Here is a 57,671-nt window from a genome sequence, read left to right as displayed (position 1 = left end):
ATCGGGGAATAAAAATAAAAATTATCTACGAAATGTACGACAATATCCCCGCAATGAAAAAGCGTGTGGAGATCGTAAATGAAGGAGACAGCCAGATAATGATTGGGCGGCTGGCACCGGAAGTAATCTATGGCAATCAAAATATGGATGATCTGCTGGCTATGGAAACCACATACACCTGCGGAGATCAGAGCACACTTCCCATTAACCGCCCGCTTCCCTGCAAATGTGACCTGGAAAAAGAGGGAAGCCCATTTCTGGGACTTCAGGATATCACCCACAGCTGTTATGAAGTCGGGCCGGCTTACGAACTGGCAAAGGGAGAATCCATGATCGGGTTTGATACCTATGAATTCGTACACAGCACCTACTGGTTTGAATTGAAAATGCGGGAACGTCTTGGTATTTACCGCACACTGTTTCCGTGGATCACAGATAACCCGCTGACCCACCATAATACAGGGAGATTGACAAAGGAAGTCATTGATCATGCAGCAGAAGCTGAATTTGAAATGATCATACAGTCTTACAGTGCTCCGGATGAATCCAAACAGATGCTTGCCCGGGATCAGGCAACTCTGGATAAGTACAAAGAGCTGGTGGATTATGCTCATAGCAAGGGAATTGCAATCGGAATCTACCAGGCACAGTACACGAGAGGACAGTACAGCCAGAATAAGGAGTATGGTACAAACGCAGAAGGACAGTGGGGTGCCTCCATGTGTCTGGCATCCGCAGCCTTTGATGATTATTGGGATAATTTTAAAAATTTTGTACAGTATACGGGGTTGGACTGTGTGGAGATTGACGGTACCTATCCTGGAAACTACTGTAACTGCGGGGAACAGCACGTGAACAAGGATAAGGAAACGGATCCGGCGAATCCGTTAGATGCAGATACTGGAAAAGCATCAAAATACAAATTCCACAACGGTGTCTTTGATTCCCAGGTTAAGCAGTGGGAAAACGGAGTCCGCATGATGTGTGCAGAATTCCGTGATATGGGTGTATTTGTAAAAGTGCCTGCATGGTATTACTTAAACGGCGCCAACAAATGCGGTATCGGATATGAAGAGGCAGCCTGGAGCCAGCCGAGACAGGAGCAGCTGCTGTATGGCCGTCAGCTTATGCATAATGCTTCCTATGGCAGAACAATGTCCATGAGCTGGTCTCATGTACCGTTTGCAGAATATCACGGCGGCGGCGGGGACGCAGCGTTCCAGCCTTTCAAAGAGAAGAAGGAGGACTATAACTGGGTGATCGCCCAGAATATAGGGAACGGAGTCAATTCTGATTTCCGGGGACCGGCATTATTTGACGATGGAACACAGGATATTCTGAACAAGTGGGTAGAATTTTACAAACGTTACCGGGGAATTGTAAACTCCGATATGGTTCATATTTCCCAGGCAGCCTATGATGCTGCAGGTACCAACCGGCAGCGTGGCGTTAAAATGGATACTTTATACCATGTCAATGCAATGAATGATGGGGAAAAGGGGCTCTTATGGGTATATAACCAGACCGATGAGAAGAAAACCGAAGTAATCAGTGTACCGATGTATTATACCGGGCTTGCAAAAGAACTGAATTATCCGCCGGTGCCGCTGAAAAATTCTATGGGTAAAAATGTCCACAGATATGGCGCTTATCCGCCGAACTACAGCTGGCTTCCCCAGTCTGAACCGAATTACAGACAGCCGGATGCCCTGGCTGGTGATTATGGGCAGGCAGTCTTTATGCGTGAAGGAGTTCAGGAGAAAGTATTGTCCATTGACTCTAACGGAAATGTACAGCTGGAAGTGACTTTGCCGCCTATGAGTTTTACTTATTATAGTATTTATAATTCTGAGGAAGCGCCAAAAGTCAGCCTGGAGGTTGGAAAGGTGACCGGACTGACTGCTCAGGAGGCAACCGAAAATTCGGTAGTGCTTGACTGGGATAAAGATGTTGCCTTTAAGATGATCGAAAACGGTATTGAAATTGAAAAGCCGACAGTTACGGTTGACATCTATATGGTATACAGGGACGGCGAGCTGATCGCACAGACTATGGAAAATACATACGAAGACACTTCCCTGGCGGAGCAGAAGAACTATGTTTATACGGTAAAGGCAGTCGCAAAAGGTGTGGAAGGCAGCTTAAGTGATCCGGTTTCCGTAGATACAAAAGCAGATAACAATGCACCCCAGGTTACAAAAGTGGAAGCGAGAAGTGATACGGTCATTGAAGTTCTATTTAATGAGGCAGTAGATACTAAGACCGCAGAAAATATCGGAAATTACAGTGTCTCAGATGGCATCAGTGTGAAGGAGGCCCGGGTTGAGGAAGCGAAGGTTACGCTGACGACAGATACGCTTTCCATGCTGCAGCCGTACACCATAAAGATAGAAAATGTCTGTGATGCTTCTGCGGCAAAGAACCAGATGGAAGTACACAAACAGAAAATCATCTACGGCTACATTGCCAAGTTTGGATTTGAAAAAGCAGGTGAAGGGCTGATTACGGATGCGTTCGGCAATTATACCGGAAAAGCCAGTAATATGGAAACACTGGAGCAGACCTACGGCTCCGCAGCAAGACTGAAAGAAGAAAAAACTTCTTATGGTAATCTGGGAAGCGGACTGCTAAAGGGGATGGACCAGTACTCTATGAGCCTTTGGTTTAAGACCGATTCAGAGAAAAAACAGATTTTACTGAGCCAGGGGCAGGAAGGAATTCCGGCAGACGATCTGACACTTACGGCGGAGTCGGGAAGCCTGAGCTTCCATGCCAGTGATGCAGACAGTAAAGAAGTTGCACTCAGCGGCGGAACCGTTCTCCCCGGAAAATGGAATCTGGCGGTGGTTGTAAGAGACGGACAAACGTTTACGCTTTATTTAAATGGGGAAGCTGTGGACACGAAGACAGCTGACATTGGTGTAAATGACACCCAGAATGCTTTACTGGCCGGTGCCATGAGGAATAATGCAGGCGGTGACCGCGTGAACTATTTCAGCGGCGATATCAGCGAAATATCATTATATAATGTATCTCTGCAACAGTCAGACGTAACACTTTTGGAGCAGTCGGGATTCGTTGCGTTCAGTGCAGCTGCGGACTCAGCTAAGTCATTGGATGAGCGCCTTTACACAGAGGAGAGCTACAAACCGCTTGGAGATATCATTCAGGAGATTGACAAAATGGATCCGGTAAGCATAATGCCGGCGGAGATTGTTGATTTGATGAAACGTATGCAGGAAGCGATGAATGGTTTAACTCTAAAAGACAGCAATAAGTCGTTAACGGCACTCTACCATATGGACGAGGCTAAGGGAGATGTTATTTCCAATGCGGTGCAGGGTTATAATGCCGGGTTCATAAATGGACAGTATATGCGTATAGCTACACCTTTCGGACGTGGTGCCTATATGTATGAAAAAAATCAGAACTATATCTCCATTCCGGATTCTCCCATTGCAGGGCTGGATACGTTTAGCGTACAGGGATGGTTTAAGCCCCAGTTATTTTTAGACAATGAGGTTACGGATACCGAAGATGATTTTACCCATGTCAGAGGAACTCCAAAACAGGTACTGCTGTCAGATCAGGGCGGAAATATGGTGCTTTCACTTCAACAGAGAAAACTGGTTCTGGAAGTTTCAGACGGCGCACAGACGCAAACTCTGAAGTCCGCAGATGAATTTGCAATGGAACAGGTAACAGGCGGAGAATCCCGTCAGGCATGGAACCATTTTGCAATTACCCGCAGCAAAGATACCTTTACCCTCTACTTGAATGGAAATAAAATGGGAGAGGTCTCCCAGCAAGGTGTTGACACAGGAAGATCCTTAACGATAGGTGCGAAGATAAATGATGAAAAGGTCAGGGAACTCCAGTACAACGGCCTGGTGGATGAATTTGCTTTCTATAGTACAGCGCTTGGACAGGATGATATAAATGCTTCAGCAGAGGCAATTCCGTTCCGGAAATCAGAGAGGGAAAACCTTGCGCTGAATAAGACACTGAACAGTGACGGAATGACAGATCCAAAAAGGCTGAATGATGGTAAAGTATTGGATTATGCAAGTAAGGATACTCCCTGGACGGCACGTTCCAATGGTACATCGGATGGTCTGAAATACCAGATTGATCTGGAGGCTTTGTATGACATTGATACGGTTTCCCTTACACAGTTCTTCCGCAATTATAATAATGAAGAATTGAGAAGATATCGGGATGTGGTAATTCAGATATCCACAGCCAAGGATTTTGCACCTGAAAATACAACAACAGTCCTCAATACCGATTCGGATAACAGTATGGGGTATGGGGCAGGTACCGATCAGACTTTCTATAGCTTTGAATTAGGCAATGATTTGATTCTTGATAAACCGGTAACGGGACGATATGTACGCCTGATAAACAGCGGATTCTATGGACTTAGCGGAAGCTATTCCGGATATGTTAATGTATCCGAGCTTGAGGTTTACGGCTCAAAGGCTGCAGCCAGACCGGAGATCAAGGTATCAGCTGATGACGTGAATCTGAAAGTTGCTGGAGACAGAGAATTTGTAAAAGTTACCACTGATCTGGATACAAACCTGGCCGATTTAACCGTTGAGTCCCAAAACGAAGAAATAGCAGCAGCAAACTGGAGTAAAGCGGATGGCCTGCAGATCAACGGAGTGGGAAAAGGGAACACGGATATTATAATAACCCATCCAAAGGACAGCAGTATCACAAAGGTTATTCACGTAACCGTGGAAGGTCTTGAGCCGGATGCTGTTATAAATGATGATAACGAAGCAATTGTATATAACGGAAGCTTTACTTATTACAGCGGCAGGGGCGGTGATCCGGATGGCGTTACAGAGTATAACAGAGACATCCACTATGGAAATCTAACAGGTGATTCGGCAGAATATACCTTTACCGGAACCGGAATTGATATTATTACAACGGTTAATACCGATGGCTGTCTTCTGGGCATTACCATAGACGGAGAGGCACAAAATGATGTCAATACCCTGATCCCAAATGAAAGATATTTTAAACGGGCAAACCAGATGTGTGTATTCAGCAAAACGGATCTGTCTTATGGGGAGCATACAATACGACTGGAAAATAAAGGCGGAAATATCACAATAGATGCACTGCGCACCTATGCTGATGAGGACAAGATTGTGGATAAGACCCAGTTACAGCAGGTGCTGGAAACAGCAGAAGCTTATATTCCGGATGCTTATACAGAAGTGAGTTTTGCCGTACTGGAAGCTGCTATTGCAGAAGCAAAAGCGGTTTATGAAAATGAATATGCGGATCAGGACGCAGTAGATGAACAGATTGGAAAGCTTCAGGATGCAATTGCACAGCTGGAAAGTATATTGGCGGATCTGACGCAGTTACAGTCCTTATACAATGCAATAGAACAACTGGATACGAGTATCTATACAGAAGAAAGTGCAGCAGCATTGAAAGAAGCAATGAATAGAGCAGCCGAAGTTCTGAAAAAAGAAAATGCAACAAAGGCAGAAGCAGCCGAGGCTGAATCCGGATTGCTGGTAGCGTTGGCAGGACTGGATAAAGTGGAAACGGAGCCGGAACCGGAAACGGATAAATCACTGGCGAAAGCTTTATACAATGCATACAAAGAACTGGATCTGTCCGGTTACACAGATGACAGTGCAGCTGAATTCACAAATGCACTGGAGGCATTACAGATAATGATTGACAAAGAAGACGCAGCGCAGGAAGAAGTAGATGCAGTTATAGCAGATCTTCTGTCCGCAGCAACAGCACTTAAGGTACAGCCGGAAGATCCGGAGGTACCGGAAATCGAGACAGACTTCTCGATGCTGAACGTTCTTTACCATGCATATGCCGGACTGGATACCGGAAAGTACACAAAAGAAAGTGCAGATGCTTTCCTTGCAGCATTTCATCATGCAGAGGAAGTACTGAATAACCCAGATGCAGACCAGACAGCAGTGGATGAAGCGGCAGCAGCACTGGCAAAAGCAGCAGCAGAATTAACAATAGAGCCGGAGACACCAGAGATCACAACAGATAAAGCGACTTTAAAAGTGCTCTATAGTGCCTATGCGGGACTGGACACAGCGAAATACACCCAGGCCAGTGCCAATGCACTAAAATATGCCGTTGCCCGGGCGGGAGCAGTATTAAACAATGCACAAGCAACCCAGGAACAGATAGATCAGGCGGCATCCGGGCTGATGGCAGCAGCAACCGGACTGGAACTGAAACCGGTGAAACCGGAAGAGCCTCCCAAACCGGCAGCACCTGTACTGAAAAAAGGCCAGATACTTACTTATAAAGGACTCCGGTATAAAGTGACCAACCCAACACCGGGCAAAGCAACTGTATTAGTAGCCGGGGCTTCCAACAGGAATGTAAAGAAAGTAACTGTTCCATCAACGGTAACGTTAAAAGGAGTAAAATGCAAGGTAACCAAGATAGGGCAGAAATCCTTTAAGGGTTACAAGAAGCTGGAGCAGATTACCATCGGTGCAAATGTGACTGCCATTGGACAACAGGCATTCTATGGAGACAGCAGACTGACATCTATTACCGTTAAATCAAAGGTACTGAAGAATGCATACAGCAAGTCACTGAAGGGAATTTCTTCAAAGGCAAAGATTAATGTTCCGAATTCAAAAGTGAAAGAGTATAAGAAAATATTTAAGAACAGAGGACAGAAGAGCAGCGTAGTAATTAAGTAAAATTAGTATCAGCAGCATCATAATCAGAAACAATGCCCTTTTCCCGGCAGAAAACGGTTTAACCGCAGCCGGGAGGAGGGCATAGCAGCAGAGAGAAAAAGGAGGCACATCATGAAACAAAAAGAAACGAAAAAGATAATGGCACTTACCCTTGCAGCTGCAATGACATTTTCGGCACTGCCGGTGGAATATGCCAATGCGAAAGAGGCAGATCCTGTGCCAAAGACACCATTAATTCAGTTTGATATGGAAACACTGGACGGAAGCAGTCTGACAAACCTTGCCAATGGAGAAGCCGTGGAGGTAACCGGAAATCCTCAGTTGGAAAAGGGGAAGGAAGGAGAAAATGCACTGCGCCTGGATGGGGATACCTATATCGATTTAGGAACCAGCTTTCAGCCGGAAAAAGATTACACGCTGATGGGATGGATCAAACAGGACCCGGGGGCTGCAGACGGGCAGGCTTTTGTATCCCGCAGTTACAGCAGTGTTATAGATGACCAGCTGGGAGTAATGTTAAAAAACGGTACGGTTATCCATGAGGTGTCTTTTAAAAAGGGAAATGGAAATACCGATTATCAGGCCATCAGCAGCCCTGCGGACGCACCCCAGGGAAGATGGAACCATATAGCAGTGATTCGCTCAGGTCCGGAGGTAGACATTTACATTAATGGTGTTCTGTCACAGTCGCAGGGCAGTCTGTCGGACGAGCCGTTTGCCGAAAACAGTAAAAATATGTATGTGGGAAGAGACTGCGATAAATCCGGAACACCGTATACACAGCACGCATATCGGGGATTAATGGATGATCTCCGTCTGTATGATACTGCGTTGGATCAGGAAGAGATAACAGAAATTTATGAAGCATGCCGAAATGGTTTTATTGTGGAAGAAGTCAGCAATGGAAGACTGGTGTTAAAGCTGGATAAAGAACCCCAGTCGGCACCGGATATTTCAGATTTCACCGTGGAATTTAAAGAAGGGGACAAGTATCTGCCGAACAGTCTGAAAAGTTGTGATTATGACCATGATACCCAGCAGGTAACACTTACTTTTGATGAATTAGAAAATCATACACAGGGAGATAAGATATTTTCCATAAGTATTACTTACCAGGATGATATGTTGACCGAACAACTGACCGTAGCTCCGGCGGGGGATAATCAGGTTCCAGAGGCAGTAACAGGTGGTGTAATCAACCTTTCCACAAAACTGGGAAATGAACCCCATGTAAAAGGAATGCTTGAGGTGAATTATGAATTTAATGATCCGGACGGTGATTCGGAAGGAGATACAAAATATCAGTGGTATGCATCCGATACAATTGACGGTGAATATGTACCCATAGAAGGAATCCGTACACGTACTGTGATCCTTCTGGATCAGTATGTAGGAAAATATCTGAAATGTGAGGTTACGCCTGCAGACTGCTATGGCAATGTGGGAGAGCCCAGGATGAGTGAGCCAGCCGAAGCACCGGTTCAGGCAACAAAAGGCAACCCTCTCACAGACTGGATGTATGAATCGGGTTATGGCGTGTCCCATCACTTTTTATCCAATTACTTTAACCTTCCTCATGTTTATTCCAGCCCGGAAGAAAAATGGGATAGGAACAGCATGACATGGGATGAGTTTGTAGGGCAATTTGATGCCGAGGCATATGCAAAAGAGATTCACGACACCGGAGCGAAATTCGTGATTCTTACCGTAGGGCAGAACTCGGGCAGCTACTGTGCTCCAAACCTGGTATACGATCAGTATATGCGTGAAGCAGGCCTGCTTGGCGAAGGTGAGGCTAATCCAAAAACAGTTTCTATGGAGAATGACCTTCCGATGCGTATTGCGGATGCATTGGAGAAGTATGATATTAATTTAATTCTGTATCTGCCTTCTAATCCTCCTCACAGTGCCAGCTGGGATGAAACAGGTACACCAAACGGCTATGGGTATTTTTCTGATTACCTGGTAACGAAAAAAGTATTTGACTATACTCCGGGAACAGATGGTATTCCAAATCAGAGATCCAGGAAAGTGCTTTCTGAAATGGTTGAATGGTGGTCCCTTCATTATGGGGAGAAGATTTCCGGCTGGTGGTTCGATGGCTGCTATCCATGGGGAATTCTTCAGAGTCAGATGGACATGAGCCTGGAATACAATCTTTCTACTTTGGCAAATGCTGCAAAAGCAGGCAATCCATACAGCATTGTTACCTTTAACCAGGGACTGGATGTTGGCTGGGCATTTAACAAGAGTAATCCTTATCAGGATTACACGGCAGGAGAGTCACAGGGGTTGGATACGTTTCCGGTAAAAGGACGCTGGGCGAAAGACAGCACAGACTGTCAGAACTTCATGTTTGGTCCGATTGGAAACCGGGATAACTGGTCGGCAGGCTGGGGCTGCAGCGGCACTTCACGTACCGAAGAATTCATGATAAATGCAATCAAGAATGGAATGGGAAATGATTATGCCATGGGATTTGATACCAAAGTAAATATATTTGGACATCTGGATCCTGATCAATATCAGCAGCTTGTGGCAGTGAAGGATGCAATCAGAGGCGGGGATGAAATCCCGGCAGACCTGATACAGCTGCAGTCATTATATGACGCAGTATTACAGATGAATATGGATATCTATACAGAAGACAGTGCAGCTGCCCTAAATGAAGCAATGGGTATTGCATACGCTGTCCTTCAAAAAGAAAATCCCACTAAGTCAGAAGCCGCAGATGCAAAGTCCCGGTTGCTGGTAGCGATGGCGGGACTGGAGAGGATAGAAACAGAGCCGGAACCGATAACAGATAAATCACTGGCAAAAGCATTGTACAGCGCTTATGGGAAACTTGATCTGTCTGGATACACAGAAGAAAGCGCGGCAGCATTTGCGGACACACTGGAAGCATTACAGCTGATCATTGAAAAAGAAAATGCAGCTCAGGAGGAAGTGGACAGTTCCATAGCGGATCTTCTGGCTGCGGCCGCAGCATTGAAAGTTTTACCGGAAGAACCTGCGGAACCAGAAGTTAAGACAGACTTCTCTATTCTGAATGTACTTTACCAGGGATATGCCGGACTGGATACCGGAAAGTATACTACAGAAAGTGCAGATGCTTTCCTTGCAGCACTTCATCATGCAGAGGAAGTACTGAATAACCCAGATGCAGACCAGACAGCAGTGGATGAAGCGGCAGCAGCACTGGCAAAAGCAGCAGCAGAATTAACAATAGAGCCGGAAACACCAGAGATCACAACGGATAAAGCGACTCTAAAAGTGCTCTATAGTGCCTATGCGGGACTGGACACAGCGAAATACACCCAGGCCAGTGCCAATGCACTGAAAGATGCCGTTGCCCGGGCGGGAGCTGTATTAAACAATGCACAAGCAACCCAGGAACAGATTAATCAGGCGGCATCCGGGCTGATGGCAGCAGCAACCGGACTGGAACTGAAACCGGTGAAACCGGAAGAGCCTCCCAAACCGGCAGCACCTGCACTGAAAAAAGGCCAGATACTTACTTATAAAGGACTCCGGTATAAAGTGACCAATCCAACACCGGGCAAAGCAACTGTATTAGCAGCCGGGGCTTCTAACAGGAATGTAAAGAAAGTAACTGTTCCATCAACGGTAACGTTAAAAGGAGTGAAATGCAAGGTAACCAAGATAGGGCAGAAATCCTTTAAGGGTTACAAGAAGCTGGAGCAGATTACCATCGGTGCAAATGTAACTGCGATTGGACAACAGGCATTCTATGGAGACAGCAGACTGACATCTATTACCGTTAAATCAAAGGTACTGAAGAATGCATACAGCAAGTCACTGAAGGGAATTTCTTCAAAGGCAAAGATTAATGTTCCGAATTCAAAAATGAAAGAGTATAAGAAAATATTTAAGAACAGAGGACAGAAGAGCAGCGTAGAAATTAAATAAAATCCAGCAGAACAAGAGAGCATAAGCTAGTACAGCATTGCGCAATGCTGTACTAGCTTGTTCTGCGTTGCATGTTGTGAATACAGCGGTGGGCAGAAAAACGGTTTCCCGCTGAGCCTATGTAAAAAAAATCCACCCATACATGTCAAGTCTGTGTATTCCTTAAACACGGGTTGGCTGATAGAATAAAGACATACCAAAACAACACGAAAAGGTGAAGGAGGAAATATAATTATGAAAGCAAGAACAAGAAAAATAACAGCACTGTTAGCAGCAAGCTGTATGAGCGTCGGCCTACTGGCAGGATGCGGGGGTTCCGGAGAAACTGCAGCAACAAAAGGAGAAACAGGAAAAGAAACAGCAGAGGCATCCACGGAAAAAACCGAAGGAAGCACGGCTGGAAATACTGAATCAGACACCGCGGCTGCGGATGCAGGCAGTGAAGCAGGCAGCGAAGGGACAGCTGAAAGCACCGGAAAATCCATTACCCTGATGGCATCCCAGAACTGGGTAAAAGATATTGACAGAGAACTGTTTAAAAAATTCCAGGATAAAACAGGAATAGAAGTAAAGGTTCTTGTGACTCCGGACAACGGTTATGATACCCTGCTTGGCACTTCACTGTCAGGAGGAAGTAATGCAGTGGACATGTTTATGTATGCGGCAGGTTCCAGTATGGTATCAGCGGGAATACAGGATGTAGCGGTAGATCTTTCCGGAGAATCCTGGACAGCAGACATGGAAGACTGGGCAAAAACCGCTAACAGTTATTCGGATAAAGTGATTGGATTTAGTACATGGGGCGTAGATTATGAAGGTATTTTATATAACAAGACCCTGTTCGAAGAAAATAAATGGGAAGTTCCTACTACATGGGATGGCTTTATGGCTCTTTGTGATCAGATTAAGGAAAAGGGAGTGATGCCGCTCTATGAAAGTATCAATGGTGTATGGCATGCACAGAGCTGGGTATATGGTCTGACACCGGCAATGTATGAAGAAAAACCAGATTTTCCGGCTTACCTGAACGAAAGCGCTGACAATAAATTTGCAGACATAGCATGCTTCAAAAAAGGTCTGGAGCAGATTGAACAGTTAATTTCCGCAAAAGACGGCGGGGAGCCTAAATACTATACCAATGATGGACAGTCAGAGGATTTCTTCGGAAGTTATCCATCTCTACAGAACCGTGAAACAGCAATGATGTTTACTTATTCCGCTTATGCGGCAGAACTTGCGGCAAACGGCAGCACAGACGAATGGGGAATGTTCCCGGTTCCATTACTGGATAACCAGACCGGTGTATCCAATGGCGGCGGTGTATCCAAATTTATCAATAAAAACAGTGACAATATTGAAGAGTGCAAAATGCTCCTGAATTTCCTGGCTGAAAAAGAAAATCTGGAAGCGTATTATGCAGCACGTACAGACCTGGTAACCGCTGCATTCAAAAATGTAGAGAGTGTAAGCACAACAACTGCTACCACAGATATGCTGGAACGCAGCAAAAAGACACCGGAAGTTATGTTCATCAAAGATGTATTATATTTTGACAGCAATGTTTACCAGTACATACAGGGGTTTGCGGAAGGCACATGTACGGTAGACCAGTTTATTGAAAACTGTGACAATTATCGTGCGGAGATGTTTGAAGTGGCAGCCAGCGAAGCTGCTCAGTAGGGACATAATGATGGAGTGAAATTGAAAAATTTCACTCCATTCTTAAAAAATCAGGAAAACAAAAAGAGAGGAATCAACAGTGTATAATAAAAAAATTTATAAGAGTTATTTCACGGTTCCTGCAGTTGTGGTTTACACCCTGCTCTTCATGGTTCCAGTGGTACTGAATTTTTACTTTTCACTAACGGATTGGAATGCATTAAAAATCAGTGGAGAAACTGCAAGATTCATCGGTTTTAAAAATTTCCAGAAAATTTTCCAGAATCCGGAACTGCTGTCAGTAATCGGCAGGACTGTACTGTTTGCGGCAGTGACGACCATATTTAAAAATGTAATTGGATTTGCTTTAGCACTTGCATTTAATGAAGGAATGAAGACAAAAAATGTATTAAGAGCAGTATTCTTTCTGCCGGCAATGTTGTCACCCTTAATTATTGGTTTGATTTTCGGATCTATATTTATGAAAGCAGGATTTGCCAATCAATTACTGAGTGCCATCGGGCTGGACAACTTAAGCAGGGCCTGGCTTACTACAAAGGAGACGGCGCTTGGTACCACGATGTTTGTAGAAATCTGGAGACAGGTCGGATTTAACATGGTAATTTACCTTGCAGGACTTCAGCTGATTGATAAAAGTTACTATGAAGCGGCTGCCGTAGATGGTGCCAATGGATTACAGAAAATGCTTTATATCACCATTCCAAGGATTATGCCATCTTTTATCATTAATCTGTTGCTGAACTTATCTCAGGGATTAAAAGCCTTTGATATTATCTTTGTACTGACAGGCGGTGGACCTGCGGGATCCACAGAACTCATCAATACATTGGTATTCAAAGAGTTTGGAAAAGGCTTATATGGAATGTCGGCAGCATATGGGGTTATTGTATTTATTATAACAGCAATTTTTGGAATTGCGGTCCTGAGGATTAAGGACGGCAGTGATGATTAGGAGGGAACAAATGAATACTAAGAAGAAAGCAAATATGTTATTGATCGCAAAGGAAATATTCTTCTGGGTACTGGCACTGATTGTCATCGTTCCATTCCTGATTGTAATCTTTAACGCATTTAAAACAAAACCAGAATCAATTAATATGGAATTAACGCTTCCCGCAAAGCTTCATTGGGAAAACTTCAAAGAAGTGTGGGTGACCGGAAACATTCCGCGGTCCTATTGTAATAGTTTTATTATCAGTATCACCTCCGTAACCGTATCTGTTTTATTTTCTTCTCTGTGTGCTTTTGTATTAAGCAGGAGCAGAACCAAATGGAATAAAATTCTTTATGTATATTTTGCCATGGGATTAATGTTTCCCGTCAGCATGGTAACAATTGTGAAGGTGCTGCGGGTATTGCACTTATATAATAGTTTAGCAGGCGTTATTATATTATTCATAGCTTTGATTCTACCGATGAGTATTTTCCTGTTTTATGGATTTGTATCCGGGATACCAAAAGAGTTGGATGAAGCAGCGGTCATAGATGGTGCAGGGGCTTTTCGGGTGTTCTTTCAGGTTATTTTTCCACTGCTGAAACCGGCAGCCGTAACCGTGTTCATGATTAACTTTCTGAACACCTGGAACGACTTTACCGTTCCGCTCTATGTATTACCGGATCCGGACAAAGCAGTCATTGTCCAGCAGGTATATAATTTCTATGGAACGTATACAGCCAATTGGAATTTGGTAAGTGTGACCATATTGTTTGCTATATTACCTGTCATGGTGGTTTATCTGGTTGGTCAAAAATTTATTATCTCAGGCATGGTGGCCGGAGCAGTGAAGGGTTAGGAGGAAGTGTAACAATGATAACAGCAATTTTGATTGGAGCAGGACAAAGAGGCGCTTTCGTTTACGGGGAATATGCTAAGAAGCATCCGGAAGAATTCAAAGTGGTGGCAGTTGCGGAACCACTGGAAGAAAGGCGGACAGAGTGCATTCAGACACATGGGATCAGCCCGGACAGGGCATTCACAGACTGGAGGGATCTGCTGGCACTTGGGAAAATAGCAGATTGTGCCATGGTGTGCACCCAGGACCGGTTTCATCTGGAACCAGTCAGAGAATCACTGCGCCAGGGATACCATGTGATGTGTGAAAAGCCTATGTCACCCAATCCGGAAGAATGTGTGGCAATGGGCGAGTATGCAAAACAGTATAAAAAAACTCTGACTGTCTGTCATGTTCTGCGCTATTCTCCTTTTTACAGTGCATTGAAAAATATTATAGACAGCCAGGTAATCGGAGATATTATCAATATCCAGCATCTGGAATGTGTAGGTTACTGGCACCAGGCACACAGCTTTGTCCGGGGGAATTGGAGAAATTCCAAAAGCAGCAGCCCTATGATACTGCAGAAATCCTGTCATGATATGGACATTCTCGCATGGCTCACCGGCAAAAAATGCCGGAAAGTTTCTTCTTTCGGAGCACTGACCCACTTCAAAAAGGAAAATGCCCCAAAAGGAGCGGCCAGGTATTGTATGGGAGGATGCAAAGCAAGAAGCCAATGTCCATACGATGCAGTGAAAATATATCTGGAGCAGGAGGAATGGTATTCGGAAACCATACGGAAGGTAGTAGCACTGGAAGGTACCAATGAAGCAGTCAGCATTGCACTTAAGGAAGGTCCTTATGGAAGATGTGTATACGACTGTGACAATGATGTAGTTGATCATCAGGTGGTCAATCTGGAATATGAAGATGGAGTGACAGCCAGTTTCACCATGTGTGCATTTACAGGAAAAGGAAGCCGTGTAATGAACATTATGGGAACCCGTGGACAGATTCTTGGAGATATGGAAGAGAATACCATTGAGGTACAGGACTTTCTCACCGGAAATTCTGTTAAGACTACCGTCAAGACCGGTAACTCCGGACACAGCGGAAGCGATGATAAGTTTATGGAGGGATTTCTGAAAACGGTGCAGACAGATGGGGCTTATTCCTTGTCAGGGGCGGAAGTATCAGTGGAAAGTCATTTGGTGGCTCTTGCAGCAGAAGAGTCCAGAGTAACCGGAAAAACTATAGAAATGGACGAATACCGGAAGAAAATAGCTGAAAGAATATAGAGTGCATTTTAAAGTTATATATTTACATATCACCCCCCAAAATTAATAAGAGTGATGCTTGTAGTAATCGTAACTAAATGATAGAATAATAGAAACGGTCATAAATATATGATTGCAATATCAGAAAAGAATAGGAGGAAGGTCTATGCAAAGTATTTTGCACAGGCCTTGAATCGTATCAGAATGGAAAAAGAACCGATAGTAAAAAAATTATTCCGAACGTATATTTTCTGGATTATAATATGTATTTTTGTGATACTTTGCAGTACGGTTTTGTATGCCGGAAATGTAATTAATTCTAATATTACGGAAACTCAGAAGCAGCTTACTCTGAGTATCAATCAGAATATAGAAAATTATTTTCAGGATATGAATGATTTTTCCATGGAGCTTATAAAATCCAGTATGTTTCGTGAGACAGCTCTGGGCAGGCTGCCGGAATACTATGAAGAAGGCCGCAACACGGTAGATTTATTCTCCAATCTTTATCTGGAAGCTTATAAAATGATCCAAAAAAAATACCATGTTGGAATTATTACGGATCAGAATTACTATATCTGGATGGGGAATGAATACTTTATTGAACGTCTCCCCAAAAAGGCACCTGATACATATCAGAATCTTGTAAAGGATGGAAGTGCGGTCATAAAATATCTGGAAAAAAATGAATATCTTTTGGAGGCTATGGGAAACAGATCCGTTACTGATAAAGACAATTCAAAAATAACATTGTCCAGAAGTTTTGGAGGCAGCAGCTTTTTTTATAATGGATCTGCGATTTTAGAAGTACAGATGGATGCAGATGAATTTACAGAAGATATGCGCAGGCTTTCATCCAGCAAAAATGAAGCGGGGCTGCAGATCCATATTCTCAATGACGCAGGGGACACGATATTTTCTGAGACGGAATTAGACAGCAAAAAATTTCTGGAAGAAAATGACTGGAAGCCAGGAAGCTTTCGAAAAAATGGCTATTACACCTATGTCTATAAGATTTTCAATTCTGACATTTATGTACTCTACACCATATCAATACTTAGTTATTATAATAAATTACTAACATTTTTGGGGATTACTATTATATTTTTTCTGATTATTACGGCACTTATGATTGCGGTAAGCTATCGTGTCTCCAGAGAGATTTCCAAACCGATTCATGATGTCTGCCACGAGCTGAGAAAGGTGGATCTGGCGCAGGGAATCCGGTATCAGCGGGTGGATACGGATATTCTGGAACTGGATTATCTTTCCAACTCGATAGGAGAATTGAATGAAAAATTAGAAGAATCCATGCATCACATTATTACGTTAAAGGATTTTGAAATACACTCAAAGCTTCTTGCATTGCAGGCACAGATGCAGCCGCATTTTCTGGTAAATACACTTACCACCATGGGATCTATGGCAGAGGAAACGAAGAATCAGGATATTGCAAGAATGTGTTTGAATCTGACACAGATGTTTCGCTATATATCGGCAGAAGAGAGTGAAGGTGTACGCCTGTTTGAAGAGATGAAGCATGTGAACAGATATGTGGATATTATGAAGGAACGTTTTCCAAATGCACAGGTTGATAGCGATATTCCGCTGGAGATGATGAATATCCGGGTTCCCAAACTGATCATCCAGCCCCTGGTAGAAAATTCATTTAAATACTGCAACCGCAGCAAGCCTCATATTAAAATCGCAGGAGAATTGCGGGATGGAAGATGCTGGAGCATAAAGGTCTCTGATAATGGCGCCGGTTTTTCAGACAGCAAGGTGGAAGAAATCCTCAAAAAGTGTGAAGAAAGCATGGATGGAGTTAACAGCCTTTCCACTAAGATAGACGGCATGGGACTAGTAAATGTATATGTAAGGCTTCAGCTTTTCTATCGGGAAGAAGTAGTCTACGAGATAAATCAGGAAGGAATTGTAATTGGAGGGAAGGTTTTATGAAGGCAGATGAAAAGGGAAGTATCAAAGCGATTGTTGTAGAGGATGAACTTAAGATAGGGACTTATATTAAGCACAAAATAGAATATCTGGACCCATCCATTACCGTGGCAGCCCTGGCGGAAAATGGGAAGCGGGCGCTGGCACTAATTGAAGAACACCAGCCCCAGGTAGTATTTACGGATATCTCTATGCCAGTGATGGACGGGCTGGAATTATCCAGAATTGTTAAAAATACTTATCCGGGCATGATTGTGGTCATTATCTCGGGATACTCAGATTTTTCCTATGCCCAGAAGGCTATCAAATATGGTATTTTTAATTATATTCTTAAACCTCTTGAGGATGAAAAACTATTAGATGTGCTGTTTGATATAAAGAAGAGTCTGGCTTATTCGAAAACGAAACAGGAGCGGCAGGTTCTCTATTCGGATGCCTATATGTTTCAGCAGACAGCCAGAGTCCGGTATGCAATTTTTTCCGTATGTATCGGAAATCTGTTTTACGATATTGAGGATGTGGTACTCACAGAGTACTACAGCAGGATAATACAGGAAATTCCCTGGAGAAAATTAGCGGAAGAGCTTTGCAGAGACGGACAGAACTGGTATCTGGCAGATGAACAGGTAGTTAATCAGAAGATAATCGGAATCCAGATCAGAGAAGAAGAGGACGGAGAAACAGAAAATCTGGCAAAACGATTAATGTCTTTATTAGAACTAAGAACAGGGCTTGCAATACATATCTGCCTGTCAGAACAGCTTGTGCAATATGAAGATGTATGGAACCTGACCAAGCGGTTACGCCATTTAATGCAACAAAAATTAGTGATTGGGCAGTCACAGATTCTATTTGTAGAAAAAGAAAAAGAGGATGACCAGGGGATTCTGGATATCGTTAAAATGAAATTAAGCAGCTATATCAAAAATTATTTTCTGCATACCGATTTGAAGAACTTTACCGACGAGATTCAGATAGTATTAAAATATATGATTCAAAACAGATCGACCCAGGAGAACATAGAAAAGGTAAGCTTATACGTTCTGAAGCTGCTGGAACTATCCGGCCAGGACTGCGAGGCAGCATTTCAGGAAGATATACAGATAAGGCAGCAGCGGTGCATCGGTCTCTCAGCAACGGAAGATGAACTGATCGAAAGTCTTATGGGATGCTTTCAAAAAATAGGAAGATATGTAGAGGAGCTCTATGAAAAGAAGGTAGAGACGAGGGTACTGGAATATGTGGACAGTAATTTCCTGACCCTGGAAGGTCTGGAGCAGGTAGCCGATGTGTTTGGATATAATTACACTTATCTGTCCCGTTTGTTTAAAAAAATGTCCGGTGTATCCATGAATAAGTATATCACGGAAAAGAAAATCACTCTGTCAAAACAGATGCTACGAGAGCACCCGGAGATGGTTCTGGAAGAGGTGTGTGAATTGTGCGGATATAACGATTGCCGGTATTTCAGCAGGGTTTTTAAAGCGCAGACAGGGATAACACCCAGTGAATACCGGTGTTTATGAATTATCAATCATCTTAGGCAGGAGGAAATAGGAGGAAAAATCTGTGCGTAAAAAACCCGGAAAAAAATCAATACAAAAGAAACTTTTTTTTTCATACCTAATACTCAGTGCTGTAACGATTTTAACATTTTTGTTCACGATATATTATTTTAATAAGAATACACTTATGAAAAAAGCTGAGGAATCCTTGTATCAGACTGCAAATGCCATAGCAACCGAAGTTGAACAGGATCTGGAGAAAGCAAATAACCTGCAAAAGAGAATACTATTTTCAAAAATTATAAAAAATCTGATTTTTACTGATGAAGAGAAGTTTACTGCACAGAGTGTGGAGCTGCAGCGTCAGTTTAATGATTATAGCAATCTGGTGTGCGGTCCGGATGACTACCGGAATTATCAGCTAAACTTTTTGAATTTTAATGGTAATTTTGCCGGCGTGGGTTATAACCCATCTATCAGAAAATTGTCACCTGAAGAAGTGGAGGCAATTCCTTACAGGGAAGAAATACTAGAACTAAATGGTAAATTATTTCTAACCAGACCATATGAGACGGTTTGGGGCAGTCAGAAAACTAAGGTAATCTCCATGTGCCGGGCCATATGTGAAGAAAATGTAATGACTCCTACGGCGATTATGGAGACCCAGATTGCATTTCAGGAGCTGGAGAGGATTATTGGAAGATATGTATCTGCTCTTGATGATATGGGGGATAGTGGTGGTCAGGTTGTGGTGTATAATGAACGGGACGAGTTGATTTACCATGAAAGTGAGTCAGAGAGTGCAGGTAATTATTATATAGAGCAGATGAAGAAAAGTACGGCAGATAAGATATCTCACACTTTAAATAATCCGATTACGAAGAAGGATGAAGTATTGGTGAGTGCTTATGCAAAAAAGTATAATTGGACAATTCTGGCTATTCGTGAAAAGGATATATTTCTTGCACCGGTTCGAAATCTGAGGAATATAATTTTACTTATTGGGATTGTGGTTATAGGTATCACGGGATTCATTACTCATATGATGGCGAAACAGCTGTCCAGTCCCCTAATGGAATTTAATGGACTTATGAGGGAGCTGCAGTTGGAAGAAATCGCTGCATATGAACCGGCGGAGATTGAAACAGATATTTTAGAATTATCGGAGCTGAATCAGGTATTTGTAAAGATGTGCAAGAAACTGCAGGAATCTCTGAATACAATAGTATCTATACGTGCTCATGAGGTTCAGGCAAAACTGCTTGCTATGCAGGCGCAGATGAATCCCCATTTCTTATATAATATACTATCTATCATTAAGATAATGGGAAAAGAAGCAGGCAGTAAACAGATTGTAGAAATAAGTACAGATTTATCCAAAATGCTTCGCTATGTGTCTAATTCAGATATGAACATGGTTACTATAAAAGATGAAAAAGATTACACGATTCAATACTTAAATCTGATGAAAGTCCGCTATGAAGACAGACTTTACTGGGAAATTGAAATACCGGAGGAAATGGATTCTGTGGCAGTTCCAAGACTTGTGCTCCAGCCCTTGGTAGAAAACAGTATTAAGTATGCATCAGAGAATTATTCCCAGGGGATCATTGACATACAGGGAAGCATCACGGAAAATACCTGGAAAATCGAAGTAGAGGATAATGGCCCTGGAATGGACGAATTGCAGATAATGGAGTTGGAACAGAAACTGGCGGATTTCCTCCCCGAGAAAAATATTCCCGAGGCGCAGATTGATGGAATGGGACTTTTGAATATTTTTGCCAGATTAAAGCTGGCGTACGGAGATAAGACAATTTTCACATTGCAGGGATCTGATTACGGTGGATTAAAGGTTACAATTGGAGGAAAAATAAATGAGTGATAAACAATATTCTGTGGTAGTAGCGGAAGATGAAACCATTATTTTGAGGGATGTGGTCAGGGAAATCGAAGGTATGGATATGGGATTTTGCGTGGTGGGAACTGCGGCTAATGGTGTGGATGCTTTGAGATTAGTGCAGACCATGAAACCGGATGTGCTGGTAACGGATATTAAGATGCCGATGATGACAGGGATCCAGTTGATAGAGGAAGTCCGCAAAGAAAATAAAAACATCAAAATTGTTCTGTTGAGTGGTTTCAACGATTTTTCTTACGCACAGCAGGCTATCCATCAGGGTGTAGAGGAATATTTGTTGAAACCGTTGGAGTCAGAACAGTTGGAGGAAGTACTTGTACGAATCAAAAAATCCCTGACCGCGAAGCGCAGATCCAGCGCACGAGAGATATTATCATCAACGATCAGTGGGGTTAATTATGAGAAATCGCTGCCTTTTGATCATGAAGACCGATACTTTGCTCTGTTTTTAATCAATATTGGTAATCTTCCATGGAATATGATTTCTTTGAATCATATGGAATATATTCGGCAGTTGTGGAAAAAAATAAACTGGGAGGAAATTCTTCCAAATCTAACGGAAGAAGATGTTCCATTCTGGATTATCGATGAAAAGCATATTAACCAGAAGTTTTTCGTAGCAGGATATGGGAAGCAGTTAGATGATGTACGTGTGCGAAGAGAAGGTGATGTTCTGCTGAGGGAGATCCGGAAAAGAATACAGGAAATACCGGTGTACATTTGTATGGATGAAGCGGTAGTAGAATATCAGGAAATTCAATCTGTTTCCCACAAATTGCGTACCCGGATGGAAAAAAATCTTGTAATTGGAAGATATGCTGTGCCGGTGAGTATTCCGGATGCAGTCAATGTAAATGAATTATCTGCAAGTGCGGTACAGGAAAAACTTCTTATTTCCCTGAAAAAGGGAAGTATTGCAGCAATCGAAAAAGATATAATGGAATATATAGCTGACATGGACAAAGCCGGAGTAAGTCAGCGCCAGGTGGAAAAAAACATTCTGCAAATTCTGCGCTTTTTAATTGAAAGAGGGCAATTCAGATCCGTGCCGGATACGGTTCATCTGGAATACCAGCTCCAGGAAAAGTTGTTTCCGGTACATAAAATGGAGGAAATGAAAGAGCAGATCTGGGATATGCTGGAGGGATATATCAGTTTTGAATTTGAAGAGGAAAAGAGTGATACACTGGTGCAGTGGGTGGAATCATATATAGATAAACATTATGCTGAAGACATTACGGTTGAGGATTTGTCCAGGATCTTTCATTTTAATGGAACATATCTGACACGTGTATTTAAAAAGCATAAAGGCGAGTCTCCGGTCAAATATATCATAGGTGTGAGGATGAATAAGGCAATAGAGCTTATGAAGACTCAAAAAGATATGGATTTAAAACAGATTGCAGAATTGGTGGGATATGTGGATTCTCATTATTTCAGCCGTATCTTCAAAAATAGAACCGGAAAAACACCATCTGAGTATAGAAGTGAATTGTAAGAATGTGCTGATAAAGAAAAGAGAAAGTGTGGAAATATTGAAACAGGCAGCGTATGGGAAAACCTTTTACGTTAGCCTGTTTTTAGATTAGAGATAATTTAGCTGTGCAGAAATGTCTACCTCTAGTGGTTTGCTTCGTCTATTTAAAAAAAACTAAAGATCGGATATGATACAAACATAGCAAACAGCAGTAAATACAAAGCTGTCAAGCAAAAATATTAATATAGAAGGAGAAAGAAATTATGAAGAATAAGATGGTGACAAAATGCCTAAGCGTAATATTAGCAGTGGCAATGACTGGAAGTATGGCAGGTTGTGGTAAAACAGATAAATCTGCAGAAGAAACAAAAGCACTGACAGAAGCAGCGGGAGAAGAGAAATCAGACACAGCAGAGGTAACAACTGGAACAGAGAAATCAGAAGAATCATCTGGATCGGATATCACAAATGAGGATATCACAATTACGGTAGCGGCTTCTGCAAGCTGGATTCGTGATATCGACAGAGAACTGGCAGACAAGTTTACCCAGGAGACAGGAATTAAAGTTGACTTACAGGCGAATCCGGATGACCAGTATGAAAATGTATTGATGACGAGACTGGCTTCAGGTGAAGGTCCTGATATTTACATGGGTGAGACCGGATTGGCTCTGCAGAGATTCCAGACTGACAAATATGCGCTTGATTTATCAGGTGAAGAGTGGGCAGCAAGATATCCGGAATGGATGACGGATCAGGCGAGTTACAATGGAAAATTAGTTGGATTTACTACCTGGGGTCGTGATTTCCGGGCTATGATTTATAACAGTGCGATTTTTGAAAAAAATAATATCGCAGTCCCAACAGACTATAAGACCTTTACGGAAGCCTGTGATGCTTTATTAGCAGCAGGGATCACACCGGTATATTTCCCTGGTAAAGAGGAATGGTACTGTGCACAGGCTTTTGACGGAGCAACAAACATTGAGACCAAAGCACCGGGCACATTTGAAAAGCTGAATAACAATGAGACAACTTTTGGGGAGTCAGAAGAGGCAGTAAAATACCTGACAAATTTAAAAGACAGTGCAGAAAAAGGATATTTTGGTGAAAATTACTTATCCAATACATTTGATCAGGGAGCGACTGTAATGGCAAATGGTGAATGTGCAATGTGGTTCGGATGGGCTACATATGTTAATGATATCGAAGCAGCGGGCGGTCCTTCGGCAGATACATATCTTGCATTCCCATGCCCATATGCAGATGATTTCAGCACAGTGGCGATGACAGGTGCAGGTATGACACGCATGATCAATAAAGATGGAAAAAATATTGAAGCTTGTAAAAAATATTTCAACTTCTTAGCGGAAGAAGGTAATTTACAGACATATTATGATGGACGTACAGACTTACTGGAGTCCACTTTAGAAGGCGCAACAGCAAAGGCTCCAAAGGATTTTACGGCTGTTATGGAAATGGTTGGTGACAAAACGCAGGCATCACCGGCTCAGGCAGTATTATATGCAAGTGCGGACGGAAGCTTTGGTAAAAACATTCAGAGCATGTTCTTTGGACAGATGACACCTGAACAGGTATTAGATTCCCTGGATGCAGCAAGACAGAAAATGTTTAAAACGGTTGAGTGATCGTGAAACAAATTAACAATCACAGAGTCTTGGGTTTTCATGGAAAAGAGAAAATCCCAGGACTCTCTTTATAAGAAGGATAAATATATGAAGAGAAAAAAATCATTACAGCGATCAATGTATCCGCGCAGTATGGTACTTCCGGCATTCGTATTATACACGGTACTTTTTATGGTCCCAACCATTGTGGGTATCTACTTTGGATTCACAAACTGGAATGTCTATAGTTCTGATATTAAGTTCTGCGGGCTGGATAACTTTAAGTTTATTTTTTTGGATCAGCCATTTAAATATGTAAGACCCATTATGAATACCATCGTATTTGCTCTGGCTACATCTGCTTTTGAGGTTGCGCTGGGACTGGGACTGGCGATGCTTCTGAACGGAAAAGTGTTTGGAAGAAATGTACTTCGTTCCGTATATTTCATACCGCAGGCAGTATCTACCATTGTAATTGGTATTATGTTTACTACAATTCTAAGTCCCACAGGTCTTCTGAATAATTTCCTGGATGTGATTGGACTTGATATGCTGCAGAGAAAATGGCTGATTACACTGCAGACTGCTATGCCATCTGTAATAGGTGTCGAAGTATGGCGTTACTTTGGACTTAATATGGTAATCTTTCTGGCTGGTTTGCAGGGAATAGATAAGACTTATTACGAAGCGGCCCGCATCGATGGTGCAAACAAATGGCAATTGTTTAAAAATATTACAATACCATATATCATGCCTGCTGTTACAATCAATCTGGTATTAAATGTAGTACATGGTTTCCGTGCATTTGATATCGTATATTCGCTGACAAATGGCGGACCGGGAAATGCAACAGAGGTTATTGCAACTATGGTATACCGGGAATACTCAGCAGGAGATTACGGTCTGTCTTCTGCAATGAACGTATTGTTATTAATTATGACAACAGTCATTTCCTATATCGTAAATAAACAATCAAGTAAGAGGGAGGTATCAGCATAATGAAAGCGAAAAAAATAAGCATGAGTATTTTGCAGATTGTCTGCTGGGGATTTTCCATTGTTGTGCTGGTTCCATTCGTACTGATTATTTTGAACTCCCTGAAACCGGCAGCGGAAGCGGCATTTTTTTCATTGGAACTGCCTAAGGAATTGAAACTGGATAACTATGTCAATGCCTTTGTAAAAGGTAATATGCTGCGTGGCTATGTGAACAGTTCGATTATCGCCATTGCTTCTACAATTATAAGTAATGTAACTGCAGCTATGGCAGCATTTATTCTTGTAAGATCTGTAAATCGTCTAAATAAAGCACTCTACAGTTACTTTTTCTTTGGTGTTGTAGCAACAACCAATATGGTAAGTACTATGCTGGTAATGAGTCGTCTGCATATGACAAACAGTATATTGGGAGCTACCTTACTGACAGCGACCCAGGGAATATCCTTTTCCATGCTTCTGTTTACAGGATTTATCAAAGGAATTCCAAGAGAACTGGATGAGGCAGCCGCTATGGATGGTGCCACAGGATGGAAGATGTTCTTTCGCACAATTTTCCCGTTGCTGAAACCAGTTACCATGACGGGAATTATATTGAATTTCATGGGTGCATGGAATGGATTCGAATCACAATTATACCTCCTGACGGATAGTAAGAAATGGGGCGTAATGCTTTCCATGTACGGTGTGTATGGAGAATTTTCTTCACCATGGTCTACAGACTGGGGATTAATATGCGCTTATATCGTACTGACTATGGCACCGGTAATCATAATATATTTAATCGGACAGAGATATATTATTGAAGGTATGACTGCTGGAGCAGTGAAAGGATAAGCGGGGAAGGGGGCGAAACAAAAGGGGCAGTCTTTGATAAAAAATTTTAAACTTAGGAGGAATTGAAGAGATGAAAAAAGTGAAAAGGTATTTCGCTGGTGCAATGGCATTGTGTATGGCTGTTTCGGGATTATCTGCTGTACCCGCAAATTACGCCAGGGCAGCGGAGACAGAAGAGGTCTACTCGGCGGAGCCACAGTGGGAGGAGGTTTCAGCATTGCTGGATTCCCATGTTGGTGTCTATACAAAGCCATCAATTATTGAGCCGAAAACAGGGCATACCCCGGATGGGCCACTGATGGGTAATGGAACCGTACTGGGATTTTTAAGCGGTACTACGAGAGATGATAAGAAAAACCAAACGGTTTATCTTACAAGGCTGGATAACTTTGAAGAACTGACGAATGGGAATAGAGATAGCCAGTATGTGGGTTTTGGAGGTTTGGATATTAAGCGCACAGATGATGAGGGAATATACGGGACATATTCTATGACAGAAGATATGAAACTGGCTGAAGTGTCCGGCTCATCCGAGAGTGGTTATAATACAACAACATGGATTTCTGCAAAAGAAAACCTTATGATTACGGAAATTACAAATCAAACAGATAAAATCATGGACTTAGATATTTCCGCATGGACAGCGACGCCGCCCTCCAATAACGGCGGTTTTTCCAGTGTGGAGTCAGCCATAGATAAAGAAAAAGGAATTATTACGGCAACGAGACATGCAGTGTCCAATACATATAATATAAAAGTACATGCAACACTGGCGGCGAAGATTTTAGGTAAAACACCAACCATAGAAAAAGTCAGCAATAACACAAGTAAGTTAAGTGTTTCGGTTGAACCAAATGAAACAATTCAGGTGGTATCAGCAGTAGAAGGCGGGAAAGAATCAACTACTTATTACGAAGATGCAATTAAGAAAGTAGAGCAGTATGATAGTGCAGATAAAATTGCAGATGCGAGAGAACGTCATCATCAGTGGTGGAAAGAATACTGGCTGAAATCTTATATTAAACTGGACGATAAATCTAATTCACTTGAAAAAGCGTATTTTGGACAGATCTACCAGATTGGTTGTGCATTACAGGCAGTCAGTGAACACCCTGCAGAAGGAGTAACTACAGGTTTATTCCCGTGGAGCGGAAGTTTAGCACCGGACTGGACAGGCGACTATACCCTGAATAGTGATGTGCAGAGGCCAATGGGAACGGCCATTACCGCAAACAGATTGAATCATATTGATAATTATTCTGAAGTAATCGATGCCTATTGGAAAACTGGTGTGGAAAAAGCATCTGATCCCAGGCATTTGAATTCAGTTATTAATAATTCATCCAGAACTAAATTTACAGAAGGTATTCGTGGTTCTCTTTTCCCAACACATATAGGTCCATGGGGAATCCGTACAGAAAGCTTTAATGGTGGGGTGCAGGATTATTGGTGTTCTCCATCCAATGCTACCATGGCACTTCAGCCGATGATAACATATTATAAATCTACGTTAGATGAGGATTACCTGAATAATGTGCTTTGGCCTAAGTTGAGTTCCACTGCTGATTTCTGGGTGGACTATGCAGAAAAAGAGGGAGATCAATATAATATTTATGGTGCTACTTATGAAAGTACCACAGCACTTAAAAATGCTACATTAGATATAGCAGGGGCAGCTTATATTCTGAAACATGCAATTGAAATCAGTGAGTCAAAGGGTATAAACGCAGACGATCGGGTACAATGGAACGAAGTGTATACACATCTGGCTCCTTATCCAACCAAAACAATAGACGGAAAAGAGTATTATACAGTGGATGCTGAGGGAGGAAACCATGAACCTACATTCTCTAGTTTCAATGTGTATGGATTTGCATTTTATGATTTAATAGGACCATCCTCATCACAGGAAGAGAGAGATAAAGTGCTGACATGGCTGGATAAGAAACAGGAGTTTGGGACCAGTGATAAGCAGACAAGAGCAGCAATGACTGCAGCAAGAGTGGGATATGACCCTGAAAAATGGTTAAATGCCATGAAGGCGGGTTATGTTGATGTAAAATCAAATGATACAGGGGTTTATGACTGGATGGGAATTCGGCCTAATAATACCATTGGAGATATGGGAGGAACGTTATTCTCCGGAGCGATTATGGAATGTCTGATGCAGAGCCATGAAGGATTTATTAATTTCTTCCCAACATGGTATCAGTCGCAGTCCGCTTCCTTTAAGAATCTTCGCGCATATGGAGCATTTACTGTAAGTGGAGAACAGAATGCATTTGGACAGACTACCCATGCCAGTATTTACAGTGAAAAAGGAACAGACTGTTCTGTTTTAAATCCATGGCAGGCAGAAGGTCTGGAATTAAAGGTTTTTGCAGATGGAAAAGAAGTAGAAACAACCAAAGAAGCAAATAGTCTTGGTGACGTTTATTCATTTGCTACAGAAGCAGGGATGCGATTTGAGTTAACTTATACAGGAGAACTTCCAAGTGTAATTAATATTGAAGAAACAAGTGTAGATGTTCCGTTGAATAATAGTGTTAAAATTAATGTCATCAGCAATTCAGACAAAAAAATTATTTGGGAATCTGATAATAATGAAGTGGTTCCTGTTGATGCATATGGAACAGTGACAGGCAAACAGGAAGGATCAGCGACAATTACGGCGACTCTGGAAGGGACCAACATCAAAGACACCTGTATTGTTAATGTTATAAGTGAAAGAAAGATTCCGTCTTCACAGCTGACAGCGGTGGCTGACAGTGAACAAAACAGTGGTGCTGACGGTCCGGCAGGTAATGCAGTAGACGGAAATGAATCAACAAGGTGGCACAGTGCATATAATCATGATCCGCGGCCAGATATATCAAATGATATAAATAATAGCTTTACAATTGACCTGGGCGATATTTATGATGTAGGTAAGTTTGAATATGTACCACGTCAGGAGGAAAATGCATTTAATGGACGTATTTTAGGATACGAATTATGGTACAGCACAAATGCAGAAGGGGAAGATTTTGTAAAAATACCTGGTGGAAGCGGCACCTGGGAAAATACAATGTACAAAAAAGAAGCTTTGTTTGAAAGTGTTGAGGCAAGGAGAATACGGATTCGAGCAAAAGATACAACAGCAGGTAATCCGAACGAAGTAAACAAATTTATTTGTGCAGCAGAATTCTATGTTTATGAAAAATTTCTGCCGATCCCAGAGGTGCCCGCAGAAGAAGTAGTAATATCAGCGGAAAAACTTTCCCTGTATGAGAATGCTTCAAACACGCTTACTGCAGCTGTTCTTCCTCAAGATGCATCTTTCCCGGATGTAAAATGGAAATCTTCTGATAATACAGTTGCAGCAGTGGAAGGTGGAGTTGTTACTGGTGTGAAGACAGGAACAGCAATTATTACAGCAGTCAGTTGGGATAAACAGGCGTCTGCAATTTGCGAGATAACTGTATCAGCTGATCCGGAGTTGGTTGAACAGCTTCAAAATCTGTGTAATGAGTATGATCAGGTAAAAAAGGGCGTATATACATCAGAAAGCTGGAATGTATTCCAGACGACTTTGGAAAAAGCAAAAGTTACATTGGAAAATCCATCCAGGGTACAAAGCGAAATAGATGCTTTGAAGTCCGCTTTTGAGCAACTGAAGGAAATTGATGGTATAGAAATTGACCAGCAGGAAGTAAAGATTGAGGTTGGCTCTGCAGAACAGTTATCAGTACGTCAGAATGTAGATGGTGAAATTCAGTGGCGCAGCAGTAATAATGAAATTGTTAATGTTAGTAAAGAAGGTAAAGTATTAGCACTTGGGTCTGGAACAGCAACCATTACTGCAATGGTGAAAGGGACTGAATATCAGGACAGCTGTATCATCAAAGCAGAGGGCGGTGGATCGGGAAACCTTGCAGTTATGGCAAACCGGGTTACAGCAGACAGTCAGCACGATAACTTTGCTCCACTCCGTGTAATTGATGGAAAAACCAATGGAACCAAAGACGACGGTGCGGAATTTGCATGGGTATCCGCCAGCAAGAATATTGCAGAGCCACGATGGGTGCAGTTAGACTTTGATGAAGCAATCATCATTAATAAATGGAAAGTTTCGCATGTAGCTCTAAGGGGGGATATAAACAGCGTTGCAAAAGACTTTAAACTTCAGGTAAGTGAAAATGGAACAGACAACTGGCAGGATGTGGATTCGGTCACCGGTAATAAGGAAAAAGTAACGGAAAGAACATTGAGTGAACCGGTTACGTCCAAATATTTCCGACTTTACATTACCGTAGCAGATAACTATAATGGCCAGTGGCCAAAGAACAACGCCAGAATTGATGAGTTAGAACTGATAGCTGCCGATGCACCGGAAGTAAAGCTGACAGATGTGAAAGCAGCGGAAGACTTAAAGCTGTATTTTAGAACCACGGTAGAAGAACTGGAAGAACAGCTGCCAAAGACAGCTGAGGTAACACTGGGAGAGGATTTTGTAACAGAATATCCGGTTACCTGGAATACAGATGGATATAAACCGGAAGAAGAAGGAACCTATACATTAGAAGGAAACATCGCGGTTCCGGCTGCAGTTAAAAATCCGGAAAATAAAAAAGCAGGCATAAAGGTAATTGTTGAAAAACATGTAATCCGGTCCGTTGAATATCTGCCGGACATGGAAGCAGAACTGAATACACCAATAGAAGAATTGAATATTCCGCAAACATTGGTGGCAGTAATGGATGACGATTCCACGCAGGAAGTGAGTATTACCTGGAATAAAGAAATTTATGATGGGGCAGTTGCAGGTACATACGAATTAGTAGGAACAATTGCAGAAAACAGCACATATAAAAATCCTTATAAAGTAAAGGCAAAGCTTAATATTTTTGTAAATGAGGTACCAAATATCACAGAAATCGGTCTACAGGCAGAGAAAGAAGTAAGTTTTGGTACATCAGCTGATGATGCAGCTGCGGGTCTTCCAGCCGAAGTATTAGTGAGATTAAATCATGTGGATGTACGTTACCTTCCTGTAACATGGGCTTGTGAAGGCTATGACGGAACAGTGGCGGGTGTTTATGGTTTTACAGGTACAATTCCGGAAGGTACAGAATATCAGAACAGAAACAACCTGAAGGCACAGGTAAACGTCGTGGTTATGGAAGAGGGTGTACCAACTTCTGAAGAATTAGCAGAATTAAGGCAGAGTATTTTAGATGCAGAATCTATTGATGCCGGAAAATACAGTGAAGAGAGTTATGCAAAAGTGAAGGAAGCTTTAGCTGCAGCAAAAGCAGTGGCAGAGAACCCGGCAGCAGATGCAGGGGAAATCAAAGAAGCGGTGGATGCAGTAAAGGAAAGCATCCGAAACTTAGCATGCGGACATTCGGAAACGGAAACGGTAATCCTTCATGAAAGCACCTGTGTTCAAGAGGGTGTTCTGATAACAAGATGTAATATATGTAAAGAGATTATAAAACAGGAAATAATCCCGGCAGCAGGGCATGACTTTGGTGAATGGGAAAGGGTAAAGAATCCAACTATTTATGAAGAAGGAGAAGAGACGCGCAGTTGTAAGGCTTGTGACAAAACAGAGGAATCTCCAATTGCAAAATTACCATGCTGCAAAGTAATGTTCTTAAATCATGATAACCGTGTGCTGGGTGAGATGCAGACAATTGAGGTAAACGGGACAGCAAAGGCACCGCAGGTACCGGAAAGAAAAGGCTACCGCTTTACAGGCTGGGATAAAGCTTTCACAAATGTAACAGGTGATCTGGTAATAAGTGCAAAGTATGAGCTGTTAACGTATAGGATTAACTATGCCGGTATGTCAGGAGTAAATAATGCGAATCCAGCCGTTTATACAACAGTGCAGACCATTATACTTGGGACACCGGTGAAAGCTGGCATGAACTTCGGGGGCTGGTATCTGAACGGAACACGTGTTACAGAGATTCCGGCAGGAAGAACCGGAGAGATTACACTTACTGCAAAGTGGAGTGAGGTTCCGGCGAAAAAGGGTGATACCCTGAGCAGCGGAAGACTGAAATATACAATCACAGGCACGGTATCAGGAAAACGTACCGTAAAAGTAACAGCGCCTGTGAAAAAAACGTATAGCAGTATAACAATTCCAAATACAGTAAGGTTCAAAGGGAACACTTACAAAGTTACGGAAATTGGTTCCAAAGCATTTCAGAAAAACAGAAGGCTTAAGAGCGTTAAAGTAGGAAAATATGTAAAAACAATAGGCTCTTACGCATTTGACGGTGCAGGTAAGCTGAAGAGCATCCGTATTTATTCAGCTTCTTTAAAAACTGCAGGAAAGAATGCATTTAAAGGAATCAACAGCAGGGCTGAGATTAAAGTGCCATCAAAGAAATTTACAGAATATAAAAAGCTTTTGGCTAAAAAAGGTCAGAAGAGCAGTGTGAAAATCAAAAAATAATGAGAAGACTCTCGGAAATCTAAATAATTTCCGAGAGGACTTTTTATATTACTGAAAGGATTGGAATATATATGAAAATACGAATGAAAGAAACATTTGAAACAGGGTGGAAATTCCATCTGGGTGATTGGAAAATCATACATCCCGTGAAGAGCGGTATGGCAGGTGGTATTACAGACTGCGAGGATATTGAGGATGGAGAATGGCTGAAAATCGCCTATTTTGATGAACGACCACAAGAGTCTGTCTGTGAGGAGGAATGGATGGATGTTTCTCTCCCTCATGACTGGTGTGTAGAAGGGGACTATTATAATGATGAAGGTGCCGTGAAGCATCATAAAAGTCATGGATACCTCTATGGGGGAATTGGATATTACCGTAAAGAGTTTTCCATTTCCCAGGAGTTACTGGGCAAAAAAACAGGTATAGAATTTGACGGCGTATTCCGTAAGAGCACCGTGTGGGTAAACGGACACCGAATTATGCATCATGAGAGTGGATATACCGGATTTTATTGCGATTTAACAGATGTGTTACGCTATGGTGAAACAGGGCGCAATGTCATTGTAGTACGCGTGGATGCCAGAGAATATGAAGGCTGGTGGTATGAAGGAGCCGGAATATACCGCCATGTCTGGCTTATTGCAACGGATAGAATCCACGTAAAACGACACGGAACCTGTGTCACAACGCCGAAGGTGGAGGCGGGCTGTGCTCAGGTACAGATAGAAACCGTGGTGCTAAACGAGCATTTTGAAAATAGAAACTGTCGTGTAATATTTCGGATTTCAGATAGAGAAAACCAGCTATTAGCTGAGGCCGGGATGGAGAAGCCTATAGGGACTTTTAAAGAGGAAAAGTGGAAATGTACACTTGATATACTGCAACCTGAATTATGGTCACCGGAGACACCCTATCTATACAAAGTTGTAACAGAGGTGTACGAAGGAGAAGAATTGAGAGATATTAAGGAGACAAACTTTGGTGTACGTACACTGGCATTTGATTCAGACAGAGGATTTTTGTTAAACGGTCGGCCTTATGTCATTAAGGGCACCTGTAATCACCAGGATTTTGCGGGGGTGGGGGTAGCTCTGCCAGATAAAATAATTGAATATAAGCTGAAATTATTAAAAGAGATGAGTTGCAATGCTTACCGTTCCGCCCATCATCCGGCCACACCGGAACTACTTGATATCTGCGACAGAATAGGAATGCTGGTAATGGATGAAAACAGGAAACTGGACAGCTCAGAAACAGGTATTCGTGAACTAAGAGAGATGATTTATCGCGGGAGGAACCATGCTTGTATCTTTATGTGGAGTATGGAAAATGAGGAGATTCTGGAAGGCACCATAATGGGTGCCCGTATCCTGAAAACCCTATCAGCAGTAACCCATAGCATCGACCCCACAAGACCCGTAACAGCAGCTATGAACCACGGCTGGAATGATTGCGGCTATAGCGACGGGGTAGATGTGACAGGATACAATTACGGACAGAGAGAAGGGCAGGATATTCACGATCATATACTTTTTCCCGAGCGGTGTATGATAGGAAGTGAAAGTGCCAGCTGCACTGTTACAAGGGGGATTTATGAAAGAGATGACAAGCGTGGTTACTGTCCGGAATATGGTACCTATATTCCGGAGTGGAGCTGCTCGGTCGAAAAGGCGTGGACAGATGTGGCGGAACATTCCTTTTTATCAGGAGTTTTTATTTGGACAGGATTTGATTACAGAGGCGAACCCACACCATATGAGTGGCCGAATATCAATTCTCATTTTGGGATTATGGACACCTGTGGATTTCCAAAGGATAACTACTATTATCTCAAATCCCAATGGTGTGAAGAGCCGACTCTTCATATTCTTCCGCACTGGAACTGGAGTGGGGAGGAGGGCATCGAAAAGGATGTCTGGGTATATAGTAATCTGCTTCAGATCGAACTTTTTTTAAATGGAAAGAGCCTGGGGAAGAAGGTACGCAGGCCACATGGGCATCTGGAATGGAAGGTACCTTATGAAGCGGGAGAAATTCGTGCCGAAGGATATAGTAATGGTGAGTGGGTTATTACGGAAACTGTGGTGACTGCCGGAATGCCATATCAGATAAAAGCAGAAGCAGATAAAATGTATTTATCAGCCGATGGCAATGATGTTTCCTGCATCCGGATTTCTGTAACAGACAAATATGGAAATCCGATGCCTGTAGCAGATAATAAAATCACATTTTCAGTGAAAGGTGCAGCAAAGATAATAGGTACAGGAAATGGAGATCCAAGCAGCCATGAACCGGATAAAGCAATGGAAAAAAGTATGTTTTCAGGAAAATGTATGCTGATTATTCAGTCCAATGGAGAAGAGGGAGAGATTCTGGTAACTGCTTCTTCGAAAGGATTGAAGGATTGTATTATTACGTTAGCAGGGAAAGCTATATAGATCTTATGAACATCCTTATGATTATTTCAGGTCGGTATTTCAGTATCAACGTATTTCACATCAAACACTGCCTTGGAGTTATCTTTGATTTAAATTAAGTTATTCATATAGCTTGTTCATTCTATTTCTTCTGTTCCGCAAAATAATGTTTCACGGCATACAAATATTGTCTTTCAAATTCCACAATGGCTTTTTTGCTCACTTTTTTGAATGGGAGAAGCATATCGAATGCATGAAAACATTTCGGGTAGACATCAGTCTTTGCCTTCACACCGGCGTTCTTCAGGTTTTTGATATAAGTAAGCGTTTCACAGTAAAACGGATCATTATCACCTACAAAGGTATATGCAGGTGGCAAATCTGAATAATTGGTTTGCCTTGCAGGAGCAGCGTATGCAGGAACATTCCCTTGCCACAAATCACCCAGATATGCTTTCCAACCTTTATGATTGAGCTTTGTATTCCAAACAGGAGCGTGGTTATCACGAGAAGATTCAGTATCTCTGTCATCAATCATGGGATAAAGAGGCATCTGATATGCAATATTTATTTCACCCTTATCTCTGGCATACATACAGGTTGCAACTGTCAAACCGCCACCGGCGCTTTCACCGCCAATCATAATCTGACTGGTATTTATGCCTAATTCCTCCGCGTGTTCTTTTAAATATTTTAATGCTGTATAGCAATCTTCCAAGGCGGCAGGATAGGGAGCTGCTTTGGAGAGACGATATTCCGGAGTCACAACGACAGCACCGTATTTTTTCACAAGTCCTATTGCCCGAGAGATATAGAGCATCTTTGCCATTCCCGTAATATATCCGCCACCATGTATCCATAAAATTCCCGGAGTTTTATTCTTTGGCTTCACATTTACAGTAGGTTTCAGAATATATAGATCCATTTCTTTTTCGCCAGACAGAATCTGGATTTTTTTCATTGTATATTTTTTCATAGTATACCTTTACATTCTAGAGAGCGTTTTAAAATTGTTTTCTGGCAGTTGTGCGTCACATTCTGTGGGAGAATTTTCCCGAATGAAGGGTGCGCAGCGGGCTATGTAACCTGAATCCGGAGTGAATATGCCGCTGCGCATGCAGATGGCGGGAATGAATTTTCAAACACGCTCTAATATATCTTTCAGCATCATATTATATACCTCCACAAATTTCAGTTTAGTGCCACTGATTTCATGTACTTACATAACACATTATAAACTACCATATCGTTCTTGAAAAGGCTTGATTTTACGCTGGTTCTTCTTGCTGAACTGTAATGCTTCCATCCCCATGCATCTGTTACCATTTGGGGCTTACAGAAAGTGGAGGTGTGGAATTTCCTCCTTTACATAAAAAAAGCAGTACCGAAGTACCGCCCTAAGACTATTTTATATTGTATCGTTAATTAAAAATTGAATTCAGCTGTTTAAACAATGTTTTCACCCAATATTATTTTTGGCATTGTGGTTAAACAACGATTCCACCGTTTATAGAATTTCTCTATTCCAAGTTTTGATACTCTTGCATGAACTTCCTCATTTTCCAATACCCAATACAGGACATACGTTACCTTACCCACATTTCTTATAAGACGAACGGGTAATTCACCTTCTTTAACTGCATTAAAATCTTTTTGTCTATGAGTGCGTTTTATGTAGTGAACATCAATTACGCCCTCTTGCTGCTGATAAAATTCGGCAACTTCCTTCATTAACTGTTCTATTTCATCAATCTTAATTGTTCCTTCGTTGGTAGCGGTGATTATCTGCAAACCATTATAAGTAATTAGAAAATGTCTGACTTTTAATGTATTCAACTTTCTTATCTATGGACTCCAAAATATCTTTGAACTGAGTTACCATATGAAGGAAGAAACTTTAATAGAAAAACGGCCCTTTAAATTGTGAGGCCGTTTTTTTGATATATCCCTGAAAATGCCGCATTTACACGCGTTTCCAGGGATTTATTACTTTAAAAAAATGTTCTTGCGGCGGTTACAAGTCTAAGATTTTTCGCACGTCATACATTGGTCAGCGCTACGAGTTTTGAATTGCACACCTTTGTGCATAGACGGAAGTTGATATTGCTTCCGCTAAAAAGTATAAGAATAATTTAGCGGAAACCTCACGATCTCCGCCTATTATATTACTCCCTCTCGAAAGGCTCACCGCAATCCCCACAGATTACTTTGACCTCTCGCGTTGCCCCGATAATGGTGCCGCAGAAAAACATTTCCTCGGTTTTCTTTGCGATTTCAGATATTTGCAGCATGGTCGCGTCCTCCTCAAAGATATGTTGTATTGCTGTGAGTGATAGCTTACATATTACGGGTGGAAAAGCAAGCTTTAAAATACTTAAAACATATCTTTATTTTTAGAATATCCTGCTAGCAAAAAGCCCCGCCGGAGCTGGGCTATGAAATACCTGACGTATACGGAAATTGAGCTGAGAAATAAAACGCTCCTATGCTTTTGTATGCTAGCGGAGTGCGAGCTCAGGAAGTCTGTGACCTGACGGTAGGAGATATCCAGTTTTGTCAGGATAGAGCTGGAGTTAATGTTCATGGAAAAAAATACGAAGGATAGGCATACCTGCGGCTGCTTCAGATATGATAAAAAGGTATATTGCGCACAGAGGAATATCTGAGGATAAGAATCGGCATGTTTTTTAAGTCAGACCCATGAAAAGATGGCGGTTTCCTGTATAGAGGAAATCTATGCAAAGTATGTCAGTATAGCCAAACAGTAAAATCCTGGGATGTTCAGAAATAATTATATGCCGCGCTCAATGAAGCATACAACAGCGACCCATATGCTTGGAGAAGTTTTTCAGGAAACAATGAATCGCCAATTGAAAGCATGGAATGACAGATGGTTTCTCGAAGAAAATCCTGACAGATATGATAATAGGGAGAAAAGAATTATACCGGATTTTTTAAAGTGATTTTTACAACATTATGCTTGTGGCGTTTCGCAAATGCCTATTATATTCCAAAATATCAAAGGAGAGTAGGGGAAACGTATGTTTTTGGTGTTTTATTCTTAGGTGAAATATCTGGGAATTTATTCAATGTAATCATTTTTTCACCATGATATTCTACTTTAGAAATGTTTTTATTGCGTATATAAATTTTTTTATTCTCAGATTCTATAGTTATCCATATATTTTTACTTTTAATTTTATTCATAGGAATATTTTGATAATAACTACCGTCTGAAAGTGATAAATTAGCATAGGAGAATTCTAATATAGTATAACTTTCACTAAAACAAACCAAACCAATAACTTCAGATACTAATAATAGTATATATAGGATAATATAAATTAATGCATTCTTATCTTTATTATGAATAGATAAAAGAGAGGTAAGGGCAAACATTGGCATTACTATTACTAATATGTTTTTTCTTTTTCTTTTTAATAATCTAATTTTAACTCGTTTGTATTTTAGAATAATTCTACATGCTACAAGAAAAAAGTGCAATTGTTATAACATATAACAATATCTGGTTTATAATGATAGTTTTGAGATATACTGCAAGGATAGATTTTATAAATATATGAATAACAGAAATTACAAAAGAAGCAAGTATTGAATAACACATTATCCAGCCAAAAAAATATCCTCCTTTTTCTTTAGAATGTATCAACCATCCTTTTTCAGATTTCAAATTAATAAATAATTTTATTGCATATGCTAATATAGGAATTAAAACGGCTGTTATAATAGTATACAAAATATTTGGCATATTATTGTTTAAAAAAGTTTCAATATTTTTAATCATATGATATATTCTCCTTATTTAGTAATTATACTAGGTGTTTGATAAACACCGTAACCCATTGATTTTACTGGGTTTAGTTACTCGATTTATATAAATTTTCTCTCCAATGGTGATAAAATATAGGTAACGACACCAATACATCTCACAACCAAAGGAGGAGAAAATTTATGACTACTAAATACCATCAGATTTATTTGAGTGATATTTTTTCAGACTGTCAAAAAAACTCATCGATGATTCACCATCATTCTTCAGATCAGAAACAATTCTGAATACTGACCTGTTTTTTCTCCTTATATAGCGGAGAGTTATAAACACTCAATGCTAAAATTTACCTATAGTAATTATACGACATAAAAAAGGAAAATACCATATATTTACATACGATTTTGCTATAAAAAGAAGCCCACCTTTCGGCAGACTCCTTAATTAAGTCGTTATATTATGCATATTTTTATACTATCATTTTACCTATTTACTCACCTTAACCGTCTTGCTCTGTCCCTTACCCCTAAACAGTTTCGTGTATTTACTCACTTTGCTCTTAGGAACCTTGATCGTAGCCCAACTGTTTATCTTCTTCAGCGCAGACCCGCCAACCTTTTTCAACGCAGTTCCCTTAACCGTTATCTTTTTCAGGTTCTTACAGTTGTAAAATGCCTTGTTCCCAATGGTTTTAACCTTAGACGGAATAGTAATACTCTTTAATCCGGTACATCCCGAAAAAGCACTATTCCCGACAGTAGTTGTATTATTCCCCAACGTCACATTCGTCAGCCTCTTACATCCGTAGAACAGTTCATCTTTAACTGTCGTAACTCTAGTCGGTAACTTTACCTTTTTAAGATTGAAGCAGCCACGGAATGCAGCTTTCCCGATTTCATTGACTTTATTGCCGAATTTCAAGGTTGTAAGCGCTGAACAGTTGTAGAATGCTCTGTCTCCGATTGATGTAACATATTTGCCGATATTAACAGATTTAAGTTTCTTGTTTGATTTAAAAGCGTTCTTTGCGATACTTGTTACCGTAAAGTTGTAGGTGTTGAGTTTTACTGTAGCTGGAATCGTGAGTTTCGTTTTCTTGTTGTTTATTGGGGCGATTACTTGGACTGTGCCACCGTTTGAGCCTGATGTCAGGACTTTGTATCTGAAACTGCCTGAAATATATTCCTGTGTTACAAATGGTATAGCATAACTGCCGTTGTCTTGGAAACCTATTCCGTTGCTCTTTGCGTATGCCTGGACTCTGGAACCTTTGGATGCTGATAGTGTTACTGGGCATCCGTTAAATACTCCTGAACCGAGCTTAGCATTGCCGTTACGAACAATCACGCTACGAAGCCTCGTACATTGATTGAATGCATAACTACCGATTGATTGGATTGTTGATGGTAGAGTCATTGTTTGTAATCGAATGCAACCGTCAAAGGCATTACCTGCTATTGTGCGTACTCCTTCTTGCATTGTTACATTGAAGAGTCTACGACAGCCAGCAAAAGCGTTAGTTCCTATGGTTTGCATTGATCCGGGAATATTAATATCTGTTAATAAAATACAACCCTCAAAGGCATTTTCTCCTATAGTTTTCAAACTGTTAGGTAGATTAATCGTTGTCAATGCTTGACTATACCAAAAGGCATTTCTCCCGATTGAAGTTATTGTAGGTGGTAATTCTATTTTTGTTAGACTTGTACATGAGTTAAAAGTATTATCCTCAATGGTTTTGATTTTACTTGGTATTTTTATCTCTGTTATGCCCATATTAGAAAAGGCGCTTTTACCAATAAAAGTCAATCCCGCTGGAAGATTTAATTGTTTTACATTTGGAAGACTGGCTAAAGCGTATTCTTCGATTATTTTTAAAGTGTCAGGTAACTTCACATACATAATATCAATTCCACTTATTGCGTATTTACCAATGCGAGTAACTCCTTTAGGTATATCAATTCCCTCTATAGGATTAATATTTGCGAAAAGATAATCGCCAATACTAGTAACCCCTTCATTAATTATTAGTTTATAGTGTTTTCCGCGTCGTAAAGGATTTTCATATCTTCCACTTGTATCAAAACCATCTTGATCATAATTAAATGTATCTCCTGATCCTGAAATAATAGCTTCTTGAGTTTTTTCATTGATTGTAACGTGCACATTATTACCGATTTTGACAGTTTTTGTTTCTTCTTCTGCTTGAGCAGGTATTATGCATAAAACAAACAAAAACATAATAAGAAAAGCACTTGAAATTATTTTTTTCATACTTTCCACACTATTTTCCTCCCTTTCTTATAATTAAATTATAGATTAATAGGAAGGATTTTACAACTGTAAATTTATTTTTCTCTGAGAGTATACTCTAACGAATTAATCTTTTCAGTTAATTCGTTTATTTTTTGATCCTGTTGCTGTGCTACATATAGTATTGCAGGTATAATTACTTTTTCATTCCATTTCTCAGGACTGCTAACGATGTTTATAACCATGTAAATGTTGATCGCGTAGAAAAAAATATGATTAGAATTGGTATTCTGGAAGCCTAAATGGTGTAAATGTTAAAACTACGTTGTTTTACACCATATTTTACACCATTACACCGTGTAAATATATACCAGTTATAATATGTTGTGTAATTCTCAGAGGATATAAAGCCAGTAAATATCAGCATTTGAGGACTTATATGAAGATATATTATCTCTAGGAATCTTACACATGTGTAATCTAAGAGTCACCTCTATGCAAGGTAGCTATGTTATACTATACCCATCGAATGAAAGCCTGTTAAACATGCTTTAGAAAGGTGGATTTTAAAATGAATTTATTGGAAGTAAAGGAATTATACAAAACATACGGGAGCGGGGAGACTGCAGTGGAGGCGCTGAAAAATGTATCTTTTTCTGTCCCGAAGGGTCAGTTTGTAGCCGTGGTGGGTGAATCCGGATCAGGAAAAAGTACACTGCTGAATATGATTGGGGCTCTGGACACGCCTACCTCTGGATGTATTCAGATTGACGGAAGGGAAATTCTGGAGATGGATGATGAAAAGCTTACGATTTTCCGGAGGCGGAATATTGGATTTATATTTCAGGCTTTCAATCTGATTCCGGAGTTAACTGTTGAACAAAATATGATATTTCCCCTGCTTTTGGATTATAAAAAGCCGGATCAGGATTATGTGGAAGAATTGCTGTCGGTTTTGTCTTTAAAAGAAAGACGCAATCATTTACCTCGCCAATTATCCGGCGGACAGCAGCAGCGTGTCGCCATCGGGCGGGCGCTCATTACCCGTCCGATGATGATTCTGGCTGATGAACCAACAGGAAACCTGGATACGCAAAACAGCAGTGAAGTAATTTCCCTGCTTAAGTCAGCATCCAAGCGGTACAGCCAGACGATCCTGATGATTACCCACAACCGCAGTATAGCTTCCACAGCAGATCGGGTATTACGGGTATCGGACGGGGTACTCACTGATTTAGGGGGGTATGCAGAGTGAAAAGCTATCTTGGATTGATTTCTGAATATGCAAAAGTGCATAAAAAGAAGAATCGCTTAACCATCACCTGTATTGCCGTATCCGTACTGTTAGTTGTGGCAGTATTCGGCATGGCTGAAATGAGCGTGAAGACACAAATGAATGAACAGATTAAGACTTATGGTAATTATCATGCTGCGGTTATGAACCCCGATTCTAAAATTGCTACACAGATTGGTGAAAGACCGGATGTGGCAGTTTCCGGCTGGTTTTATGAAATTGAGAGCGGAAAAACCGGAGATGTGGAGGTACGTATTTCCGGCGGCGACGAGGCAATTTCCAGGGAGATGAATATGGAAGCCTCAGAAGGGCGTTTTCCAGAATCTCCGGAAGAAATAATGATGGACAGGTCAGCAATGCAGAAGCTGGGATATTCAGTGGGTGATTCGGCAGATATTACCCTGGCAGATGGAACTGTACGCCAGTTTAAAATTACTGGCATCAGCAGCGATTTTGTTTCCCTGAAGTCTTTTGACCGGCATGCCATTTACCTTACTACAGAAGGAATTTTAAGACTGTCAACTGGTGATGTGTATGGGGTATATTACATCCAGTTTAAAAAAGGTGCCAACATGCGCCAGGCGATACAGGAAATAAAAACAGATTATGGATTGTCCGATGATCAGGTAGGTACGAACCGGGTGCTGCTTGGTTTACTGGGACAGGGAAATGACAGTGGAATGTACCAGTTGTATCTTGTAGCAGGTATTTTGTTTGTGCTGATACTCTGTGCAGGTACTTTTATGATCTCCAGCAGCTTTACAATGCGGGTGACGGAGCGTGTACAGTTTTTCGGGATGATGCGCTGTCTGGGGGCGACGAAAAAGCAGGTAAAACGTTATGTGAGGCTGGAAGGGCTCCGCCTGTGTGCAGTTGGAATTCCAATTGGATTACTGGGTGGTACGCTTATGATGTGGGCGGCATCAGCTTACCTTAAATTTTTTAACGCAGCATTTTTTGCGGAAATGCCACTGTTTCAGATCAGTGTGCCTGCACTTTTAGCGGGTGCGGGTGTTGGTTTTCTGACGGTCATGCTGGCATCTAATACTCCATGTAAAAAAGCAGCAGGAGTTTCGCCTCAGGCAGCACTGACTGGCAGCGTAGGTGGAATGAAAGCAGCCGGAAAAGCGGCAAATACCCGTCTCTTTCATGTGGAGACCGGGATGGGGGTAAACCATGCGTTCCAGAGCGGCAAGAATACATTTTTACTTTCCGGATCATTTGCCATCAGTATTGTTTTATTCCTGTGTTTTACAGTTTTGATCACGTTTATGAACCATGCACTGAATCCCCTTCGGCCTTATGCTCCGGATATCAGTATACTGGCTGAAGAAAATGCACCGTCCATTAAGCATGACCTGGCCAAAGAAATCAGTGAATTGGATGGCGTCAAAAAAACATATGGCCGTATGTTTGCATACAACATTCCGGTAACCGGAAGAGATCACGTCAATACTGCTATGCTGATCTCTCATGAACAGTATCAGTTCGACTGGGTAGAAGATCAGCTGATTGAGGGAAATATAGAAGATGCGAAGGATGGAGACGGAGTTTTGGTCATATACTCGGAGGAACAGAACTGGCATGTGGGTGATTCGATCACCGTAAACTTACCAAAAGGTGAAACTTCATTGCGTGTTGCAGGCATCTTAGCAGATGCCCCTTATGACAGAGCTGCGGGGGAACAGGCTGTAATCTGTTCAGAAAATACGTTTACGTCGTTGACCGGAACCAGTGATTACACCATTATCGATGTACAGGTAAATGCAAATGCCCCCTCTGACCTGGATGAAAAAATCCGCCAAATAGCCGGGGGATCCCAGGTTTCATTGCTGGACAAACGGAGTGCGAACCAGGATGTGCAGGCAGCTTATCTGTCAATGTCGGTATTTGTGTATGGATTCTTAATGGTCATTGCTTTTGTAGCTCTGCTGAATATAGTAAATACAGTAAATGGCAGCGTTTCCAGCCGTATCAACCAATATGGAATGATGCGTGCGGTAGGTATGAGTGCCAGACAATTAAAGCGTATGGTTTGGGCAGAAGCTGCTTCTTATGCAGTGGTAGGAAGTCTGGCAGGATGTATATTAGGTATGTTATGTCACAAAATGGTATTTACCATGATGGTTACTGAAAACTGGGGAGTGGAGTGGCAGCCGCCGTTTCTGGTATTGGGGGTAACAATTGCAGCCTCTGCTCTTACGACATTTATAGCAGTCATTTCACCATCGAAAAAGATTGAGAAGCTGAGTATTGTAAATGTGGTTAATGCCCAGTAATAGAAAATAAATGTCTATATAACCGGTCTGATAGTTTCCAACGAGGACCGGTTATATTGAACTTTTCAAACGGTTTATAAGCTTAAAATATTATTCGTCTGGTAACACCATCTCAGATTGAGCTATAACGGTCACTTTCCCTTTACTGTCATAGATGTTAAAAGAAACCACACTAACGATTATCATAATGATATTTATCACAATTATACTAATAATTATACCTAGTACAATTTATGTTAAAAGTACCGTTGCGGCAAGCAACGCAGATTAACATGAGACGGCTGCAAATGAGCGTAATTATTTTATCATATCTCTTTGGATATTCCTACCGGTTTCTGATTGACAGGATTTTAATGCTATTATAAAATCAACCTATCGGTGGCTTAGTTATTATAGAGGTTAAAATATGGCAAGTTAACTATGCAGATAAGTTATCCTGTAGTTTCTGGAAATTATAAAATAGTGCTGGAATTATTAATAAAAATGAAATATACTGAAAAAAACAAATAGATTGGCATATTATGAGCAGCTCATAATGTGCCAGGTTTTTAAACAGCCTGTTTAAAAGGAGGAAAGTGTGAGAATGAAAACTTGTTATGTAATTGGCATAGCAGGAGGAACTGCCGGCGGGAAGTCTGCTTTTTGTGAGCAGCTTGCGGAATTTCTGGGAAAACAGGGATTAAAGGTAATAGACATACATATGGATGATTATTTCAAACCGGAGACTGAACGCCCTGTTTCTAAATCGCTGGTTAGCGGCAAAGAGTATATAGACGATAACCATCCGGATACTATGGATTTGAAAAGCGTGTATTCAGATCTGCTAATCCATATGGATTCCGGGGGATATGATGTTATTTTGATAGAAGGACTTTTGACGTTATGGGAGAAAAACATATTTGATATGCTTGATTTGAAACTTTATGTGGATTGTCCCGCAGACGAAAGAATCATCCGAAGATTGAGAAGAAACATGTCATGGGGCAAATCCTTTGAAGAAATTGCAGAAGTTTATCTGGAACTGGTCAGGTATCGCCATAATGAATACGTAGAACCGACAAAGTGGAAAGCCGACTTCATAATTAATGGAATGGCTGCTACGGAAAAGGCTGTTATCGGAATTGGACATATCGTTCGGGGTGAATTAGCCGGAGGTGAACAGATTGATTCGAATTGCCATTTGTGATGATGAGTCCGATTCTATTCACAGAAACGAGGAGATTTTACAGGAATGTATTAGCCAGATGAAATGCATTGCAGATATTATCACTTATTCCAATGGAGAGATGCTTTTATCGGATATATTAGAAGATGATTTTTTCTACGATTTGATTTTACTGGATATTGAGATGCCAAATATAAGCGGTATGGAGATTGTGCAGTCTATAAAACCTAAGCTGCCAAATATGCGGGTAATCTTTATCACTTCCCATATTAAGTATGCAATAGATAGTTTTGAGCTATCTATTTTCCGCTATGTGCCAAAAGATGATCTGGAGAAAAGGTTGACGTATGCAGTGACAGATGCTCTGAAATTAATTATGCTGGAGAGTAATAAAAATTATATAGTTTTGACGGCAAATCGTATGGAGAAAGTAAGATTTCAGGATATTCTTTATATTCAGAGAGTTGGAAAGAATTCTGCAATAACGACTTTCCATGGTGTCATAAAGGTGAGGAGAAGTCTTCAGACTGTTCATGAAGAACTGGATTCGGAAGAGTTTATTTTCGTTGAACGGGGATGTATCGTAAATCTGATACAAGTAACGCAAATAAAAAATAGTATGATTTATCTAAAGAATCAAATAGAATTACCAATCAGCAGATCCCATTTACAGGGGGTAAAAATTGCGCTGAATTCCTATTGGGGGAAACGTATATGATGAATTTCGTACTGAAATTTCTGATTTTGTTTATGAATATAGTCCTATGTATCAGCTGGAGTGAAATTTTGTTTACTGAGGAAAAAGGCAGAGCCTTATCATTTCCAAGATGTGCGGCAAGTGCTGGACTCGCTGTCTGTTTATGTCTATGGAAGAGTTTTTTCCAGATCTTTAAAGTGGAACAGCTTATTCTTGTCATAGCTGTTGCGGGATTATCAAAATATTTGTTACGGGTAAAGCCAAGACTTCTAATCTCTTCCGTCTGTTTATGTTTGAGTATAATATATTTGTTTGATACTGTGGTTTGGTTATTGTTAAAAGAATTTTTACAACTATCCCTAATTATGTGTGTATGTATCTGGATCAGCTTAAAAATCTTTTTTTATATCTGGATGTTGCTGTTTCCTGGAAATAAACGCATTTTAAAAGAAATAAAGCCTTACTATAATTCTATTTACGGAACGCCTATAGTTGGTTTTATGGGGATTTCATTTTTGAGTTACAAAACTTTTTCCATAGGTGACAAGTCTACGGTTTTTATTATTTGGGGAATCTTGCTTGCTGTGATCTTTTTGCGGATTTCTCTGGTGTACAGCCATATTAGATATCAAAAAGAAAAGGAATATATTTCAACAATTAATATGCAGAAAGAACTGCTTGAAAAAAACTATTCTGCTCTAAATCAGGCGTACGCTGTTAATGCTAAAATTTTTCATGATTTTCACAGACATTTAGAGATCATGCTGCAAATGGCAAATAAAAGCAAGGACACAGATATGGTAAAATATATTGAAAATCTAAGTGAACCGCTAAAAGAAATTGCGTCTGTTATATGGATCGGGGACGAAACCGTAGATTATATTATTAACAGCAGATATTCAAAGGCTAAAGAAAAAGGTATCCAAATGGAGATGAATATTGAGTTTCCCAATAATACAAATATCCGGCCCAATGATCTATGTACCATACTCTCGAACCTTTTAGACAATGCAATCGAGGCATGTGAAAGAGCGGCAGGAATGGGAACGCAGGAGTCTTCCTTTATTTATCTGACCATCAGACGCATTCAGAATATATTGATTATAAAGTTGGAAAACAGCAGCCTTCAGCCGGAATACAACAGTGATGGGGAACGAAATACAGCAAAAGAAGATAAGACACTGCATGGGTACGGGATGAAAAATATTGAATCGGCTGTTTTAAAATATGATGGGGTGCTGCAGTCCTCATACGAAGAGCACATTTATCGTACGATCATTACACTTTCCTTTGAGGGGGTTAAAATCGGGTAATTCAATATAAATGCTTCTCTATTATAATCACGGATTCCTGATTTTCCCCAATCATTTCAACGGATACTTTATGAACGATGGTACTAAACGAGTCCATATTTTTGAAATCTGGAAATACCATAATTGTTCTTAAGTTCATAAAGTGCTCCGTAACTTTGCATTTGATTATTAGTATTTATTGTATCAGGAATTATTTGTAATACGCAAAAATTCATCTGCCATCGCTTCCGGTGATTCTTTCGCCCCACCTTCCAGCCAGCACAGCACCATGTTGTAAAATGCCCCGGCATGGTAATATAGTTCATATTTCAGGATGGAACTTGCGGGCATATCTCCATGTGCTTCAATCACACAGTCTGTGACCACATCAAGCAGGGAAATTGAAGATTTTGCACGGTGAAAAGCCAGGATAAGTGCTGCGTGTTCTCCATAAAACCGAAACTTGTAACGCATCAGCTCCCAACTATGAAAGTCTTCCACCGGGGAGGGACTTCCCTCGTGGTAGCTGAGTGTCATTTGATGGAGCCCATACTCAACAAGTTCCTCAATTGATTTGAAATTACGATAAAAAGAAGCCCGGGCTACGCCGGAGTCTTTAATTAATTCTGTTACTGTAATTTTAGACCAGTCTTTGTATTGCATGAGGGCAATCAGTGCGGACAGCAGCCGGTCTTTCACTAACTGATTTGCTATTTTTCTCTTGTCCATGAAACATTTCTCCTTATTTTGTATCAGGTTGGATAGTTGACAGGAAGGATTGATGTGATACAATTTATATCATATTAAACGTTTCTATAAATGTCAAGAGGAGGAAAATATGATTTTCTATTTTAGCGGAACCGGGAACAGTCAATTAGCGGCTAAGATGATTGCTGAAACCACCAGTGATGAGATGATTTCCATTAATAACTGTTTGAAGAAGGGTAAAAAAAATACGTTCCAATCAAAAAAGCCCCTGGTGTTTGTAACGCCAACTTATGCCTGGCGTATGCCAAAAGTGGTGGAACAATGGATTGATGAGACTGATTTCGCGGGAAATCGAAATGCCTATTTTGTTCTTACCTGCGATGGCAGCAGCGGAAATGCAAATGCTTACGCAAAAAAGATCTGCAAAGAAAAAAAGATGCAATTTAATGGAATTGCTTCGATCCCTATGCCGGAGAATTATGTGGCGATGTTCCCAACACCTAGTGAACAGGAATGTAAAAATATTGTAGAAGCTGCGAAACCGGCAATTTCAAAACTTGCCATACAGATACAAAAAGGAGAAAAATTCCCGGAACCGGCAATATCGTTTCGAGACAAAATATTAAGCGGTCCGGTTAATGGTATATATTATCCACTCCTTGTACATGACAGGGGATTCACTGCATCCAGTGAATGTATTTCCTGTGGAAAATGCGCCCGCAGGTGCCCTTTAAACAATATTGTTATGATAAATGGCAAACCTTTATGGAAAGGAAATTGTACCCATTGCATGGCATGTATCGCAGGATGTCCGGTAGAGGCTATTGAATATAAGAAGTCTTCAAAAGGCCGGCATCGCCATTACATTATGGAAGAATGAAATAATTAGAAAGTATGATAGGGAAAGGTAGATTGTATTATGAAAGAGCATAGAATTGAGGTAGACACTGCAAAGTGTATCGGATGCGGTATGTGCCGCAGAGATTGTCCGGCAAGCAATATTTCAATTACAAATAAAAAAGCGGTTATTGAATCCCAGGCATGCATCAAGTGCGGGCATTGTGTCGCTGTCTGTCCCAAGGCGGCAGTTTCCATGACGGGTTTTGATGAGCCGCCAATGGAAATTAAAAAGCCCACTGTATTAGATCCGCAGCAATTACTGGATGCTATCAGAACCAGAAGAACCATACGGCAGTTTAAAAATCAGCCGGTTGCTCCAGAAGTGATTGCACAGATTATAGAGGCCGGGCGCTTGACGCCAAGCGGGGAAAATGCACAGGATGTATCCTATATCGTGTTAAAGGACCACATAGAGCGTTATGAAAAAATGGCAGTCCGTTTTTTTAGAAGGCTGCTGCCATTTGCTCGGCTTGTGAATCCCATGGCAAAAAATAAGGAAATTGATGACCACTTCTTCTTTAATAAGGCACCGGCTGTAATTGTGATTGTGGCGAAAGATGAAATAAACGGAGCACTTGCCGCCTCTAACATGGCTCTTATGGCAGAGGCCAACGGATTGGGTGTGCTATACAGCGGCTTCTTCTGCATGGCTGCAAATATGTCCCATTCATTACGCAAGGCACTTGGCTTAAAACGCAAAAACAGAGTTATCGCTACGCTGGTTCTGGGGTATTCGGGAGTAACATATCACCGAACTGCACAGAAAGAGACAGCGAAGATACGTTTTTTGTAGTTTCATACATTTCTATTCATTTCTCACAGTGAAAGACAAGGGAAAGTTAAATTAAGGCTGTTTCAGACAGCCTTTTTTTTATGAATTAATACGGCTCAGATAAAAGCGGAGTACCTGAACCGCTATAGAGCGAATGGCTCTCCACATAAATAAAGTATACAGATAAGCATTATCCCTATAAAATAAGGTTAATTAAGATAAAATAAAAATTAGTTTAAGGTTTATAGGTTATTATATTTATATTAATCAAGTCTTCATGGAATCATACTCTTGATAATTGATCGCCAGTCTTATGAAAAACGAAAAGGAGAGTACAAATGAATGAGAATATTTTAAAACTCTATGAATTTCTAACGGTCTTAACCCCCCTTTTAATCCTTAACATAATAAGAAATAAACAATATAAGAAAAAAGGCATTGCAGGTACAAAGAGTTATTTTGTTCTGCTTCTCCTATTTACATGTTATATTTATGCAGTCTTTTATCTTACCGGGGCAGGTACGCTGTTCGATTTAAAGATGTATGGAATAGAGGTACGGGCAAATGAGGTCAATTTATTACCATTTTCTAAGAATATAGATCTCTCGGGTTATCTGCTGAATATCCTGCTGTTTGTTCCGCTTGGATTTTTGATGCCTGTCATATGGCCGAAAACCGGGAAGTTCCCGCATATGCTGTTATATGGATTTTGTTTTTCCCTGCTGATTGAGATCAGCCAGTTGTGCAACCATAGGCGAACGGATGTGGATGATCTGATTATGAATACACTTGGTACAATCTTAGGTTATCTATTATTTTTATTCTTTATTAAAATTACTAAATGGGATCATAAGCGTTCAGATTATAGCAGATACGAACCGATTATCTATATGGGTGTTATGTTTCTTGGAAGGTTTTTATTATTTAATGAGTTTGGATTAGTGAAGATACTTTACAATATCTGATCTGGCTTTCATTTTGTAATTAACAGAGGAGGGAAAATAATGGATAGTAAAATTTTATTAGTTGATGATGAAAAAGATATAACAGATCTAATAGAGGAAGTCTTAAAAGGTGATGGATTTCGAAATATAAGAAAGGCATATAACGGCAGGGACGCCGTGAACCTGTGCAAATGTTTTGAACCGGACGTGGTCATACTTGATATTATGCTGCCGGATTTGGACGGTATCGAAGTATGTAAGCAAATCCGCAGTTTTTCTTATTGCTCTATTTTATTTTTATCTTCTAAAAATGATGATATAGACAAGATACTGGGATTATCCAACGGCGGAGATGACTATATTACAAAGCCGTTCAGCCCCAGAGAAATCTCTTTCCGTGTGCAGGCACAATTACGCAGGCAGCGATATTGCGCCTGCACTTCTAAGGCAAATCATATGGTATATACGGCGGGTGGACTGAGTGTGGATATGGAATGCAACCATGCCTATAATTCAGGAAAAGAACTGAATTTAACGGGAAGGGAATTCTTACTGCTTTCATTTCTTGTACAAAATAAGAATAAAATCATAAGCAAAGAACGCCTTTATGAGCAGATCTGGGGTGAATACAGCAGTATTTGTGATAATACGATAATGGTCCATATCAGGCATCTGAGAGAAAAAATAGAAACAAACCCTTCAGAACCAAAGCAATTGATTACGATAAAAGGGTTAGGATATAAACTTCTGGAAAGAGTGGAATAGATGGGGAAATCTGGTTATAGAACAATATTGCGGACGTACGTTGCCTTTTTTCTTGTCATTTTTATTCTGATGCTAGCCGGAATAGGCATTTGCGATTCCCTGATTACGGTCCGGCAGCCAAATGGTACATATATCAGGAGCGATTTTCCAAAAACATATACGGAAGATTTTGCGGATCAGATTATTTTTATTAATGATAAACCACGTATAAAACAATCCGCAATGGTACAGCTTCAGGAACAGAAATTGTGGATGCAGGTATTGGACGGGGAGGGGAACAGGGTTTATGGTTTCCAGGAACCGGAAAATCAGCAAAATCATTATACCAATGCGGAACTGTTGAGATTATCCGGTCAGGGATATGTAACAGATGGAACGGTATATCTGGGAACCGTAACAAACAAGACGGATGAGTTTATTTACATCATACATTTTCCTGTTTCCATCTCAACTGTAACGATGTTTCTTGATGGGAGCAAATTTACTGGGGGAAAAACGATTATACTTTCTGCAGCAGGTATTTGTTTTTAATCATATTGATTTCCGGAATCGGATATGGGTATTGGGTAACGAAATTCATTTCCAGGATAACAGTGGCAGTGGGTGATATTGCAAAGAGGGAGTATCTGCCCATTAAAAAGAATGGAACATTTTCGGATGTTTATAAGAGCTTGAATACCCTTGATGAACAAGTTCATGCCAGTGATGCGATACAGAAGAAAACAGATATCATGCGGGAAGAGTGGATTACAAATATAACCCATGACTTGAAAACGCCGCTGGCACCAATCAAAGGATATGCGGAACTTCTGGCACATGACGGGCAACTTCCTTCTCAGGTACAAATACAAAAATATGCTTCTATTATGCTTCGGAATATAGAATATGCAAACACGCTGGTTAATGATTTGAAGTTAACGTATCAACTGGAAAATGGGATGCTGCCCTTTCAACGGCAAAATGATAATCTGATCAGATTTCTAAAGGAGTTATCCATAGATATTTTAAACTCACCTGAATATGCATCCAATGCAATTGTTTTTGACAGTGGTATTTCCGACCTGAGATTTGACTTTGATCATCAACTGTTGAAGAGGGCATTTAGCAATCTGATTATAAATGCATTTGTACATGGAAACTGCAATACGAAAGTGGAGATACATATTACAATAGATGAAAATATCGGGATTCTCCTTTCCGATGACGGAGAGGGTATGACGGAGGAACAAGTGTCCAATCTGTTTCAGCGGTATTACCGGGGAACCAATACAGCGCAAAAGACGGAAGGTACCGGACTGGGTCTGGCAATAGCCAGGCAGATCGTAGAAATACATGGAGGAACAATTATCGTGAAAAGTTCGCTGGGAACAGGTACAGTGTTTCATATTTCTTTTCCGAAATATTAGAAAAGCTGGGTATTAAGGATAAATAAGGTTCAATGAAAGTGTGATTAAGGTTGACAGGTTATCATGTATTTATGGTAGCTGTCAACCTTTTTTCTGTTGAAGGTGAAACCTATTTTTTAAAAATTTTAGAACGACAAAAAATTGAAAATTAGAGAGAAAGCAGGTGTAAAATTGAAAATTATTTTAAAGTATGTTTTCACGAATGTAAAAGAACGTAAAACCAGAACCGCAGTTATGCTGCTATCCATTGTATTGTCAACCATGTTGCTGTTTGTTTCATTTTCTATCGGTTCCTCTTACGAAAGTGCCCAAAGAAAAATGGCAAGGGGAAAGGCTGGAACGGCAACTATATCGGTCCAAAGTGCGGATTCAGGCGTATTAGCCAGAATGGAAGATATCCCTGATTTAGATGAGATACAATCAATAGCAGGAATATTAGAGAGTTCGGCTATTTACCATAAAAATGGCTATTTTGAATCTTTTGACCTGATCTCGTCGGATTTGGAACAATTGAAACAGATTAATGAACCGCGCTTGTTAAATGGTAATGAGATCTCTGATTTTACAGGAGACAAAATTATTTTGCCGGATCGTTTTACATCAAAGTATAACATAAATCAGGGGGATTCCATCACTTTGGATATCAGAGGAAAATCCTATACATTTGAAGTGGCGGACATTGCGGCATATGATACCGTATTTTTAAGACACACCCGTGGCACAACTGCATTGCTGCCCTGGGGTACCCTGGCTGAGATAATGAAGCAAGCCGGCGGCTATACGGAAATTTTGATTGAACAAAAAGAAGGTATTGACACAGAAAGTCTGATCAATAAATTGTCAGAACAGCTTCCCACTGGAAAATATCGAGTCAGCAATACGGTAAATGAAGCTCAGATTGTCTCCGGTGCCAGACAGAAAACAATGCCATTCTTTTTAATCAGCTTCTTTTCATTGACGATGAGCGTTTTTATTATCTTCAGCAGTTATAAAGTGATTACATTAGAGCGCCTTCCAATCATAGGAACTTTTCGCAGCATTGGAGCAAATGAGAAAACTGTCAAGAAAATTCTTATGATGGAAAGTATCCTGTATGGGTGTTTCGGAGGATTACTTGGGATTCCTAGTGGTATTGTGGTACTTAATATTATGCTGCAAGGATTGGGCCAGTCGCTGGATCAGGGAATATCTATACCTGCGGTAATAGCGCCTGTGGGAGTTGTGGTATCTGTAGCAGTTTCTATTATTGCATCATTGCTCAGTGCATATATACCGGTCAAACGCGCCAGCCGTCTTCCAATAAAGGATGTGGTTTTAGGAACAGTAGAGGAAAAGAATGTTTCAAACAGTACAGTTTTAATTTTGGGCATTGTTATGCTAATTGCATCTGTTATACTGCCGCAAATAGCAACGGGCAATGCGCTATATATAGCTGGCGGATTTTCTCTGCTGGGATTAATAGCGGCTGCTATTATACTCATCCCGCTGTTTACCGATCTGGCATCCGCATTTTTTGAGATAATTTACGAAAAAATATGGGGAAACGAGGGAAAACTTGCTGCCAGGAATATGAAGAAGAATAAAAATATCACACAGAATATTACGTTACTGTTTATCAGTATTTCAGCAGTAATTGCAATCAGTGTAGTGGGGGATTTTGTTAAGACTTATGTAGGAGATGTGTTTCGTGATGCCGAATTGCAGGGGTTTGCAGATGGTGAAATGAATCAGGAATTTATAGATCAGGTAGAACAGATGGAGGGGATTGAAAAAGTATTGCCTCTTTATGTGATGGATCATGAAATTTCCTGCAAAAATATGACATTTACAAGGGTAGAAGGCACCGATGACATTGAGACATATAGCTCCATGTTAGCGATCAATTATACAGATCCGGAAATGAAGGAACAGGCGGCAGAAGCATTTAGAGAGAAGCGGTCAATCATTTTAAATGAAGATACCATTAAGGTGCTGGACTGTGATGTTGGTGATACAATTCAGCTGTCAAACGGAAATAGAGATGTACCGTATACAATTGCCGGCAGTTTTAAATCCCGCGCAAGCGATGTTCAGGCTGTAATACCATCCGCTTATGCAGCTGAGGATTTTAGCCAGTCCGTCTTTGGATTTATGGCGTATACTGCAGCCGATCCGGATGCCATTATGATTCAGGTGAGAGAACTATTCGGCGATACATGGAACTGGAGCCGGACGGTTGAAGAATTTAATAATGATTCGCTAAGCACCATCGGCGGATTCTTAGCGCCTATGAACTATATGACTTATTTTATACTCTTGCTTGCGGCAATCGGCATCATAAATAATCTGTTGATTAACTATATACAAAAGCGGCGGTCTATCGCCATGTATAAGTCTGTGGGGCAAAGTAACAGGCAAAATATTAAAATGACGATGATTGAAGGACTTACTTCCGGATTTCTGGGGGCAGTCATTGGAATGGCCATATCCGCAATGGAAATTCAGACAATTTTCATAGTTGCGGGTCCAAAGATTTCCATGATGCCCAAGCTGGATTTTAAAACATTTCTTCTGGCTGGAATCTTAGGAATCGCTGTTACTCTCATTGGCTCGGCAGTGCCGATTATAAAAAGCAAGAACATGAAAATAGTAGAAGAGATAAAATTTGAATAACAACTTACCAGGAGGTATCATCATGAGCAGGAAATATCAAAACAAGGCAATTGAAGCAGTAGACGTTATAAAGGAATTTCAAGTTGGAGGTACAACAAACAGGATTTTAAAAAGTCTGTCTTTAGAGGTGATGCAGGGAGAATTTGTATCTATCATGGGGCAGTCCGGTTCAGGAAAAAGTACTCTATTATATATTCTGGGCGGTCTGGATAAGCCATCAAAGGGAAAAGTGCTGATGAACGGGACCGATATCTCTCATTTTAATGATGACAAAATGAGTATAATCCGGCGCAGAAATATAGGATTTGTATTTCAGTTTTATAATCTGATACCAAATCTGAATGTGGAGGAAAATATTATGCTGCCGCTTTTACTGGACGGTAAAAAAATGAAAGAATATAAAGGGCAGTTAGATAAAATATTAGGGATCGTGGGACTGGATGACAGGCGGAAACATACACCCCGGGAACTGTCAGGAGGCCAGCAGCAGCGTGTGGCTATTGCACGTGCTTTAATCGGAAACCCAGAAATTCTGTTTGCCGATGAACCTACCGGGAACCTGGACAGTAAAACGGGGGCGGAAATTATGGAGCTGCTGAGAGAAATAAACCATAAAATCGGTCAGACTATTATTATGGTAACGCATTCACAGGAAGCGGCCAGGTGCAGTGACCGGATTATAATGGTGCAGGACGGGGTGATCGTGGAAAATAGCTGACTTTCAGAAATACGAATCTTTCCATGCAGGATTGAGGAATCAGGTTTTCACCTGCTCTCTGTCTAAAACCGGCATAACTGCATGCAGATAGGGAACGGCAAATTCTTCCGTTAAGATCCAGTCCGCTACCTTATCTTTGGTCAGGATAACAGGCATGCGGTTATGAATGTCAGCCATGGAATTGTTTGCCTCTGTGGTCAGGATGACAAACCGTTTTTCTTCTTTAAATACATTGTAGATTCCCGCCATATAAAGCGTTTTTTGCCCGGGAAGGGTAAAACGATATTTTCTCTTACTGCCATCCTGGGCCCATTCATAGAAACCGGTACTGGGGACGACACATCTTCTGGAATGGAGACTTTCCCGAAAGGTTCTTTTTTCTTCAGCCGTTTCAGACCTGGCATTGATAATGACTCCCTTTGTTCTGAAGTTCGGAAAGCCCCATATTGAAAGATCGGTATCAATTTGACTGTTTTCGGCTTTTAAAACAGGTGCTGTATTAGTTGGGAATATTTCACCCCGCTTCATATTATTTTCCGGATACCTTGCAGTTATATTCTGCACAATTCTCATGATTTCCTGATTGTCCTCTTCTGTAAACAAACTATATCTTCCACACATTAAAATTTTCCCTCCACAAACCAATTTGGATTTTCATAAAACAGATAAGCCTGGTGCCCGCCGATAGCTATGGTATACCGCATACCCTGACCACCGGCTTTTAGAGAAGCCGCCCGTCTGATATCTATAATTTTGTCGATGGTATATATATGGCCATCTTCCCACAGGATACTCAGCGGTGTAATGGTACCGTCTGTTCCAAAGCGGGCAGTTACTTCTACAAATATTTTCTTTGTCATACGTTTACCTCAATATAGAGCGTGTTGTGTTATCGCTGTTCAGTTCTGCTATACGCCTTCCAAACCAATGCCCTGGTCCGCCCCCTTCTCTTTCCGAGATAGCATTCGTTGATACAAAGCTGGTTTTCTCAGCATGATGGCCCCCCGGGGTTGTGGCATGCCGGACACGATTGGTGTAAAGCAACTGATATTGAGAACGGAATTTGTTTTTCATTCTGTAACCAGAAAAAGGAGCAAACTTCCATCTTCTTTTACGCAAACAGCCGAAACGTACTGCGCAGCATCCAATAAAGAACAGACTGCCACAGCCCAGGGGCTCCAACCCGCTGAGAAAACCAGCTTTGTATCAACGAATGCTATCTCGGAAAGATGGGTGTGGGAAACTGGTATGGGCGGAGGAAGCGTAGAGCAGAGCTGAGTATTTACTTACCTTTCCGGAGTGTTTTTTGGCGGTATAGTATTCGACTGGCTCCCATCGGATACTAAGCGGGTACTGAACCGAGAAATGCATCAGGATTTCTCGGTGAATACCCGCGTGCCSRCCAAAAAGCGACTTCGGAAAGGTTAGAAAATACCAGTTCTGCGSCCAGCTGACGGAGCCC

General features: G+C 41.0%; 39 protein-coding genes (1 of these 39 running past the window's edge). 29 read left to right on the top strand and 10 right to left on the bottom strand.

All coding sequences use genetic code 11. The annotated features are described in order from the left end of the window. The 15 genes from RHS_RS17555 to galA all read left to right on the top strand — a co-directional run. A protein-coding gene (locus RHS_RS17555) for a LamG-like jellyroll fold domain-containing protein (RefSeq protein WP_047833905.1) crosses the window boundary here: on the top strand, positions 1-6,722 show its 3' portion. Its footprint begins 751 nt before the window's first position; only the last 6,722 of its 7,473 coding nucleotides appear in the window; the start codon falls outside the window, past its left edge; its stop codon occupies positions 6,720-6,722. Positions 6,723-6,833: 111 nt separating this feature from the next. Further along, positions 6,834-10,652, top strand: coding sequence for a LamG-like jellyroll fold domain-containing protein (locus tag RHS_RS31295; RefSeq protein WP_395022823.1), 3,819 nt, complete (start codon positions 6,834-6,836; stop codon positions 10,650-10,652). 234 nt (positions 10,653-10,886) lie between these two features. Continuing rightward, positions 10,887-12,332 (top strand): ABC transporter substrate-binding protein, encoded by a 1,446-nt coding sequence (locus RHS_RS17545; protein WP_047833904.1) that lies wholly within the window; start codon positions 10,887-10,889, stop codon positions 12,330-12,332. Positions 12,333-12,411: 79 nt separating this feature from the next. Continuing rightward, positions 12,412-13,284 (top strand): carbohydrate ABC transporter permease, encoded by an 873-nt coding sequence (locus RHS_RS17540; RefSeq protein WP_027292121.1) that lies wholly within the window; start codon positions 12,412-12,414, stop codon positions 13,282-13,284. A gap of 10 nt (positions 13,285-13,294) precedes the next feature. Then, positions 13,295-14,125 (top strand): carbohydrate ABC transporter permease, encoded by an 831-nt coding sequence (locus RHS_RS17535; RefSeq protein ID WP_027292120.1) that lies wholly within the window; start codon positions 13,295-13,297, stop codon positions 14,123-14,125. A 14-nt stretch (positions 14,126-14,139) separates the two neighbouring features. After that, on the top strand, positions 14,140-15,405 hold the full coding sequence (locus tag RHS_RS17530; RefSeq protein WP_047833903.1) for a Gfo/Idh/MocA family protein: 1,266 nt from the start codon (positions 14,140-14,142) through the stop codon (positions 15,403-15,405). 108 nt (positions 15,406-15,513) lie between these two features. Continuing rightward, positions 15,514-17,343 carry a sensor histidine kinase gene (locus tag RHS_RS17525; protein ID WP_395022818.1) on the top strand — a complete coding sequence of 610 codons (1,830 nt, stop codon included), beginning with the start codon at positions 15,514-15,516 and terminating at the stop codon, positions 17,341-17,343. After that, positions 17,340-18,866 carry a response regulator gene (locus tag RHS_RS17520; protein ID WP_027292117.1) on the top strand — a complete coding sequence of 509 codons (1,527 nt, stop codon included), beginning with the start codon at positions 17,340-17,342 and terminating at the stop codon, positions 18,864-18,866. The genes RHS_RS17525 and RHS_RS17520 overlap by 4 nt, the downstream gene beginning before the upstream one ends. A gap of 166 nt (positions 18,867-19,032) precedes the next feature. After that, on the top strand, positions 19,033-20,730 hold the full coding sequence (locus RHS_RS17515) for a sensor histidine kinase (RefSeq protein ID WP_395022816.1): 1,698 nt from the start codon (positions 19,033-19,035) through the stop codon (positions 20,728-20,730). Beyond that, entirely contained in the window at positions 20,723-22,264 is a 1,542-nt protein-coding gene (locus RHS_RS17510) for a response regulator (RefSeq protein ID WP_044294341.1), read from the top strand. The genes RHS_RS17515 and RHS_RS17510 overlap by 8 nt, the downstream gene beginning before the upstream one ends. 242 nt (positions 22,265-22,506) lie before the next feature. Further along, positions 22,507-23,892 (top strand): ABC transporter substrate-binding protein, encoded by a 1,386-nt coding sequence (locus RHS_RS17505; protein WP_052377610.1) that lies wholly within the window; start codon positions 22,507-22,509, stop codon positions 23,890-23,892. 87 nt (positions 23,893-23,979) lie between these two features. Beyond that, a complete protein-coding gene (locus RHS_RS17500; RefSeq protein ID WP_027292114.1) occupies positions 23,980-24,870 on the top strand; it encodes a carbohydrate ABC transporter permease in 891 nt (296 codons plus the stop codon). Next, complete coding sequence (locus RHS_RS17495) at positions 24,870-25,703, top strand: carbohydrate ABC transporter permease (protein WP_027292113.1); 834 nt, start codon at positions 24,870-24,872, stop codon at positions 25,701-25,703. Before RHS_RS17500 ends, RHS_RS17495 begins: the two co-directional genes overlap by 1 nt. 70 nt (positions 25,704-25,773) lie before the next feature. Further along, the gene (locus tag RHS_RS17490; RefSeq protein WP_047833900.1) at positions 25,774-32,154 is read left to right on the top strand and encodes a discoidin domain-containing protein; all 6,381 of its coding nucleotides are present in this window, start codon (positions 25,774-25,776) and stop codon (positions 32,152-32,154) included. 71 nt (positions 32,155-32,225) lie between these two features. Beyond that, entirely contained in the window at positions 32,226-34,595 is a 2,370-nt protein-coding gene (gene galA, locus RHS_RS17485) for a beta-galactosidase GalA (RefSeq protein WP_395022811.1), read from the top strand. Between the two features lie 121 nt (positions 34,596-34,716). Here galA and RHS_RS17480 read toward each other — a convergent pair whose 3' ends face one another. The 6 genes from RHS_RS17480 to RHS_RS17455 form a co-directional block, all read right to left on the bottom strand. Next, entirely contained in the window at positions 34,717-35,550 is an 834-nt protein-coding gene (locus RHS_RS17480) for an alpha/beta hydrolase (protein WP_047833899.1), read from the bottom strand. Between the two features lie 9 nt (positions 35,551-35,559). Further along, entirely contained in the window at positions 35,560-35,691 is a 132-nt protein-coding gene (locus RHS_RS31290) for a DUF6783 domain-containing protein (protein WP_395022808.1), read from the bottom strand. 329 nt (positions 35,692-36,020) lie between these two features. Further along, positions 36,021-36,365: a hypothetical protein gene (locus tag RHS_RS17475; protein ID WP_047833914.1), complete on the bottom strand. Its 345-nt coding sequence runs from the start codon at positions 36,363-36,365 to the stop codon at positions 36,021-36,023. A gap of 374 nt (positions 36,366-36,739) precedes the next feature. Continuing rightward, entirely contained in the window at positions 36,740-36,865 is a 126-nt protein-coding gene (locus RHS_RS31285; RefSeq protein ID WP_255348046.1) for a hypothetical protein, read from the bottom strand. 1,187 nt (positions 36,866-38,052) lie between these two features. Continuing rightward, positions 38,053-38,379 (bottom strand): hypothetical protein, encoded by a 327-nt coding sequence (locus RHS_RS17460; protein ID WP_047833897.1) that lies wholly within the window; start codon positions 38,377-38,379, stop codon positions 38,053-38,055. Between the two features lie 471 nt (positions 38,380-38,850). After that, positions 38,851-40,638 (bottom strand): leucine-rich repeat domain-containing protein, encoded by a 1,788-nt coding sequence (locus RHS_RS17455; protein ID WP_395022832.1) that lies wholly within the window; start codon positions 40,636-40,638, stop codon positions 38,851-38,853. A gap of 550 nt (positions 40,639-41,188) precedes the next feature. On the opposite strand from RHS_RS17455, the gene RHS_RS17450 reads away from it, so the two are divergent. The 5 genes from RHS_RS17450 (at position 41,189) to RHS_RS17430 (ending at position 47,365) form a co-directional block, all read left to right on the top strand. Beyond that, positions 41,189-41,872, top strand: a complete 684-nt coding sequence (locus RHS_RS17450; RefSeq protein ID WP_027292104.1) for an ABC transporter ATP-binding protein — start codon at positions 41,189-41,191, stop codon at positions 41,870-41,872. Beyond that, entirely contained in the window at positions 41,869-44,190 is a 2,322-nt protein-coding gene (locus tag RHS_RS17445; RefSeq protein ID WP_047833895.1) for an FtsX-like permease family protein, read from the top strand. The genes RHS_RS17450 and RHS_RS17445 overlap by 4 nt, the downstream gene beginning before the upstream one ends. A gap of 583 nt (positions 44,191-44,773) precedes the next feature. After that, positions 44,774-45,376: a uridine kinase gene (locus tag RHS_RS17440; RefSeq protein ID WP_395022805.1), complete on the top strand. Its 603-nt coding sequence runs from the start codon at positions 44,774-44,776 to the stop codon at positions 45,374-45,376. Beyond that, positions 45,345-46,073: a LytR/AlgR family response regulator transcription factor gene (locus RHS_RS17435; RefSeq protein WP_395018596.1), complete on the top strand. Its 729-nt coding sequence runs from the start codon at positions 45,345-45,347 to the stop codon at positions 46,071-46,073. The genes RHS_RS17440 and RHS_RS17435 overlap by 32 nt, the downstream gene beginning before the upstream one ends. Before the next feature lie 494 nt (positions 46,074-46,567). Then, entirely contained in the window at positions 46,568-47,365 is a 798-nt protein-coding gene (locus tag RHS_RS17430) for an ATP-binding protein (protein ID WP_395022803.1), read from the top strand. A gap of 1 nt (position 47,366) precedes the next feature. Here RHS_RS17430 and RHS_RS31280 read toward each other — a convergent pair whose 3' ends face one another. Both RHS_RS31280 and RHS_RS17425 read right to left on the bottom strand, forming a co-directional pair. Beyond that, positions 47,367-47,504, bottom strand: coding sequence for a hypothetical protein (locus RHS_RS31280; RefSeq protein ID WP_156042714.1), 138 nt, complete (start codon positions 47,502-47,504; stop codon positions 47,367-47,369). A gap of 44 nt (positions 47,505-47,548) precedes the next feature. Then, positions 47,549-48,073, bottom strand: a complete 525-nt coding sequence (locus RHS_RS17425) for a TetR/AcrR family transcriptional regulator (protein WP_047833893.1) — start codon at positions 48,071-48,073, stop codon at positions 47,549-47,551. Positions 48,074-48,182: 109 nt separating this feature from the next. Between RHS_RS17425 and RHS_RS17420 the strand changes: the two genes are divergently transcribed. From RHS_RS17420 to RHS_RS17390, 8 genes are all read left to right on the top strand, one after another. After that, on the top strand, positions 48,183-48,932 hold the full coding sequence (locus tag RHS_RS17420; protein ID WP_047833892.1) for an EFR1 family ferrodoxin: 750 nt from the start codon (positions 48,183-48,185) through the stop codon (positions 48,930-48,932). A 39-nt stretch (positions 48,933-48,971) separates the two neighbouring features. Next, positions 48,972-49,745, top strand: coding sequence for a nitroreductase family protein (locus RHS_RS17415; RefSeq protein WP_047833891.1), 774 nt, complete (start codon positions 48,972-48,974; stop codon positions 49,743-49,745). 317 nt (positions 49,746-50,062) lie between these two features. Continuing rightward, complete coding sequence (locus RHS_RS17410; RefSeq protein ID WP_395022800.1) at positions 50,063-50,689, top strand: VanZ family protein; 627 nt, start codon at positions 50,063-50,065, stop codon at positions 50,687-50,689. Positions 50,690-50,728: 39 nt separating this feature from the next. Continuing rightward, a complete protein-coding gene (locus RHS_RS17405; RefSeq protein ID WP_047833890.1) occupies positions 50,729-51,433 on the top strand; it encodes a response regulator transcription factor in 705 nt (234 codons plus the stop codon). Beyond that, on the top strand, positions 51,434-51,964 hold the full coding sequence (locus RHS_RS31275) for a hypothetical protein (RefSeq protein WP_395022798.1): 531 nt from the start codon (positions 51,434-51,436) through the stop codon (positions 51,962-51,964). After that, positions 51,955-52,839, top strand: a complete 885-nt coding sequence (locus RHS_RS31270) for a sensor histidine kinase (RefSeq protein ID WP_395022796.1) — start codon at positions 51,955-51,957, stop codon at positions 52,837-52,839. The genes RHS_RS31275 and RHS_RS31270 overlap by 10 nt, the downstream gene beginning before the upstream one ends. A gap of 171 nt (positions 52,840-53,010) precedes the next feature. After that, positions 53,011-55,491: an FtsX-like permease family protein gene (locus tag RHS_RS17395; RefSeq protein WP_395022794.1), complete on the top strand. Its 2,481-nt coding sequence runs from the start codon at positions 53,011-53,013 to the stop codon at positions 55,489-55,491. Positions 55,492-55,513: 22 nt separating this feature from the next. Beyond that, the gene (locus RHS_RS17390; RefSeq protein ID WP_027292094.1) at positions 55,514-56,209 is read left to right on the top strand and encodes an ABC transporter ATP-binding protein; all 696 of its coding nucleotides are present in this window, start codon (positions 55,514-55,516) and stop codon (positions 56,207-56,209) included. Positions 56,210-56,248: 39 nt separating this feature from the next. Here RHS_RS17390 and RHS_RS17385 read toward each other — a convergent pair whose 3' ends face one another. Continuing rightward, complete coding sequence (locus RHS_RS17385) at positions 56,249-56,830, bottom strand: SOS response-associated peptidase (RefSeq protein ID WP_047833889.1); 582 nt, start codon at positions 56,828-56,830, stop codon at positions 56,249-56,251. Then, positions 56,830-57,069 carry a hypothetical protein gene (locus tag RHS_RS17380; RefSeq protein WP_027292092.1) on the bottom strand — a complete coding sequence of 80 codons (240 nt, stop codon included), beginning with the start codon at positions 57,067-57,069 and terminating at the stop codon, positions 56,830-56,832. Before RHS_RS17380 ends, RHS_RS17385 begins: the two co-directional genes overlap by 1 nt. Positions 57,070-57,226: 157 nt before the next feature. Between RHS_RS17380 and RHS_RS17375 the strand changes: the two genes are divergently transcribed. Further along, a complete protein-coding gene (locus RHS_RS17375) occupies positions 57,227-57,487 on the top strand; it encodes a hypothetical protein (protein WP_395022791.1) in 261 nt (86 codons plus the stop codon). Positions 57,488-57,671: the final 184 nt, after the last annotated feature.

Origin of the sequence: Robinsoniella sp. RHS, assembly GCF_001029355.1 — a bacterium.
In the GTDB taxonomy this organism is placed as follows: domain Bacteria; phylum Bacillota; class Clostridia; order Lachnospirales; family Lachnospiraceae; genus Robinsoniella; species Robinsoniella peoriensis.
This window is presented reverse-complemented; position numbering and strand designations above follow the sequence as displayed.

Bases quoted from the DNA above. Each gene is read 5' to 3' on its own strand.
- RHS_RS31275 (WP_395022798.1), top strand. From the start codon at position 51,434: ATGGGGAAATCTGGTTATAGAACAATATTGCGGACGTACGTTGCCTTT.
- RHS_RS31280 (WP_156042714.1), bottom strand. From the start codon at position 47,504: ATGAACTTAAGAACAATTATGGTATTTCCAGATTTCAAAAATATGGAC.
- RHS_RS17480 (WP_047833899.1), bottom strand. From the start codon at position 35,550: ATGAAAAAATATACAATGAAAAAAATCCAGATTCTGTCTGGCGAAAAA.
- RHS_RS17455 (WP_395022832.1), bottom strand. From the start codon at position 40,638: ATGAAAAAAATAATTTCAAGTGCTTTTCTTATTATGTTTTTGTTTGTT.
- RHS_RS17390 (WP_027292094.1), top strand. From the start codon at position 55,514: ATGAGCAGGAAATATCAAAACAAGGCAATTGAAGCAGTAGACGTTATA.
- RHS_RS31290 (WP_395022808.1), bottom strand. From the start codon at position 35,691: ATGCGCAGCGGCATATTCACTCCGGATTCAGGTTACATAGCCCGCTGC.
- RHS_RS17410 (WP_395022800.1), top strand. From the start codon at position 50,063: ATGAATGAGAATATTTTAAAACTCTATGAATTTCTAACGGTCTTAACC.
- RHS_RS17385 (WP_047833889.1), bottom strand. From the start codon at position 56,830: ATGTGTGGAAGATATAGTTTGTTTACAGAAGAGGACAATCAGGAAATC.
- RHS_RS17490 (WP_047833900.1), top strand. From the start codon at position 25,774: ATGAAAAAAGTGAAAAGGTATTTCGCTGGTGCAATGGCATTGTGTATG.
- RHS_RS17530 (WP_047833903.1), top strand. From the start codon at position 14,140: ATGATAACAGCAATTTTGATTGGAGCAGGACAAAGAGGCGCTTTCGTT.
- RHS_RS17495 (WP_027292113.1), top strand. From the start codon at position 24,870: ATGAAAGCGAAAAAAATAAGCATGAGTATTTTGCAGATTGTCTGCTGG.
- RHS_RS31285 (WP_255348046.1), bottom strand. From the start codon at position 36,865: ATGCTGCAAATATCTGAAATCGCAAAGAAAACCGAGGAAATGTTTTTC.
- RHS_RS17450 (WP_027292104.1), top strand. From the start codon at position 41,189: ATGAATTTATTGGAAGTAAAGGAATTATACAAAACATACGGGAGCGGG.
- RHS_RS17515 (WP_395022816.1), top strand. From the start codon at position 19,033: ATGAAAAAAGCTGAGGAATCCTTGTATCAGACTGCAAATGCCATAGCA.
- RHS_RS17460 (WP_047833897.1), bottom strand. From the start codon at position 38,379: ATGATTAAAAATATTGAAACTTTTTTAAACAATAATATGCCAAATATT.
- RHS_RS17375 (WP_395022791.1), top strand. From the start codon at position 57,227: ATGCCGGACACGATTGGTGTAAAGCAACTGATATTGAGAACGGAATTT.
- RHS_RS17505 (WP_052377610.1), top strand. From the start codon at position 22,507: ATGAAGAATAAGATGGTGACAAAATGCCTAAGCGTAATATTAGCAGTG.
- RHS_RS17415 (WP_047833891.1), top strand. From the start codon at position 48,972: ATGAAAGAGCATAGAATTGAGGTAGACACTGCAAAGTGTATCGGATGC.
- RHS_RS17420 (WP_047833892.1), top strand. From the start codon at position 48,183: ATGATTTTCTATTTTAGCGGAACCGGGAACAGTCAATTAGCGGCTAAG.
- RHS_RS17535 (WP_027292120.1), top strand. From the start codon at position 13,295: ATGAATACTAAGAAGAAAGCAAATATGTTATTGATCGCAAAGGAAATA.
- RHS_RS17520 (WP_027292117.1), top strand. From the start codon at position 17,340: ATGAAGGCAGATGAAAAGGGAAGTATCAAAGCGATTGTTGTAGAGGAT.
- RHS_RS17380 (WP_027292092.1), bottom strand. From the start codon at position 57,069: ATGACAAAGAAAATATTTGTAGAAGTAACTGCCCGCTTTGGAACAGAC.
- galA (WP_395022811.1), top strand. From the start codon at position 32,226: ATGAAAATACGAATGAAAGAAACATTTGAAACAGGGTGGAAATTCCAT.
- RHS_RS17425 (WP_047833893.1), bottom strand. From the start codon at position 48,073: ATGGACAAGAGAAAAATAGCAAATCAGTTAGTGAAAGACCGGCTGCTG.
- RHS_RS17440 (WP_395022805.1), top strand. From the start codon at position 44,774: ATGAAAACTTGTTATGTAATTGGCATAGCAGGAGGAACTGCCGGCGGG.
- RHS_RS17405 (WP_047833890.1), top strand. From the start codon at position 50,729: ATGGATAGTAAAATTTTATTAGTTGATGATGAAAAAGATATAACAGAT.
- RHS_RS31295 (WP_395022823.1), top strand. From the start codon at position 6,834: ATGAAACAAAAAGAAACGAAAAAGATAATGGCACTTACCCTTGCAGCT.
- RHS_RS17525 (WP_395022818.1), top strand. From the start codon at position 15,514: ATGATTGCAATATCAGAAAAGAATAGGAGGAAGGTCTATGCAAAGTAT.
- RHS_RS17545 (WP_047833904.1), top strand. From the start codon at position 10,887: ATGAAAGCAAGAACAAGAAAAATAACAGCACTGTTAGCAGCAAGCTGT.
- RHS_RS17500 (WP_027292114.1), top strand. From the start codon at position 23,980: ATGAAGAGAAAAAAATCATTACAGCGATCAATGTATCCGCGCAGTATG.
- RHS_RS17510 (WP_044294341.1), top strand. From the start codon at position 20,723: ATGAGTGATAAACAATATTCTGTGGTAGTAGCGGAAGATGAAACCATT.